The 57,671-nt window shown below is 53.2% G+C and carries 43 protein-coding genes (1 of these 43 running past the window's edge); 22 read left to right on the top strand and 21 right to left on the bottom strand.

Going from position 1 to position 57,671, the window contains the following annotated elements; all coding sequences use genetic code 11:
* Positions 1-380, bottom strand: the 5' portion of a protein-coding gene (locus tag A6X21_RS15410) for a hypothetical protein (RefSeq protein WP_068849404.1). 1,231 nt of this gene lie to the left of the window's left edge; the window shows 380 of its 1,611 coding nt (coding positions 1-380); its start codon is at positions 378-380; its stop codon lies beyond the left edge, outside the window.
* On the opposite strand from A6X21_RS15410, the gene A6X21_RS15405 reads away from it, so the two are divergent.
* Positions 364-759: a hypothetical protein gene (locus A6X21_RS15405; protein WP_131818366.1), complete on the top strand. Its 396-nt coding sequence runs from the start codon at positions 364-366 to the stop codon at positions 757-759. The two genes, A6X21_RS15410 and A6X21_RS15405, sit on opposite strands and share 17 nt — an antisense overlap.
* 142 nt (positions 760-901) lie before the next feature.
* Here the strand turns inward: A6X21_RS15405 and A6X21_RS15400 are convergent, their stop codons facing one another.
* Entirely contained in the window at positions 902-2,035 is a 1,134-nt protein-coding gene (locus tag A6X21_RS15400) for a ricin-type beta-trefoil lectin domain protein (protein ID WP_068849399.1), read from the bottom strand.
* A gap of 325 nt (positions 2,036-2,360) precedes the next feature.
* Here A6X21_RS15400 and A6X21_RS15395 point away from each other — a divergent pair, with 325 nt between their 5' ends.
* Positions 2,361-3,656: a putative sugar nucleotidyl transferase gene (locus A6X21_RS15395; RefSeq protein WP_068849397.1), complete on the top strand. Its 1,296-nt coding sequence runs from the start codon at positions 2,361-2,363 to the stop codon at positions 3,654-3,656.
* Positions 3,657-4,120: 464 nt separating this feature from the next.
* On the opposite strand, the gene A6X21_RS15390 is transcribed toward A6X21_RS15395, so the two are convergent.
* Positions 4,121-4,345, bottom strand: coding sequence for a hypothetical protein (locus tag A6X21_RS15390; RefSeq protein ID WP_068849395.1), 225 nt, complete (start codon positions 4,343-4,345; stop codon positions 4,121-4,123).
* A gap of 147 nt (positions 4,346-4,492) precedes the next feature.
* On the opposite strand from A6X21_RS15390, the gene A6X21_RS15385 reads away from it, so the two are divergent.
* Positions 4,493-6,097: a sulfatase gene (locus A6X21_RS15385; protein WP_068849393.1), complete on the top strand. Its 1,605-nt coding sequence runs from the start codon at positions 4,493-4,495 to the stop codon at positions 6,095-6,097.
* 84 nt (positions 6,098-6,181) lie between these two features.
* Here A6X21_RS15385 and accD read toward each other — a convergent pair whose 3' ends face one another.
* The 4 genes from accD to gap all read right to left on the bottom strand — a co-directional run bounded on the left by accD (position 6,182) and on the right by gap (position 10,111).
* Complete coding sequence (accD, locus tag A6X21_RS15380; protein WP_068849391.1) at positions 6,182-7,039, bottom strand: acetyl-CoA carboxylase, carboxyltransferase subunit beta; 858 nt, start codon at positions 7,037-7,039, stop codon at positions 6,182-6,184.
* Between the two features lie 307 nt (positions 7,040-7,346).
* Entirely contained in the window at positions 7,347-8,138 is a 792-nt protein-coding gene (locus A6X21_RS15370; RefSeq protein ID WP_083233645.1) for a histidine phosphatase family protein, read from the bottom strand.
* A gap of 5 nt (positions 8,139-8,143) precedes the next feature.
* Entirely contained in the window at positions 8,144-8,848 is a 705-nt protein-coding gene (gene rpe, locus A6X21_RS15365) for a ribulose-phosphate 3-epimerase (protein ID WP_068849385.1), read from the bottom strand.
* A 240-nt stretch (positions 8,849-9,088) separates the two neighbouring features.
* Entirely contained in the window at positions 9,089-10,111 is a 1,023-nt protein-coding gene (gene gap / locus A6X21_RS15360; RefSeq protein ID WP_013108925.1) for a type I glyceraldehyde-3-phosphate dehydrogenase, read from the bottom strand.
* A gap of 351 nt (positions 10,112-10,462) precedes the next feature.
* Between gap and A6X21_RS15355 the strand changes: the two genes are divergently transcribed.
* Positions 10,463-11,101 (top strand): HD domain-containing protein, encoded by a 639-nt coding sequence (locus A6X21_RS15355; protein ID WP_240490283.1) that lies wholly within the window; start codon positions 10,463-10,465, stop codon positions 11,099-11,101.
* Between the two features lie 127 nt (positions 11,102-11,228).
* Here A6X21_RS15355 and A6X21_RS15350 read toward each other — a convergent pair whose 3' ends face one another.
* The 4 genes from A6X21_RS15350 to A6X21_RS15335 form a co-directional block, all read right to left on the bottom strand.
* Complete coding sequence (locus A6X21_RS15350) at positions 11,229-12,323, bottom strand: hypothetical protein (RefSeq protein ID WP_068849380.1); 1,095 nt, start codon at positions 12,321-12,323, stop codon at positions 11,229-11,231.
* Entirely contained in the window at positions 12,316-12,543 is a 228-nt protein-coding gene (locus tag A6X21_RS15345; protein ID WP_068849377.1) for a hypothetical protein, read from the bottom strand. The genes A6X21_RS15350 and A6X21_RS15345 overlap by 8 nt, the downstream gene beginning before the upstream one ends.
* A gap of 39 nt (positions 12,544-12,582) precedes the next feature.
* The gene (locus A6X21_RS15340; protein ID WP_131818365.1) at positions 12,583-13,593 is read right to left on the bottom strand and encodes a hypothetical protein; all 1,011 of its coding nucleotides are present in this window, start codon (positions 13,591-13,593) and stop codon (positions 12,583-12,585) included.
* Positions 13,594-13,828: 235 nt separating this feature from the next.
* Positions 13,829-14,713 (bottom strand): DUF3299 domain-containing protein, encoded by an 885-nt coding sequence (locus tag A6X21_RS15335; RefSeq protein WP_110766470.1) that lies wholly within the window; start codon positions 14,711-14,713, stop codon positions 13,829-13,831.
* 1,083 nt (positions 14,714-15,796) lie between these two features.
* Between A6X21_RS15335 and A6X21_RS15330 the strand changes: the two genes are divergently transcribed.
* From A6X21_RS15330 to A6X21_RS15275, 12 genes are all read left to right on the top strand, one after another.
* Positions 15,797-20,497, top strand: a complete 4,701-nt coding sequence (locus A6X21_RS15330) for a secretin GspD/PilQ domain-containing protein (RefSeq protein WP_205847479.1) — start codon at positions 15,797-15,799, stop codon at positions 20,495-20,497.
* A 331-nt stretch (positions 20,498-20,828) separates the two neighbouring features.
* Entirely contained in the window at positions 20,829-21,962 is a 1,134-nt protein-coding gene (locus A6X21_RS15325; RefSeq protein WP_068849369.1) for an aminotransferase class V-fold PLP-dependent enzyme, read from the top strand.
* Between the two features lie 73 nt (positions 21,963-22,035).
* Positions 22,036-23,412, top strand: coding sequence for a lipopolysaccharide biosynthesis protein (locus tag A6X21_RS15320; RefSeq protein WP_068849367.1), 1,377 nt, complete (start codon positions 22,036-22,038; stop codon positions 23,410-23,412).
* Between the two features lie 41 nt (positions 23,413-23,453).
* Positions 23,454-24,791, top strand: a complete 1,338-nt coding sequence (locus A6X21_RS15315) for an O-antigen ligase family protein (protein ID WP_165603820.1) — start codon at positions 23,454-23,456, stop codon at positions 24,789-24,791.
* 58 nt (positions 24,792-24,849) lie between these two features.
* A complete protein-coding gene (locus A6X21_RS15310; RefSeq protein WP_083233642.1) occupies positions 24,850-26,001 on the top strand; it encodes a glycosyltransferase in 1,152 nt (383 codons plus the stop codon).
* Positions 26,002-26,035: 34 nt separating this feature from the next.
* On the top strand, positions 26,036-26,722 hold the full coding sequence (locus A6X21_RS15305) for a class I SAM-dependent methyltransferase (protein WP_013108914.1): 687 nt from the start codon (positions 26,036-26,038) through the stop codon (positions 26,720-26,722).
* 1 nt (position 26,723) lies between these two features.
* Positions 26,724-27,890, top strand: a complete 1,167-nt coding sequence (locus A6X21_RS15300; RefSeq protein WP_165603819.1) for a glycosyltransferase family 4 protein — start codon at positions 26,724-26,726, stop codon at positions 27,888-27,890.
* The gene (locus A6X21_RS15295; protein WP_068849358.1) at positions 27,890-28,930 is read left to right on the top strand and encodes an NAD-dependent epimerase/dehydratase family protein; all 1,041 of its coding nucleotides are present in this window, start codon (positions 27,890-27,892) and stop codon (positions 28,928-28,930) included. The genes A6X21_RS15300 and A6X21_RS15295 overlap by 1 nt, the downstream gene beginning before the upstream one ends.
* A gap of 43 nt (positions 28,931-28,973) precedes the next feature.
* Positions 28,974-29,564 (top strand): sugar transferase, encoded by a 591-nt coding sequence (locus A6X21_RS15290; protein WP_068849356.1) that lies wholly within the window; start codon positions 28,974-28,976, stop codon positions 29,562-29,564.
* A 109-nt stretch (positions 29,565-29,673) separates the two neighbouring features.
* A complete protein-coding gene (locus A6X21_RS15285; protein WP_110766469.1) occupies positions 29,674-31,893 on the top strand; it encodes a prenyltransferase/squalene oxidase repeat-containing protein in 2,220 nt (739 codons plus the stop codon).
* Positions 31,893-32,720, top strand: coding sequence for an RluA family pseudouridine synthase (locus A6X21_RS15280; protein ID WP_068849351.1), 828 nt, complete (start codon positions 31,893-31,895; stop codon positions 32,718-32,720). The genes A6X21_RS15285 and A6X21_RS15280 overlap by 1 nt, the downstream gene beginning before the upstream one ends.
* 239 nt (positions 32,721-32,959) lie before the next feature.
* A complete protein-coding gene (locus A6X21_RS15275) occupies positions 32,960-34,288 on the top strand; it encodes a hypothetical protein (RefSeq protein ID WP_131818364.1) in 1,329 nt (442 codons plus the stop codon).
* Positions 34,289-34,612: 324 nt separating this feature from the next.
* Here the strand turns inward: A6X21_RS15275 and A6X21_RS15270 are convergent, their stop codons facing one another.
* The 4 genes from A6X21_RS15270 to A6X21_RS15255 form a co-directional block, all read right to left on the bottom strand.
* Positions 34,613-35,035 (bottom strand): DoxX family protein, encoded by a 423-nt coding sequence (locus tag A6X21_RS15270; RefSeq protein ID WP_068849347.1) that lies wholly within the window; start codon positions 35,033-35,035, stop codon positions 34,613-34,615.
* A gap of 131 nt (positions 35,036-35,166) precedes the next feature.
* Entirely contained in the window at positions 35,167-35,865 is a 699-nt protein-coding gene (locus A6X21_RS15265; RefSeq protein ID WP_068849345.1) for a pirin family protein, read from the bottom strand.
* Positions 35,866-35,973: 108 nt separating this feature from the next.
* Positions 35,974-36,447 carry a MarR family winged helix-turn-helix transcriptional regulator gene (locus A6X21_RS15260; RefSeq protein ID WP_068849343.1) on the bottom strand — a complete coding sequence of 158 codons (474 nt, stop codon included), beginning with the start codon at positions 36,445-36,447 and terminating at the stop codon, positions 35,974-35,976.
* 419 nt (positions 36,448-36,866) lie between these two features.
* A complete protein-coding gene (locus A6X21_RS15255; RefSeq protein ID WP_068849341.1) occupies positions 36,867-38,543 on the bottom strand; it encodes a 3-keto-alpha-glucoside-1,2-lyase-like domain-containing protein in 1,677 nt (558 codons plus the stop codon).
* Between the two features lie 311 nt (positions 38,544-38,854).
* On the opposite strand from A6X21_RS15255, the gene A6X21_RS15250 reads away from it, so the two are divergent.
* Positions 38,855-41,740, top strand: coding sequence for an Hsp70 family protein (locus A6X21_RS15250; protein ID WP_068849339.1), 2,886 nt, complete (start codon positions 38,855-38,857; stop codon positions 41,738-41,740).
* Between the two features lie 66 nt (positions 41,741-41,806).
* Here A6X21_RS15250 and A6X21_RS15245 read toward each other — a convergent pair whose 3' ends face one another.
* Both A6X21_RS15245 and A6X21_RS15240 read right to left on the bottom strand, forming a co-directional pair.
* The gene (locus A6X21_RS15245; protein ID WP_131818363.1) at positions 41,807-42,223 is read right to left on the bottom strand and encodes a PilZ domain-containing protein; all 417 of its coding nucleotides are present in this window, start codon (positions 42,221-42,223) and stop codon (positions 41,807-41,809) included.
* A 322-nt stretch (positions 42,224-42,545) separates the two neighbouring features.
* Positions 42,546-43,646 carry a ComEC/Rec2 family competence protein gene (locus A6X21_RS15240; protein WP_240490282.1) on the bottom strand — a complete coding sequence of 367 codons (1,101 nt, stop codon included), beginning with the start codon at positions 43,644-43,646 and terminating at the stop codon, positions 42,546-42,548.
* Between the two features lie 892 nt (positions 43,647-44,538).
* Here A6X21_RS15240 and A6X21_RS15235 point away from each other — a divergent pair.
* The 3 genes from A6X21_RS15235 to A6X21_RS15225 all read left to right on the top strand — a co-directional run bounded on the left by A6X21_RS15235 (position 44,539) and on the right by A6X21_RS15225 (position 49,649).
* On the top strand, positions 44,539-47,304 hold the full coding sequence (locus tag A6X21_RS15235; protein WP_083233654.1) for a 2-oxoglutarate dehydrogenase E1 component: 2,766 nt from the start codon (positions 44,539-44,541) through the stop codon (positions 47,302-47,304).
* Positions 47,305-47,505: 201 nt separating this feature from the next.
* Positions 47,506-48,747, top strand: coding sequence for a 2-oxoglutarate dehydrogenase complex dihydrolipoyllysine-residue succinyltransferase (gene odhB, locus A6X21_RS15230; RefSeq protein ID WP_068849568.1), 1,242 nt, complete (start codon positions 47,506-47,508; stop codon positions 48,745-48,747).
* Between the two features lie 242 nt (positions 48,748-48,989).
* A complete protein-coding gene (locus A6X21_RS15225) occupies positions 48,990-49,649 on the top strand; it encodes a leucine-rich repeat domain-containing protein (RefSeq protein WP_068849567.1) in 660 nt (219 codons plus the stop codon).
* Positions 49,650-49,752: 103 nt separating this feature from the next.
* Here A6X21_RS15225 and A6X21_RS15220 read toward each other — a convergent pair whose 3' ends face one another.
* The 4 genes from A6X21_RS15220 to A6X21_RS15205 form a co-directional block, all read right to left on the bottom strand.
* On the bottom strand, positions 49,753-51,030 hold the full coding sequence (locus tag A6X21_RS15220; protein ID WP_068849335.1) for a hypothetical protein: 1,278 nt from the start codon (positions 51,028-51,030) through the stop codon (positions 49,753-49,755).
* Between the two features lie 188 nt (positions 51,031-51,218).
* Complete coding sequence (locus A6X21_RS15215; RefSeq protein ID WP_240490279.1) at positions 51,219-52,076, bottom strand: DUF1570 domain-containing protein; 858 nt, start codon at positions 52,074-52,076, stop codon at positions 51,219-51,221.
* A 116-nt stretch (positions 52,077-52,192) separates the two neighbouring features.
* Positions 52,193-54,103 carry a lipopolysaccharide kinase InaA family protein gene (locus tag A6X21_RS15210; RefSeq protein ID WP_083233640.1) on the bottom strand — a complete coding sequence of 637 codons (1,911 nt, stop codon included), beginning with the start codon at positions 54,101-54,103 and terminating at the stop codon, positions 52,193-52,195.
* Positions 54,104-54,204: 101 nt separating this feature from the next.
* Entirely contained in the window at positions 54,205-54,564 is a 360-nt protein-coding gene (locus A6X21_RS15205) for a hypothetical protein (protein ID WP_068849329.1), read from the bottom strand.
* Positions 54,565-55,441: 877 nt separating this feature from the next.
* On the opposite strand from A6X21_RS15205, the gene A6X21_RS15195 reads away from it, so the two are divergent.
* Both A6X21_RS15195 and A6X21_RS15190 read left to right on the top strand, forming a co-directional pair.
* Complete coding sequence (locus tag A6X21_RS15195) at positions 55,442-56,401, top strand: AAA family ATPase (RefSeq protein WP_068849325.1); 960 nt, start codon at positions 55,442-55,444, stop codon at positions 56,399-56,401.
* Positions 56,398-57,671: DUF58 domain-containing protein (locus tag A6X21_RS15190; RefSeq protein ID WP_068849323.1), on the top strand; the 1,274-nt coding region annotated here is incomplete at its 3' end. The genes A6X21_RS15195 and A6X21_RS15190, both read left to right, overlap by 4 nt.

The following is a 57,671-nucleotide window of genomic DNA, read 5'->3' as shown; positions in this document are numbered from 1 at the left end:
GGTCGAGAAATGTCTGGACGAGAAATGTCTGGTCGGGAGATCTCCGGACGCCCGGTTCCAGGACGCGTAATGTCAGGTCTGGTGATATCTGGGCGTGTCGTACCGGGCCGATTGATCCCCCCTTCTGGCAAAGCAGGGCGCGTCACTCCGGGACGATTTCCGCCAATGTTTCCGATACCGCCGGGAAGTGTGGTCACCGGATTTGATGTCCCCGGGCGATTGATGGAAGGTCTGTTACCACCAACTTCGGGGCGATTGCCGATCCCGGTCCCTGCGCCTGGACGGTTCTCTGGTAGTGATGGTCGGGTCTGAGGCAATGTCGGGCGTGTCTGTGCTGCACCACCACCGGCTCCAGGTCGAGTCGTGGGCAATGTGGGCATTGTCGGCCTTGTCGTCGGTAAGGTGGGGCGATTTTCTCCCGAAGGTCTGGAAATCCCACCCGATGGCAACGAGTTTGGTCGATTCGCTGGAAGTGAAGGACGTGCTGTCGGCACATTCGGTCTGGCTGCTGGCAGGTTAGGCCTGGCTGCCGGTGCACTGGGTCTAGCCGCTGGTGCACTGGGCCTCGCCGCTGGTGCTGCCGGTCTGGAGGGCATTGAGGGCCGGGCGGCTGCTGCTCCCCCTCCACCGCCGCCAGAGGGTCGCGAGATATTTGGCCGATTGCCACCGCCGCCCCCACCGCCTCGACCACCGATCGCCCAGACGGGCGAGAGCGATGCCAGTGAAAGCGAAACTGCCAAAGTCCATGAAAATTTCTGATACATGATCGCCCCCTGGATGTCGCCCGGCATGTGAAGTGGAGTGCTGGTCTCGATAATCAATGCGTCTCGGTCTCAATACCAATTCTGGCGTTCAATCTCTGAGATGGCTCCATCCCCAGATCAGGTACGCCATCAGCAACTCACCGACCTGGAACATTAGCATTGGGAGCTGATTCAACCTGAGTCATCGACTCGCCGTTAACACGAATCACGCGAATCTCTCCCGTGGATGGAAGTGGCACACCACCCAACTCGCGACCAACGGATTCGACCGTATAGGCATCTGCCGATTCGGGCCTCAAGATCTGCCGCGAAGAGCCGCGTGTTCCGTCAGCCAGTGTCAATGTATTGCGAATCGTCCACTCCCCACTGGCCAGGGTCCAGAGGCCTTCTCCGAAAGCACCATCCGATTCAAAATTCCACGAACGGATCGTTTTCTGCTGAGCGTCCCAGCCGATCACCTGTGTCCCTTCATGGCTGATCTCTTCACCAACTCGCACCTTGTAAGCCCGAATCAGAAAAGCCTGCTGACTTGACCAGCGCACGGTCGTCTCAATGGAAACATCTTGATTGTCGTCGCGCCACTCACCCACCAGCCAGGCCAGGTTCTGCAGCATGGCCTTGCCTTCGACTGTTGCCGATTCTTTGACTGAATCGAGCAACCACTGATTTCCTTCTTTGACCAGCACAGCCTCAAAGCTTGAGACCGTGGCGTCACTCTCCGGGGCAGTGGTGGTCACGATCCCTTCGAACATCAGGACTTCCTTGGTAACAGGTCGCACCGATTGCACGTTCGCGATGATCCGCAGACCCGGGTTATCCTTAAAGAGATTGCCAAATCCTTCTTTGAGTGCTGCATGGCCAGTCACAACCAGCCCATCGGTTTCGTCCTCATAGGTACCCGTCGCACGCCACAAGGCAATCAGGTCATCAATCTTCGCCGCATTGAAGGCCTGGCCATACTTCTCAGAAAAGCTGGTGACAATAGCCAGTGGATCTTCACTCGCTGGTGGTGCAGGCACAGGTGCAGCCACAGGTGTCGGCCCAGATAATGGTGTCGGTGACGGCGCCGCGCCCTGCTGGGCGAATGCCGAAGAAAATGTCCCACCCAGAGTTCCCAGAACACCCAGTAGCATCAGCACAGCTTTCACCCGCAGCATGCGTGTTGCGAGTGTCGATGTGCCAATTTTAGTCCAGCAATCGGCCTGACCGTCACTGACCTGTAACCTTGCAGGCTGAGACCCATTCAAAGTCGATGTTTGAGGAGCAAGCATGATGGAACTCTTAAAGATGAAAGGTGATGGGATCATTCAGACGATTGGAAAACCAACCTGGACATCGTGAGACAGTGGCGGTTGTCGCACCGCACACTTAGATCCATGGTTGACGATCAATGAACCACAGTCAGCTTAGCAAGCCGTTTCAAAGAAAGGAGTGAAGTTTGTGTCAACGCAGCAAATTTACCCAAATCGCTCCCCCTCCACCAAAACCTGACACAGGAAAACAAAAGTCGTCTTCACCAGAAAATTCGAATTGCCTAAATTCACAATAACACGATGAAAATTCTGCAGGAAGCACGACAGCGAAGGGAATCCCGTCATGCGTCTGGCAATATTTGAAAACTCCGCCATTTCAACTCTTGAGCCACTCGTCTGGGTTCGTCCTGTATTCGAGTTGCTGACGGGCCACTTTTCCACACGCGAGCGTTGGCTGAAAGTTTTGCAGCCGGATGAATGGGGGGCGATTCTTCGTCCGCACCTTCTCGAAACGTATTGCGAATCCCATCCCGATGCTTACGTCAATGATGCCCGCTGGCTGGCGGGTGGTCACACACTGTTGCTGAATGGTCAATGGCTCTGCAATCCCACAGAAATCCCGGAGTTCAGCGATGAATCCGTGGGGATTGTCGAAGGAGAAATTGCCTGGATGGTTTGCGATCCCCTCGAATCCACACTGCTTCTCGATCATCACCTCGACGAATCACTCGTCCGGCTGGCTCAATCCCGTAAGCGAGTCGCCTCACCCGGAAAGATCCTGCGAAGACCCTGGGATCTCGTGAGTTTTAATGAGCAGCAGATCTGTGAGGATCATGGCTTCCGACAAGCATCTCACAGCGAACAGAAAGCTCTCCCTAACCAGGCTTTTACCATCGTAGGGCCCGCCCATGCGCTGTGGGCTCATGAATCTGCCAAAGTCGATCCTTTCGTTGTCTTCGACACGACGGGTGGCCCCATTTACATCGACCGCGATGCCGTTATACAGGCGTTTACCCGTATGGAAGGCCCCTGCTATGTTGGACCGGGGACTCAACTTTTCCGTACGAACCTCCGCGCAGGGACGAGCTTTGGTCCCATGTGCCGGGTGGGTGGAGAGATCGAGAATTCGGTCTTTCAAGGCTTCTCGAATAAGTATCACGATGGTTTTCTGGGCCACAGCTATGTTGGCTCGTGGGTGAATCTGGGGGCCATCACGACCAACAGCGACTTGAAAAACGATTACTCGAATGTCTCCGTCCCGATTGGTGGCACATCGATCGCCACGGGTGAGAAAAAGGTGGGCTGCTTTCTTGCCGACCATGTGAAAACGGGTCTGGGGAGCATGTTCAACACGGGAAGTGCCGTGGGCGTGATGAGTATGATTCTCCCGGCGGGCGAACTTCTCCCCAAGCATATCCCTTCGTTTACCCGATTCTGGCACGGAGAGATCGAAGAGCTTTCCAGCATCGAACCGCTGCTCGAGACGGCAGCAATCGCCATGAGCCGTCGTGGCGAAGAGTTTTCAATCGCTCAGGAACGAATGCTCCGCGCCGTCTGGCACGCCACAAAACCCGAGCGTCAGAAAGCATTGGCTCGCCAGTCGTCTCGATCTGTCGAAACTTCCCACCAGAACCATTAAATCAAGCACGCATCGAATGGGGAACTTCAAACTCTGAAGGGTGGCCTCGCCAACTCGTGGCCAGGTTGTCGTGTCGTTTCACGACAACAAGATGCCGCGCCATGCGCGTCACCTGCCACGAAATTTTACATCGCCTTGGGTGGCACGACCCTTGAGGCACAAAAAACAAAACACTGCGAAAGGGCGCGGTCTTTACGCTGTTCCACTTCATGTTTGACTTACAGCAGTGTGGCAGGGGTCGGATGTCATCATCTGCCACCTGGTCAATCGAGTTCACTGGCACCAATGCATACCAAACATACTTTCGCGACTTTCCATCATGTTCGCCATCAACAATCAAAGTCCATGAAACTAGGGGCAAACGAGGACGTTTAACCCCAGCCACCCGGTCAAATCGCGAGCTTCGAATATCTCACTCGTCATGATGAGGATGTATTCATGCACACCACGCATCAGCATCCAACCTAAATCGGCGTCTTGAAGCCCATGGCGCGAATGGCACACCAACCCTTGCGTGCCTCGTAAATTTGAAATGCCCCAGAAATCAACAGGGCAATCCCAGTACAGACCATCGCAATCACTGCCAATCCGGCCAGAGCCACACCCAGGCAGACCAGCCCGCCGATGGTACAAATGATCCCGCCCATCATGCGGAACCGGCGTCCCTTCTGATCGATATTACATTGCATGGAATGTCGTCACTTTCTCTTTATGTTCAGCAGAAACGCAGCAGACCACCAAAATTCTTGATGCGATGTCGTGGGATATCTGCCAAGCTACGAACGATAACAACAGGAATTCACATCGACGCCATTTGCTCTTCGCAGGAGTTTCCCATGATTCACCCCCTTGCCAGCCTCGTGACCTCTCTGGGAATTACTCTCTCCATAATACTGTCGGTCTCATCCATTCTTGCTGAAGATTCATCACTAGCCCCCGCTTCTCCTCAAACATCCCGGCCGAACATCCTCTTCATCATCGCGGATGATCTGAATAACTCTCTGGGTTGCTACGGCCATCCTCTTGCCAAAACGCCAAACATTGATCGACTCGCTCAGCAATCCATACGGTTTGACAAAGCCTACTGTACCTTTCCTCTCTGCGGCCCCAGTCGCAATTCCATTTTGACAGGTCTGTACCCCAACTCGACCGGTATTCTGCAGAATTCGCAGATCTTCCGGCAATCGATCCCTCAGCACTCCAGTCTCCCCGAACAGTTTCGCAAGGCTGGGTATTTCTCAGCCCGAATTGGCAAACTTTATCACTACAACGTTCCGACATCGATTGGAACGGATGGTCATGACGATCCGGCTTCGTGGGAATTGAAAATCAATCCCGCAGGGATTGATCGCCTGCAGGAAGAAAGCAGGATTCACACTCTCACACCCCGGCAATTTGGTGGCACGCTGAGTTGGTACGCATCCCCCGGTCAAGATATCGAGCATACCGATGGCAAGATCGCCACCGAAGCCGAACTCTTACTCAAACGTTTTGCTCAGCACCCGGAGCAGCCGTTCTTTCTGGCAGTCGGTTTTTATCGTCCACACACCCCATTCGTGGCTCCTGCCGAACCCTATTTCGGTTGGTATGATCGACCTCAAATGCCTTTGATTCCAGGTATTGCGGAAGATCAGCTCGATATCCCGAAGCCGGCACTGGCCAGTGCCAAGAAAGAGCAGGATCAACTCACCGATCCCGTCCGGCAGGAAATCCTGCAAGCCTATTTTGCCAGCATCAGCTTCATGGATGCGCAGGTGGGGCGAGTCCTGGCCTCTCTGAAACAGAATGGCCTCGCCAATAACACGATTGTCGTTTTCACCAGTGATCATGGCTATCACCTCGGGGAGCACGGTCTCTGGCAGAAGCAAAGCCTGTTCGAAGAAAGTGCCCGAGTCCCACTAATGATTTCTGCTCCCGGAGTCTCCAGGTCGGGTCAGGTGGTGGCAGAACCTGTCTCACAGGTCGATCTGTATCCGACATTGGTAAAGCTGGCGAACATTCCCGCTCCCGCCAGTCTGCAAGGACAATCGCTCGTTTCCCTGCTGAGCGATCCACAAGCGAAAGGTCGCGGCTGGGCACTGACTCAAGTCATGCGCAATCAAGGAAATCCCAATCGTGCGGGAGCCGCCAAAAAGGGAGCCGCAGCGTCAGTTCCTCTACCACCATCCAACAGCAATCGGTTCTTTGGATACAGTTTGAGAACTGACCAGTACCGCTACACGGAATGGGACGATGGTCAGCGAGGTCGTGAGTTGTACGATCATTTGGTGGACCCCAAAGAATTGACCAATCTTGCCGAGAAACCCGCATACACAGCGAAGGTGAGCGAGCTTTCAGCTCTCATGAAAGAGGCAGTTGGCAAGTCGTTTCGACCGGGTGGAGTCACTCCCGAAGTCTCGGATAAGGACTGGCCACCCGTTCTGGCACCTCTGCGAGATTAGTCCTGCTCCGCCTCGTTAAAGAGGTGTTTGGCAGATCTCAAAGTTTACAGAGAACAGAGAGCATGTGCTCTACATACAGTCCGATCACCACGACTTGGAGCAGTAGTCGATAATCCGCACCAGTTCCTGCTTCAATTGCGGCCGGGAGACGATGCGATCGACAAACCCATGCTTCAGCAGAAACTCGCTCGTCTGAAAATCGTCAGGAAGTTCAATTTTGCAGGTCGCTTTCACCACGCGGGGGCCGGCAAAACCAATCAGGGCCTTGGGCTCTGCAATAGTAATGTCACCGAGCGAAGCAAAACTGGCTGCCACACCACCCATCGTCGGGTTGGTCAGCACGGAGATAAACAATCCCCCTGCTTCGTGATAGCGGGCCAGGGCCGCAGAGACTTTACCCATCTGCATCAAAGAGACAATCCCTTCATGCATACGGGCACCGCCACCAGAGCCAGAAACAATCACCAGTGGCAGCTTTAATTCGGTGGCCTTCTCGACCGCACGTGTCAGCTTTTCGCCGACCACAGATCCCATCGACCCCATGATGAAAGCAGAATCTGTCGTGGCAAAGACCAATGGTCGGCCACGCATATAGCCCCGGCCCACAGTACAGGCATCGCGCATGCCCGTTTTCTTCTGCTCGGCCTTGAGCCGCTCGTGATAGGGTCGTGAATCGACAAACCCGAGCACATCTTTCGGGTTCAACTCGCTGAACCACTCTTCAAAACTGTCTTCATCCAGAAGCTGGGCGATGCGTTCAGCCGTCGGAACATAAAAGTGGTGGTCGCATTCGGGACAAAGGTGGAAATTCTTCTCCACCTGCTTGCGAAAAACGGTCGCCTTACACGATTCACACTGAATCCACAGACCGTCAGGGACGCCCCGCTTAGGTCGCATCTGGCCATTGGAAGTGATTGCGTCCAAGGGTGCGCCGGTGCTCATTGATGATCCTTACCCCAGTCAGCCCTGATAAGTCGATGTTCTCAGGATACTCACTGTTGAATTTCTATGTCCAGAATATCACTGTCCAGAATATCGCCGCCCAGAATATCACCTGTTCCGATGGTCTCACTGGAACAGGGTTTACCTACGTTGACTGCTGGCGGCCTTGTCCATCGACAATTCACCCTACCACTGGAGAGTGTAACGAAAACAGGAGATTTTGCCGAGAGTACACGACAGGTCGTGAACGAACCGGGATCAATTTTTACGACAATCCTGGAAATGTCTCAGCCAAAAATCTCGGCACCTAAATTGTCTGCGATTCTGCCACTGCTGTCACTGAGTTGGAACTGGTACCAGTTCCCTGCCCCATCCAGCCACTGAAGATTGACCAGCGGCTGGCGATCCGCGGTGCCGGGATCGTGTTGCAGATGGTCAATAATTCGCAGTGGCAATGATCAACTTCAGCCACTTTGACTGTCGCCAGTTCATGGCCAGACTCGCCCAGGGTACTGGGAGATTTCTGCAACTCGGGAGCAGTCTGAGAGGATGAAAATCCCTTCTCAGGAGCTTCCAGAATCATCGTTTCGGCTGGCGACAAAAATTCCCGCACATAGCGAATCAGTGGATCATCGGCCACGATGACTAACCCCAGATACCGTCTAGTGGCCTTTTTCAGAATTGTGGCCACACGCTGGCGGACATCATCGCCGGATTCTCCCTCGGGAGGCGATTCCACATCCAGAAAGGTACTTTTCGAGCAGAATCGGCGGCCATACTTTCGCTCGATTTCAGACTTCTGCAGGCCTTCCCATAATCCCAGCGATTGATTGGCAAGCAAAGGTGTGGAGACGATCGGCAAACCCAGTTGACTGGCCAGGATCTGGGCCGATTCGAAAGCCGGCCCGGAGTCTGACGAGTAAATCGCCCCGACGGCCAGATCTTTGGTGACCAGTTCGTGAAGAAAAGTTCCCGTCGCAGCGACTTGCTCAATCCCTCGGGGAGAAAGCGAAACGTCGAGCCCACCAACAACACGCATTTGTGAACACAACTCCGTTGCCCCTGGTTGCACCAGAACAACGTGTGAACAGCGAGACATATGCCTCAACACTCCAAAGAAGAAGATGCCAACTGCTCCAGTTGCCTCATGGCAACGGCATAATCGCTGACATCAAAAACTGCACTTCCTGCAACAAACAGGCGTGCCCCTGCAGCAGATGCTGCAGCAATCGTCGTCGTACCAATCCCGCCATCGATCGAAAGCCGGACATGTGGTGCCAGCCGGCTTCGCAAAGTGCGAACCTTATCGAGCACCTCGGGCATAAATTTCTGACCACCAAACCCTGGCTGTACACTCATCACCAGCACCAAGTCGCATTGATCAAGCCATGGCTCAAGGTGCGAAAGTGGCGTATGGGGATTGATTGCCAGACCCGCATGCGCACCACCAGCTCGAATTCTCTGGAGAATTTCGGCGGGCTCTGGTGCCGCTTCAATATGAATTGTGATGGCGTCACATCCGGCGACTAAGTACTCATCCACATACTTTTCCGGATTGGCAATCATCAGGTGTGCGTCAAAGAACAAGGACGTTCTCTTACGGACACTCGCAATCAGCATGGCTCCATACGACAGATTAGGAACAAAGTTTCCATCCATCACATCCCAGTGGAGGAGATGTGCATGGGCCTCTTCCAGCCGACGGACTTCTGTCGCGAGATCAGCAAAATCGACTTTGAGCATCGAAGGAGCGATCACAGGGATCTGGCTTCCCAAGGCAGCATCAAGTCGAGAAGGATTCGGAACCATACAGTACCTGAGGACAAACTATGATTGCCTGTCGGAAACCAGACCTGCATCATTTTTCGATGCCGACTGGTCGATCACCCACGGATTCCCAAGAAACCGCCAGGCCGACAGGGCCGAGGAGACATCCTCAGCCTGAGATTCTGATCGCTAAACTCGCGCTTATTGACTTGTGCTTATCGATCAGAGAAGACTTAAAAATGACCACCAGGGCCATCTGCCCCGGTGGTCATCATCATCAAATTAGAGCTTGGCCACCTTGGCAATGAGGTCGGCTGTCCGGTTGGAATAGCCAAACTCGTTGTCGTACCAGCTCAGAATCTTGATCATCCGCTTCTGGAGAACCATGGTCCAGGGAGCATCGAAAATCGAGCTGTGAGCATTACCAATCACATCGCTCGAAACGATAGGATCGGTGTTGTACTGCAGAATTCCCTTCAGCGGGCCTTCGGCAGCAGCCTTCACAGCGGCATTGACTTCATCAACCGTCACGTCCTTGCCAAGTTCAGCAACCAGGTCGGTAATGCTGCCGCAAGGTACAGGAACTCGCAGCGAAATCCCGGTCAGCTTGCCATTGAGTTCTGGCAGCACTTCACCGACTGCCTTAGCAGCACCGGTCGATGTGGGGATAATATTCACGGCGGCAGCTCGTGAGCGATGGATGTTATCGTGCAACTGGTCAGCGAGACGCTGGTCGTTGGTGTAGGCGTGGCAAGTGGTCATCAAACCCTTGACGATGCCAAAGTTTTCGTGGAGCACCTTCGCCACGGGAGCCAGACAGTTGGTGGTGCAACTGGCATTCGAGATGCACTTGTGCTCGGGAGTCAGTTGATTGTCGTTGACGCCCACCACGACGGTCAGGTCAGGTGTATCTTTGGCAGGTGCAGAAAGAATGACCTTGCGAGCACCAGCTTCCAGATGGCTGTCGTAACCAGGCTTTCCATCCTTCGCACGAGCAGTGAAGAAACCGGTCGACTCGAGAGCGATCTCGACGCCCATCGCCTTCCAGGGAAGCTGACGGGGATCGCGTTCAGCGACCACTTTGACCTTCTTGCCGTTGACGACGATTGAGTCGCCATCGACTTCTACAGTGCCAGGGAATCGGCCATGAACGCTGTCGTACTTCAGGAGCATAGCGAGAGAATCAGGCTTACCCAGGTCGTTGACGGCGACAATTTCAAATTCTTCCGGGCGGGCTGCCATTGCACGAAATGCGACACGCCCAATACGTCCAAAACCGTTGATGCCAACCTTCACCGGGGCCACAAGCACACTCCTCAACTGAAGTACAGTCTGGACCTGCCTCAACAACGAAGTCGGACAGTTCGCAGACGATCTTTCTTATGCGTCGCAGAGTATACGGCTGCGCAATCCTGTCAACAAGGTGCTGGCACAACGCATCCACCATCACCAATGCGAAACCCGCCACTCGCAAGCTTGACTGCCGCTTCACACCGCCTCAACAGACCGCGGCAATTCAAGTTCACGCACTTTATGAATTTTCCCTGAGGGAAACAAAGTGGCATTGAAAGTCGATGGTGATCCACGTGATATTGTGTTTGAAGTCTGTCAAGAAGGTCGATCATGCGGTGTCAACGCCATTAAAGTCGCCACTGTGTGCGTCGATCGTTGACGTCCCAGGGAATGAATACGGAGCGAACATTAATGGCGAGCACGGGAACTTGCGGCAGCGAATCACCTCAACAGGTGATGGAATCCATCGTGAATCTCTTTGCTCAGCACGGCGATTCCAATTATGGCAAAGAGGCCGTTACTCAGCGTGAGCATGCCCTGCAGGCTGCTCACTTCGCCAGAAGCTTCAATGCTCCCGAGTCTGTCGTTGTGGCCGCTTTGCTGCACGATGTCGGCCATCTCCTGCACGATCTTCCTGAAGATGCACCAGATCATGGTGTCGACGACATGCATGAAACGCTGGCGTTTCAATGGATGGAACCCCGTTTCATTGAAGCGGTCACTCAACCCGCCTGCCTGCATGTCCAGGCGAAAAGATACCTGGCTGCAGCAGAACCCGGTTACTTTGCACAGTTAAGTGCTCCATCGGTCCAAAGCCTTGCCTTGCAAGGTGGCCCGATGTCTGCGGAAGAAGTGACTGAGTTTGAAAAACATCCTTTTTTCAAAGAAGCCACACTTCTCCGCCGTTGCGATGAAGCTGCCAAGGTGCCCAAACTTCAAGTCGCTCCACTAGCAGAATACCTCCCCGCCATTGAACGTTGTCTCAAGCCCCAGGCCTGCTGATGAGGACTTCAAGATTTGACATAGACAGCGCCAGATGTGCCATGCTTGTGGCTCTGAGCAAGCATGCTCGACGACCCACAACATGCCATTGATTTCTGGGACATGCAGAGCCACTGCCTCATGAGTTTTACTTGATCAGTAGAAATCGGCGCGCGTCTCGAATCAAGCCGGGATCGGTTTCTTCCAGCTTCTTGAGCCACTCTTCGGCCTGCTGGCCAAGAGCTTGAACCTGTGCCAGCTCTTCAGGTGTCAGTTTTGATTCCGACGCTGGCTGATTTTTCACTTCCTGAGCATCTTTCGCACAGTAAATCATAAAGCGAACAATCGCCCGGCGGATGGAAGGGATGCCGAACTCAGGATCTTCAAACTTGGTTATCAGCAGCGGAACCACTTCCCAATCTTTCCAGCGGGCAAGATCGGCAATCACCAGATCAGCCAGTTCAGGCCGGGTCAGGAGCAATTCCATCGACTTCCGCAGACGTTTGGGGCTGATGGTTTCATTACCGTATTGCCACATGAACCGCAAAGCCTGCATGGCTGCATAAGTTTCGCTGAAGGGTGCCTGCTTATCGGCGAGTTTCGTTCGCTCAAGAACCTCCAGTCCCGGCTCTTTCGCGAGAAGCAGATAGCCCCCCATCACCCCGTCAATTCCCAGGCGGAAATCGGTATTGGGTTCGAGGATTTTCTTCTCCATCAGTTGCCGGTCTTCGTCATTGCCGGAAAGCCCCATCATCAGGCCATACAGGCCCAGTCGACTGGGAGAAACCTTGGGATCGACCAGCCATTCCCGCAACTTCTCGCGGGGCATTTTTGAAGATAATGGAGTGATTTCTTCGTACGGAGCATTGGCAAACTCACCATATGCGTCATCAGAAATCGGTGTTTCGCTGTTTTCCAGATAGCCCATGAAATAAGGCAGCCGCTCGCGATACGGCAGATTCGGCTTGGGTGCATTCTGCAGATATTCCACAAGTGACTGGCTGGCGGCCACCGGAGGTTGCCAGTCGAGTTCAGTTCCCGCTGCATTTCCAAACAGCAGATAGCGATCTGTTTTTTCACCGGGGCGGTACCTGGGAAGCGTAATCAGGTCGTTGACTGAGAACTCATCTTTGGCCTGCTTGATCACCTTGAGTATGCGAAAGGTCGTTGAACCGACATCGGTCTGCTGAGCATCTTTGGCAGATTCCCAGGTCACTTCCAACAATGCCGAAGCATCATTCACCTGCTCTGAAAGTGTCTTGCTGGGTGCCGAGCAAAACGGGCACGCCGTGACTGGTGACACCATCAGCCCCAGAGACAATATGAGACAGAACCAACTGAGACATCGCTGCCAAACTGGTTGGTGACTCCGTGATGATCGGCACACGACTGGCGAAGAAAACATCGTCATAGGATTCTGCATTCTGGTATTTCTCTGATCGATCTTCAGGGATGATGATCAATCCACTCCACTTATGAATTTCAATGGCTTACAGAACCGTTCAGCGCTCGTTAATGACAGCGTCACGAATCCAGTACAGCCCAAAAATTTCACCTTGAGCCGAGGCTTTTTCAATGACGAACGTTCCCGTGACATCGAATGGTCGATTGGGAATGTAGTGCGTGGTTTTTCCCGCTGCCATCTTCACGCCAATCAGGTCGTAAACTTTGGGATTTCGACCAAAACAGCAGATCTGGTTATCACGCGCCAGCACAAACTCAGTAATTCCCGTGGCTTCGAACGTGGGATACATAAAGCCTCGAATACGCACCTTTTGCCCATTGAGTTGTTTGAGCCAATCGGGCATCAATTCCACACATTGATCGGTCACCGGCTCCATATTCAGAACCTTGAGCAGATCCAGATCATCGTAAGAAACACGCAGCGCCTGATCTTTCCCTTCCGCACTGAATTGCTTCTCGGGAATCAGCAGCTTCACTTCCCGCAAGACGGGGGCTTCGGAGCTCTTGCCGGCCTGATCAGCCGGCATCACGTCAGCACCTCGCTGATCAAAATTGGAACTATTCGCTACCTTGAGAGCTGAAGCCGGTGCCGATGCGGTCCTCGATTCAACGCCGGCTTCGGGAGCCAAAATCAGATCGCTGCGCAGGCTGCTCGCCTTGGTTTCTGGACGGACAGGTGTCATCTTTCCGGCGGCAATGGCAGGGTCTTCCGCGACCTCTCCATTAGCCACGATGGCAGTTGCCGCCTGAGAATCAGCAGCTTGCGGCTTATCATCGCTCACCGAGGCACGCTCAGTCTGGAGTGGTTCGTTGCCGGGCGTTGCGACCTGAGGCTTTGCCTGGTCTTCGCTTTGACCACTCGCCTCGGGTGCGGTTTTCACCAGATCTGCATCACCGAATGTTTTGTAATCGCTGTAATCGCTCTGAAAACACCCTGACGCAGTCGTCAGCACGAGCAACATGGGGAGCCATCGCAAGCGATCCTCGACCCCTCGTCGAAGAGATTGGGGCTTGGATCGGGCTTCAAAACCTGGCTGTGACCACATCACGCTGCTCTCCCATAAACCGCAGGAACACCAATAGAGAGTACGGTTTTTTACATTTTGAGAACAGCACGATTGACTATGTGAGCTTGCAATTTCGCCAGATGAAACCACTGGTGATTGCAACTGATGTGCAGATGCGACTTGTTTCAGGCGACTGAGCAACAGGGCGCCTACATATTGAGCCGAGACAATTCGTCAAAACTCAAAAGCGAGCACCGGGCAGGTTCGCCTGGATCCATTAATAAGCCGTACGGGCAGGACTGTAAAACTGATCGGCATTCAACTGGTAAACCGGTGACTGCCCGTCCGCTTCGGCTCCATTGGCCAATGTGAATGTCCCAGCCACTGCTTTCAGTCCGGGAGAAAAATCCACAGCTTTCTCTTTGGGAATACTGATGAGAATCATATCGGTGGGCTTGGGCGCTCCACCAAAACAGCAATCTCCACTGTCCTTGCAGAGTAAAAACTTGGTGATCCCAGCTGTCTGCTTGGACGGGTACATGTAACCTTTGATGAAGATCGGTTGGTTCTGCAGTTTCTGAACAGCTTCGGGTAGCTCCACCTTCCCTTCCACCACCTTCATGCCGTGAGCACTGATATCCGACGCAAAGCTCACCCGCTGATAACCTTCGGGGACTTCCGTAATGTAGGCCATCGCATGCAGCGAGCCAGCCCCTGCAATGATCAGCGACGCACAGACCATCATCGCCTTGCAGGCTCCGGCACCAGAATACGCCCCTTCGGAATTGCGAATCTTCCGTAGCGCCATCAGGGCTGAAAATATCCCCAACAAGGGCAGAACGAGCATCCATTCTGTCAAAAACGACGAAAGCCCCAGAATCACCAGGCCTGCGGAGATCGAAACGAGCACGGGAACCGGTCGGTAGGAGAACTCTTCTTCCGAATAGCCACCTTGAGGCAATTCAAGGCCCAATGAACTCACACGAGTTGTCCCGACACTTTTTTCAACGACATCTTCACGAGGTAGTGTTTCCCCCGTGCCATTCACTTCTTCGGGGCCGCCCATTTCTTGAAGTGCATTCGATGGAGAAATCTGGCCCGCCACTTCGACGGCGTCGGAGCCAGGATCAATCACTGCAGAGTTCACGGCACTCATATTCATCTCGGAATTCCAGGATCAAACCAGAAATACCAATCTTCGCCAGTTGCCATCCTTGACACCCAATACACTGAACATTGCATCCAATCGTCAGGTCGACGGTAAACAACCCATCGTCCAGGGACTCCATTACTGCAATATTCTATTTTGGAGAGTCCTCTCCGGGGTTCAAGCGGTTTCTGGAGATTCCTCGCGAAGAGTTCACACCTTCTACCTGCGCCATCTTACGTCTCCATCATTCGCAATGTTGGATTTAACCCCTGAGATCGATGCGACAGGCCATCTCCAAACGGTTGCAGAGTTTTTTTCTCAACAAAACCCTCTCAGGGGAGGTTCAACTGCTTGAGAAACATCGCAACCTGTTCACATATAAACAGTTAATGTCAATTCGACGCTGTCGTCGTAAGAATGAGCGGAGGCTTCCGGGTCGGTAGGTTCACATGAACAAAAGGCACCCTGTTAAATGGTGACGGCTCTCATAGATTCCATGATGCTTCGCCCCCGAAGCTTTTCCAAATGCCCAACCGACCTTGGTATCCTACAGCCATCTCAAGAGTCGTAAGATTATATATTATTAAGCGTTAGGGAATATCCTCCTGCTCCGCCTTGAACTGCAAAACTGAGTTTCAGCAGTATTCTCCTCCCGGGTTCACCCGTCATTAACGGCTCTTCGGACGGAGCAACCTCACTTTTTGACCAGTAGATGGCAGGAATTGCCGAAACTCCAGCAAACAGCAAACGTTACGAAAAAATTTTCTTGGTCACGAGTCCGACTCCGTATTGACCAATCCTTCAGGTTTGAAATACCACTCTCCATGTAGTGAAGAGATGGTGTCAATTGGTCTCATGGTCTTCCCGGATCAGGTCTCCATTTCCAGCACTCTTCATTCAGTTCCAATCACACGTTCAATGAATGTCGATTCGATTGAGGAACCCAGCGTTCTTCAGCCAACTCGACGGCGATCAAACCGGCGGTAAGGCAACGCCAGACTGATCGTTCCCTGAATGCCAGCCAACTATCACATCACTCGCGGACGCATGACAGGAAGTCGGGCGCATCACGCATGCCTTATGGAGGAGGCTACCTTGGGTAGGGTCATTGGTTTGATCGCGTGCAGCAGTTTGGTCGCCGCTGCACTCTGGCTGACAAATCTTGCGACCACAACAAGGACATTGTCTGCCGGGAATGCCCCGCGGACAGAACAGCAGGCGATTGCTGCCCGAGACGCTTTCAAGCGGGGCAAAGAGCTCTACCTGCGTGGCCGGTACGAAGAAGCGATTCCGCTCCTTCTCTCCAGCAGTGTCAACAACAGCGAACTCAACCTGGCTGAACGTCAGGTCGCTGCCGAGTACCTGAGTCGGGCCCGCCAGCGAACATCGGGTTCGCCAGTGGCCAGCAGGTCCACTTCGGCAGACGAGAGTTCGATCCGGTCTCAGTCGCCCGAAGGCTCCAGTCTACCGGCTGGCGTCGATGAGGCAGCCAAGACTCGTGTCGAGCGTCTGATGTCGCAGGCCAAAGTGGCTGCACAGCAGGGGCGCACCAAAGATGCGACCACACTGGCAACCCAGGCTTTCCAGATCTCTCGCGAGGCGCGCCTCAAATTCTCCAAGGGTGAAGTTTCGCCCGGCGAATTTCTGGCCATGCTGCAGGATGGAACATCTGCCAAAGCCGATCAGATGGCTTGGGCCGAACCGTCAACTCCTGCTCCCAAGAGCGAAATTCAACTCACCTCAGGCCAGACGCCCGATTGGGCCAGTCTGACTGCTGAAGAAGAAGCCTCTTCACCTGCCGTGAAAGGGCTGACAGGCAGTTCCGCCAAGGCTCAGGCCGAGGCACTGGTCACTTCCGCCCGTAACGACATTCGGGCCGGTGATTACGATGCCGCCCGTAAGAAAGCTCTTTCAGCCATGGAGCTGAAAGTCAGCTATGGACTCTTTGATGATCGTCCCGAACTGGTGATTGCCGATCTGGATCGTAAGCAGGGAACCACCACCGTGACTGGGGCAGCGACCAAGCCCACAGTCACCATGGCTTCCGAGCAGCGTCCGGAAGAAGCGGCCAGCCAGCGAGCCACGGCTCTGATTCTCGAAGCACGCGAAGCGATGCAGGCCGGACAGTATACTGTTGCCAAAGCCAAAGCCACCGAAGCTCAAAAACTGGGTGCTTCTTACAAGCTCTTCGATGATCGTCCCGAACTGATTCTTTCCGAAATTGAAACTCGCAGCCAGTCTGCCGCGAAAATCGCTCAGGCTTCTGCTGCCCAGGATGCTCCTAAGTCTAACGCCGATAACACTGCCAAAGCACAGGTCACCCAGTTGCTGGTCGAAGCTCGTTCGGCCTTGAAGGGTGGACTGATTGAAGAGGCTCGCCGCAAGGCCATGGAAGCTGAAAAGCTCGCCAGTGCCAGCAAAGTGACTTACCAGCTCTTCGAAGATCGTCCAGAAATCGTGATTGCCGACGCCGCTCGTATGGCCACACGGGGCAACAACGCCGCCAGTGGTGCTGCAGTCGCCGATCATGACCCAGCCGTCATCAAGGCCCGCACAGAAGCTTCCGAACTGCTGAAGCAGGCTCGAAATGCACTGGCTGCCGGTCAGGTTGAGAAGGCACGCGCTCTGGCCACCAAAGCCGAAGCGATGAACGTCGCTTATGAAGTCTTTGCTGACACTCCTGATGCTGTTCTCGCCGATATCGAAGCCGAATCCGCCACTATGATGGCCAGCCGCACCAAGGTTCAACCCGCCGGTGCCACAGTGCCAGCCGGTGAAACCAAGTCGGCTGCCGTCGATCTGGCACGAGCTGATCAGACTCCTGCAGCTTCCCCCTGGGAAGATGATTCACAGGCACCAGCTCCGATTGCTGCCGCTCAGGGACTCTCTGCGATCGATCTCTACAACCGTGGCATGTTCGAACTCAATCGTGGCAATCGTGAAGCGGCTTACCAGGCATTCAGCCAGGCTTACGAATCTGGCCAGAAGCTTGATCGCTTCCGTGCCCAGCGATTGCGGGATTACATGCGGGAACTCGCACCTAAGGGTGGCCGAGATGTCCAGATGGTGAACCATCAGACCGAAAGTGGCCCCGCTTTGACCGAAGGTGGCGTGATTGACGATGCCGCCAAGGCCAAGTCGCTCCAGTTTGATCGTCTTCGCACGGAAACTTTGAGCACAATCTTCAAAGCGGAGCAGCTTCGCGAGAAAGATCCCGAAACCGCTCTGCAGATGATCGATCGCCAGTTGGCCACCATCGAAAGTTCCGAGCTTTCACCTGAATCGATGGCTCAACTGCAATCCTCTCTGGGTAAGACTCGCGTTTCGCTCACCAACGAGATTGAACAGCGCAAGCCCAACCTTGATCAGAAGCGTCACAACGAAGAAGTGCTCGCTCGAATCAAGGGTTCCACAGAAACCAAGATTCGCATCGAGCAGGAATACGCCAAGCTCGTCGAAGAATTCAACGAACTCTTCAAGCAGAAGCGATTCGCCGAAGCCGAAGTCGTTGCCAAGAAAGCGAAAGAACTCAACCCCAGTGAACCCACTTCCGAAACTTTGATTTACAAGTCTCGCTATGCTCGCCGCAACGAGATCAACGCTCAGCTCAAAGATCGGAAAGACGAATCTCACTGGAAAATGTTTAACGATGTCGAGCAGGCCATGCTCGTGAACGTGGGTGATGAAAACCCAGTGGCCTACCCGGAAAACTGGAAGGATCTCTCAGCTCGTCGTTCGAAATTCGGGACCGATAACCGTAAGCGAACCGATGCCGAACTCAAGATCCAGGAAAGCCTGAACCGGGCTGTCTCGCTGCACGAAGACAACGTCCCCCTGGGTGAAGTCATCAAGAAGATCTCCGCGATGACGGATATCAACATTGTGATCGATCCTCGTGGTGTCGAAGAAGAAGGTGCCACGACAGACGCTCTCGTCAGCATCGATGTTGATGGCATTCCTCTGAAGAGCGTGCTGAACCTGATTCTCGAACGCTTCAACCTCGCTTACATGATCCAGGACGATGTCCTCAAAATCACCAGCCGTCTGCGTCAGCAGGGGCAGATGATTGCGGTCACCTACCCGGTCGCCGACCTCGTGGTTCCGATTCCCAATTTCGCCACAGGTGTGGGTGTCGGCATGAACAATGTCGATCCTCGCAACGGCAGCCTCAACCAGGCAGCCGGCAGTATGATGTCTGTCCCCGCCGGGATGGGCGGCATGGGTGGCCAGTCCATGGCTCAGGTCGCTCCAAACGTCGCTGGTGGCCTGAATCAGGTCGGCAGCAACCCACGTGCTCCTCAGCAACCCACTCAGAGCACCGATTACGACACTCTGATCGAACTGATCACCCGCACCATCGCTCCCGATAGCTGGGAACAGGTCGGTGGACCGGCATCGATTCAGCGATTCGAAACCACACTCTCGCTCGTCATCCGCCAGACCCAGGCCGTCCATGAAGAAATCACCGATCTGCTCAAGCAGCTCCGCCGGTTGCAGGATCTTCAGGTGACAGTCGAAGTCCGCTTCGTGACAGTGAGCGACAGCTTCTTCGAACGTATCGGTGTCGATTTTGACTTCAACGTCAACTCGACAGTCGGTGGTCCGGAAACAGACAACCAGGGCTTGCCATTGCCACCATTCGGTGCCGTGCAGTTGCCTACACAAGGTGCTTCGACAACGAACACTGCGGGCACGACAGGTACAACCGGGACGCAAGGTCAGCAGGCTCAGCAAGGTCAGCAGGCTCTGGCTGGCGCAGGTTTGTTTGGTACACAGCCCACACGCAACACCATTCAGCGAAGCAGCTATCAGAAGGGTGGCACAATTGTTGGTCTGGGCAGCCAGAACAGCTTCACACCCGATCTGGATATCCCCTTCCGTCAAGGATCATTCGATATCGGTGTGCCTGACTTTGGTGGATTTGACCCCACCGCCGGTATTACCACCGGTCTGGCCATCCTGAGTGACCTCGAAGCGTTCTTCTTCATCCAGGCCGCTCAAGGCGATAGCCGCAGCAACCTGCTGTTTGCCCCCAAGTTGACATTGTTCAACGGCCAGACAGCCACCGTCTCCGATACAGTCAACCGCTTCTTCGTCACCGGTTACAACACCACAGTCGGTGTCGGTGCTGCCATCCAGACTCCACAGATTCAGCAGTTCCCCGAAGGTGTGAGCCTGACGGTTACCGCCGTGATCTCTGCCGACCGCCGCTACGTCCGGCTGACAATCATCCCGAACTTTACCAGCATCACCGATGTCCAGACCTTCTCGACAGCCAGCGGTGTCACTGGTAACCAGGCCCAGGCAGGCGGTGCTGGTGGTCAGGCCTTCGGCGGTGTTCAGGCCGGTGGTAACCAGCAAGTGGGTGGTGGACAGCAGAACTTTGGTTTCGGTGGTATTGGTGGCTTCGGTGGCTCTGCTCCGATTGCCAACCAGGCCAGCCGCGTCACCATGGGCCAGGTCAACCAGAACGGTAACAACCAGAACGGCAACAACCAGAACGGTCAGGTTCAGCAGCCTGCCCAGGTCGTTCAGCTCCCCGTGGTCGAACAGGTCACTGTGCTCACCACGGTGAGTGTGCCCGATGGTGGTACAGTTCTTCTCGGTGGCGTGAAGCGACTCCGCGAAGGACGCAACATGGCCGGTGTCCCCATCCTCAACAAGATTCCATACGTCAGCCGGTTGTTCAAGAACTCTGGCGTGGGTCGCGAAACCGAAAGCCTCATGCTGATGGTGACACCTCGCATCGTGATCCAGGAAGAAGAAGAAGAGTTGCTGGGCGTCGAAATCGACTAACCCCGCACAAGTCAAACCAGGTACTCCCGATTCGATTCCTGACCTGATCGACCAGAACTCCGATCCACGTCGCTCAGGTCGCAGGAGATCAAAATCACCACCTGACGAGGATCCGTCGCAAATCCTCGCCCGCCGCAGTCACTGGCCAGTGACTGCGGCGTTTTCTATTTTACAGAGGTGGTATTTGGCTCTTGATATTCGGCATTGGATCAATATCTCGTGCCATGCTTGCAGCCCTGGGCAAGCATGCCTCGGCAGGCAAACCTCAGCCATCCCTAAAACAAGCCTTTCACAAACCACCAACCACCAAACACCAAACACCAACTCCCCCATGCCCCGACTCTACTGCGACAACGCCGCGACCAGCTTCCCCAAAGCCCCCGGTGTCGCCGAGGCCATGCTCAAATACCTCACCGAATGCGGCGCCCCTGCCGGACGAGGCACCTACCGCACCGCTCTCGAAGCCCAGGCGATCATCGATCAGTGCCGCCTCAAAGTCGGGCGGTTCTTCAATGCCCCCCCCGATCGCTTTGTCTTCACCCTCAACTGCACCGATAGCCTCAATCTCGCCATTCGCGGCCTGCTGAAGCCAGGCGACCACGTCGTAACCACCCTGCTCGAGCACAATTCCGTCCTCCGTCCCCTCGCCTGGCTCGAACAAACCCTCGGCATCACCCAGACCCTGCTCACTCCTAACCAGCAAGGCTGGATTGAACCCGCTGATCTCCGCGCTGCACTCAGGCCCAACACCCGGCTCGTCATCACCACGCACGCCAGCAACGTCACCGGCGTCATTCAGCCTATCGACGACCTGGGCACTATCTGCCGCGAAGCGGGTGTTCTCTATCTTGTGGATGCCGCGCAAACCGCCGGTGTTCTCCCGCTGAATATGTCTTCCCAGCCTGTGGATATCCTCGCCATGGCCGGGCACAAAGGCTTGAAAGGCCCTCTCGGCACAGGCTTGCTCTACATTCGAGCGGGCCTCGATGAAGAAATTTCCCCCTGGCGGCTGGGCGGCACAGGCCTCGCCAGCGAAGATCTCGCCCCACCCACCGCAGGGCCCGCCAGGTTCGAGGCCGGCAATCAGAATCTTCCCGGCATCGCCGGACTTTCCGCCGCCCTGGATTGGTTAGCCGGGCAATCATTGAAGGAAATTCAAGAGCGCGAGCAATTTTCACGCTCAGGCTGGCAAATTGCTCTTTCCACATTTCCGGGAATTCGGCTAATTTTGCCGGAGAGTTCCAGCGTGAACATTTTGAGCGTGACGGCGGAAGGATTCTCGCCGCACGATTTAGCGATCATTTTTGAACAGGAATACGGCATGGAAGCCCGCCCCGGCCTACACTGCGCCCCCCTCTGCCACCAATGGCTAGGCACCCTCCCCACCGGCGGCACATTACGCGTGAGTGGTGAGTGCGAAGCTCGTAATGATGCACAGCCGAACTTCCACAATTTAAGCCGATGAACTCGCACTGAGCGATCTCGGTTAACTCTCACTGATAACTTCAATTGGCGAAGTTTTCGTGGATGGGCGACTCATGCCATTGAATTCTGTGAGGCAACTCCTCCAAGTAAAATCAGAATCACTTATTGCATTCCTAAATCACTGTCTAGGCTACACGCTGCAGCTAGCGATGTTTGGGCTATTTGCAATCAAACTGAGCCCAAACGAATATGGTGAATTCGTAATTTGCCTAGCGTGGTCTCTAATAATGGCTCGACTCGCTGCCCTTGGAATTGACTTCACAATGACAAGGTTTATAGCCAAGTATGACTCAACAAAGTGTAATGACACCTCTGCAGCGCTGATAAGTTGGGGTTACCGCCGAATCCTCACTGCGTCGATAACCCTTTCCATTTTGACCTTAATATTTGGAGGACTTTGGAACCTACAATTCAATGAAGAGTACACTCTCGCAATTGTATTCACAGCTCTCCTTACACCAATAAGCACCTGTATAAACGTTCTGTTCGCGGAACTAAGGGGAAGGGCAGAGATCCTGCTCTCAACATTCGGGTTAAACTGCGCAAGACCGCTAATCACAATACTATCCTTGTTTGTTATCAATGGAACCAACAATTCAACAATATTGGAAGCATCTGCAAGCTACTTGTTTGGATCACTCTCGTCATTAGCACTGCTTGCAATTGGATGCGCGGGCACACGAGAAGAGAAATCACACAACTTCGCCCATCTAGTGGCCGTAAATAAAAATGAATGGTGGAATGCCAGCTGGCCATTACTAATCACGGGCCTTGCACAGTTAGCACTTAGGCAGTCAGACGTCATCATCCTTGGCATGGTCGCTTCCACTGAGGAGGTTGCATACTACAGTCTAGCTACCAAGATTGCTGGGATATGCATTTTTGGCGTTCCAATCATAGATAGCATTGTAGCCGCAAAATTCACACGACTTCATGAGGCCGGCATTCACCATGCCCAGCAATCACTAATTACAAAAGCAGCACGAATCAACTTACTAATTACGATTATGGCGGCGATTGCAGCTGTAAGCATCTCACTCCTGATTTCTTCATCCGAACCTCGATTCAATGCAAGAATAGCTTTACTAACTTCGATAATTTCATTCGGTTGGGTGCTTGTCGCATTAATCGGAACTGGCAATATTTTGTTCGCAATGAGCGGAAAAGAAGCAGTATTACTCAGAATCACAATCATCTTCGGCTTAGCAACCATCATTTCGAACTTCATCTTCGGAGGTTTGCTCGGTTCATCGGGAATGGCTGTCAGCGTTTCAGCAATCACTGCTCTCTATGCCGTATACTCTCGAAGAATGATCTTCAAACACCTTGATCTGAATGTAAATCCACTTTCATTCGCTCACATGAGGCGAACAGCGGGCACGATCAAACACGATAGAGACCGACCGTCGCTTACAGGTAAGGCGGCGTAAACCTAGGACATCTTTTCGAGATGAACATAAGGTATGCGAACGTGCTAGCAAATAACCCATTGATCGCCGTCAATCGATCCAGGGCTCAGAACCTATACACCTCTCCTCCACACATGCGTGCTGCTAAAACAAATTGGTTTTTGCCGGTTTTGGGAGGTCTCTTTCTCTGCTTCTTTGTTGCAAAAGCTGATGATTTGCTTTCCGTGAGATTTGATGCACCAAATCCATGGGTCATGCTTATCCTGGCTGGATGTCTGTTTACTGCTTTCAGCGGTAGAACCGCGCGGTTACCGTACCTTTTCCAGCAACTGAGCAATGTTGGCGCTCCACTTGGCATTATGCTCCTGCTTAGTGGATGGGGTGCTTTTTGCAGTGTCATGTTTGGCGTTGCCAAGGGAACCGAGGAGCATTATCTCGTGCTTCCCCTCTTTGATGGCGTATGTTTCGTTTTCGGATTGTTTATTGGGATTGCGCTAAGCGTTAACGGACATAATTCTTACACGGTCTGGAGATCGGTTTCGTTCCTGTGGCTTTGTGCTTACTCGATCAGCATCGCAATCGACCTTATCAATCCAGGCACGTTCTCAACTGTACCCAGCAGAAGTGCCGGGTTCGCTATGAACTCGAATGACGGCGCATTCTGTATCTGCTTCTTATGTATTTTGTCTCTGGATTGGAGAAATGGACTTATTGACTTGATGTCATTTTTCTCAATTTGCCTTTCTCTCGGTTGCGTTTTTGCCACATACTCACGAAGTGGCTTATGTGTTCTCGCATGCGTATGCGTTCTATTTTTGTCAGTCGTTTGCAGGAAGGGCTGGGGGACAATACTTATTGGACTGATCACTGCAGCGTTATTGGCCATTACTGCCCCCATTGTCATAGGCATGGTTGTTGAGAACACAAGCCAAGGGAGTGGTTCCGCGAGGGCGGCAGCAATTCTTAACGGTGACTTCGATGTTGTCTTCAATAAGGACGACTATCGCGCCCATCTTGCAAAATATTTTCTGGATCTTGCATGGAGAGAGCCAGTCTTAGGCTGGGGAACTCGATTTTCTTATTCTCTAATTCACGACCAAGGTCCCCACAACATTTATATTGCCCAATTTCTCGATAATGGACTGCCTGCCCTCATTTTGCTGGCCACGTTATTTGCTACAATTCTTATGCGCGCGATTCATCGACGCGATATGATGGCTATATGTGTGATATGTACCGTGATTTTGTATGGTTTCTTCTCCCACAACGTACTCGACTTACGAGGCGTTCTACTTTTGTTAGGTTTTATTTCATCTAGATCTCAAGGAATGTATCTATCGAAGGATATACGTGCATATCGTTACTCTATTGTTGTGAACCGTCATCGAATCGCTGCATGATTTTGTGTGTTGTTAGCCCCTCTCTGGACGTTTCGTTTGCTCCTGGTTAAACGTTTTGATGAAAATACTTCATATCATTAACAGTTTTGAACTCGGCGGGGCACAAAGAGCCCTTCAAAAGATCGTGCGGTATTCTTCCACGAAAGGTATTAGTTCGTCTGTCGTTTCTCTGACATCACGAGGTAATTTAGGAGAAGAATTTCGTAGCTTGGGCTGCGACGTAGATTGTATCCGGATGGATTATTCACTTGCCGTGCCCGTTGCTTGTATTAAGTTGTTCAGGTTGCTGAACGTGATTCAACCCGATGTTGTTGTGACATGGCTTTATCAGTCAGACTTTTTTGGCGGTCTGCTGGCGAAATGTGTCACAGGTAAGGTTCCCGTTGTCTGGAATCTTCGGACTGCCGCTGGCGATGACATCGCGGGGAGAACGGCGCGTTTCTTTCGTTTTCTCTGTGCCTCTGTTTCTCGCTGGATTCCATCGCTCATCATCGGAAATTCACCCTCGGTCCTCTCAACTCATGAACGGCTCAAGTATCCCAAAGATAAACTCCGGATGATTCCTAATGGTTTCGACTCTGATCTGTTCCGTTCGGATCCTCTGGTTCGGAAGCAGGTGCGTGAAGAATTGCAGATTGCGAATAATGAAGTTCTGTTTGGAATGGTTGCCAGGCGGCATAAGTCAAAAGATCACGAGTCATTCCTTCGGGCAGCCGTTCTAACCTGTGCGCAGGTTTCAAATGCCAAGTTTGTTCTGTTCGGTCACGGTATTTCTTCGGATGATCCCGTGTTTCAGGAGATTCTTAAAGATTGTGAACTCCGTTCGCACTTTCATTTCTTGCAACCTCGCAGTGATGTGAAGTCGATTCAGATGAGTCTTGATGTCGGAGTTCTCATGTCGAATGTTGACGAAGGATTCCCTAACAGTATTGGCGAGGCGATGGCGTGTGGAGTTCCCTGTATTGTCAGCGATACAGGAGGTTCCAGCTTTGTGGTCGGAAACTGCGGGGTTGTGGTGCCAAAACACAGTGTTGATAAACTTCACGAAGCAATGCTTGAGTTTGTCTCCAAAAGTGAAGCTTCCAGGCTGGAACTAGGGTTATCATGTCGCGAGCGGATTGTGCATGAGTTTGGCATCGAAGAAACAACCATGCGGCATATTGATTCCTGGCGTGAAGTCTTGACACATGTGAACGCTAAAAGTCAATAAGCATTTTCAGTGAGTGATACCAAGGTTTAATACAATGAATATACGTCATTCTCTCCTCAATCCCCGGCACTGGGTGCGTCAGATGCTGCCGACTTCGCGGCGGTTGCTGCTGGAGAAGTCGTTGCGGCAGTTGGATCTTTCTGCCTGCAAATCGGTCCTGATCTGCGGGGCGGGGCATGATCCTTACCGGCATCTTTTCCAGGGCGCCCAGGAGTATGTCTGCCTCGATATCGAAGAAGTCCCCGGCGTGACTGACGTTGTCGCCGATGTCCTCAGCATGCCCTTTGAAGACGGACGCTTTGACTGTGTCGTGGCCACCGAATGTATGGAACACATTGCGGATCCATTCACACTTTGTTCGCAGATCACCCGCGTGCTCAAGCCGGGCGGTCGTGTGGTGCTTTCGGTCCCGTTCATGTTTCATCAGCATGGCGACCCTTATGACTTCTGGCGACCCACCCGGCATTGCCTCGAATCGCTCTTCAAAGAGTTCGATAACGTCGAGATTATTTCTCACGGACATCGCCTGCATGTGGTTTCCGATCTTTGCTCGACAGCTTCGCCCGGGTGGTTGTTTGCTCCTTTGCGGCTGGCCAATCACCTGCTGGCACGATTGCCGGGGAGTTTGCAGCGGGGGCATCGAACACCATCGGCAACGACAGGGTTTCTGTTGACGGCCACAAAATCGGCCAACTCTTCTCTCCATGAACGGGCCGCCTGACGTGACGCAGCCACACCTGGTTTATCTCATTAGTGAAGACTGGTACTTCTGGTCGCACCGCCTGCATCTTGCCAGGGCGGCGATGGCGGCAGGCTATCGCGTTTCTCTGGTAACACGCACCAGCAGCTATCAGAAGAAAATCGAATCCGAAGGGATTCGTGTGATCTCGTTTGCATGTCCGAGACGTTCGATCGATCCCTTCAGCAATCTGCGTATCGTAAGCCGGCTGGCGAGAATTCTGCGAGAGCTTCAACCGGATCTTGTGCATAACGTGGCGTTGAAAAATGTGGTGCTGGGGACACTGGCCGCTCGTTTGGCGGGAGTGCCGCACGTCGTCAATGCATTTGCAGGACTGGGTTATGTCTTCGCCGCTAAAGGATGGAAGGCTGCTTTGGGCCGTACCGCCATCCGGACGATCCTTCGAGGATGTTTTATGGGGCTTCGGGCACCCGTCATCGTTCAGAATACTGATGACGAGCGTGAGTTGGTCGAATCCGGGATCGTTCGCCAAGAGGATATCTGTTTGATCCGAGGTGCGGGCGTTGATATCGAACTTTTTCACCCAGTCCCTGAACCTGCGCAGCCATCGATTGTTGTGATGGCTTGCCGCATGCTGTGGTCTAAAGGCGTGCAGCAATTTGTGGATGCTGCCCAGTTACTAAGATCCAAAGGTTGTAAAAGTCGCTTCGTGCTGGTGGGGCGGACAGATACAGACAATCCCGATCATGTGCCGGAATCGCAGTTGCGGGCATGGCAACGTGATGGCGTGATTGAATGGTGGGAGCACCAGTCAGATATGCAAACTGTCTTCAGCCAGGCGCAGCTAGTATGTCTCCCCAGCTTCTATGGAGAGGGGCTACCAAAGGTTCTTCTGGAAGCCGCCGCTTGCGGCAGGGCGATTATCACAACAGATATCCGAGGCTGCCGGGAAATTTGCCGCCCTGGGATCAACGGCTGGTTGATACCTATTAAAGAAAGCAAAGCTTTAGCAGAAGCGATAGATGTTGCGCTATCGCAACCTGAGGTACGCCAAACATACGGACAAGGTGGTCGTCGTTTAGTAGAAGAAGAATTTACTTCGACATTGATCGCCGAGCAGACGATTCGACTCTATCAAAGGTTAGTGCCTGTCACTGACAATTTGGTCACACGTCGGAAAGCGGCATAATGGAGTTTGCTACTCATCGAAATCACTGCGAGGTGTTACCGCAAACAGTCGCCATCACCGGGGCGAGTGGTGCGGTGGGGCGGCAGGTTTGTCTGGGGTTGCGAGCGGCAGGTTTTAACGTGCGGGCTATCGGGCGTTCGCCAGTAGGGCTCGACATTGCCGATGAATCCGTCGTCGCCCCACTGGACGACACACGCGCGCTCGCCACGGCCATGAACGGTGCTGCTGCCGTTATTCATCTGGCGGCACTTCTACATATCAATAATCCCGGAAGCGACATCAAGGAAAAGTACTGGCAAGTCAACGTCGCAGGTTCCCGTCATGTCTGTGAGGCGGCCAGCGAATGCGGCGTCAAACGTGTGATTTTAGCCAGCACGATCAACGTTTATGGCTCCGCCTTTCAGCAGGGCGTGGTCAATGAATCGACGGCTCCTTGTCCAATCGACTGGTACTCAGAAAGCAAGCTGGCAGCTGAGGAAGTGGGCTTAACCTTTCCGAATGTCACCATCTGGCGGTTAGCCGCAGTTTTGGGACGGGGGCTCAAGGGGAATTATCGGACCCTTTTAAAGCTGGCACGTTATGGAGTGCTGCCTTGCATTGGTGACGGATCGAATCGCCGTACGTTAATCCATGCGGCTGATCTTTCGCGGCTGATGGCTGCTGATTTGAGAGCCGATCCATCGACACAACGTCTCTGGAATGTTTGCGACTCGACGATTTACTCACTCAACGAGATTCTGGCTTCGATCCGCGAGGCGACCGGTGGTCGTACGAAGATTCTGCATATCCCCAGGCATGTGACGCAAGGTGGGCTCGGCATGGTCGAGGCGTTGTTTCGTGCCATGCGGCTGAAGGCTCCCGTCGGCAGGTGGCTCGTGGACAAGATGTGCGAAGATGTGGCCGTCGATGGGTCGGCGCTTTGGCAGGAGTTGGGGATGGCTCCGGCCGTTTCTCTGGTGGATGGCTGGCGAGATGCGGCTGGCGAACTGAACTTGATCGAAACTCTTGAATCGGCGAGACATTGTCAACGGGCGGCCTAGAGCGGTTCGCCATGAAGATCGTGTGCGAGATTGAGGTTTTCAGGTGAAGCGTGCATTTGACGTTGTGCTGGCTTTATCAGCAGGAATGGTGCTGCTGCCGCTCATGATGGCGATTGCCTGCGTGGTGCGACTGACATCGCGTGGGCCGGCACTTTACTGGTCGAACCGCGTCGGCCAGAACAACGAAATTTTCCCGATGCCGAAGTTTCGCTCGATGCGGATCGATACGCCGGTGGTGGCGACTCATTTACTCACTGACTCACGTTCGTGGATCACGCCGGTGGGTCATTTTCTCCGCAAGACGAGTCTCGATGAACTGCCGCAGTTGTGGTCGATTCTGCGGGGTGATATGAGTTTTGTCGGTCCGCGTCCGGCACTGTTCAATCAGGATGACCTCGTGGCGGCACGGACAGCCGAGCGAATTCATCTTTTGCGGCCCGGCCTGACTGGCTGGGCACAGATCAACGGTCGCGATGAGATATCGATCCCCCAGAAAGTCGCACTGGATGCCGAGTACGCCTTGAAGCAGTCTTTGTGGTTTGATCTGCAGATTCTGTGGATGACCGCCATCAAGGTGTTAAGGCGAGAAGGAGTGCGTCAGGCGGACGAACCCGTTGGTCGTCGAGCTGCGTGAAATTGGCTTGCGTAGCCTGAACTCCCATTGCTTACGGCCACGACTGCTGTACACTCAAACGAAACATCAGATCTTGTTGATATATTTCGATTGAGTCCAGGAGCGGCCGATGCGGGGTTCTTTGCAACTATTGATGACTGGCCCTTGGTTCGCAGCAGTCATGCTGTGTGGGATGCTTTCCACAAGTGGAGTTGCCGCTGATCCTGCCGCGATTGAAGAGGGGCGGCTGAAGGGGATTGAGTATCTCAAATCGAAGCAGGAGGCTGATGGGAGCTGGGTTTATGAAGGCCACAAGGTGGGGATCACGGCTTTGTGTACCCTTGCACTCATTGAAAATGGTGTGCCGTTGTATGACCCGGTCGTTGACAAAGGCTACAAAAGCGTTCGCCGCGGTATTGATGGTGAACTGAAACAGACGTACGACCTCACGCTGGCGGCACTGCTTCTGGCACGCGTGGGTGATCGTGCCGACAAGGCCTTGATTCGTACGATTGGCGCCCGATTACTCGCTGGCCAACTGGAAAGCGGCGGGTGGACGTATACCTGCCCGACCGTCGATGCCACTTCGCTGTCGTCGACGGCCCGTGCCCCTAAGCGAAAAGCTGGCATGGGAGATAACAGTTGCACTCAGTTTGGTGTGCTGGGGCTGTGGGTCTGTTCGCGGTACGGGGTACCGATCGATGAAGCCATGCAACTGGTCGCTGCACGATTTGTCGATTCGCAGAATGAAGACGGTGGCTGGCCTTACAACCCCAAGGGCACGAAAACAGATAGTACAGGCGCGATGACATCCGCAGGTTTGTTCTGCCTGACAGTCGCACGAGCCACCAAGATTCGCGAAGAACTTCAAAAGAATGCATCTACTCGCAACTCATCAACTGCGAAAGGCGCCGAAAAAGCCACGTTACTGCAAGATCCTGTCTATGCCAAAGGATTCACTCAAGTTGGCTACTACGCCAAAGGGATGAGCCCCGGATCGGCACGCTATTTCATGTGGTCCATTGAGCGTCTGGGTGTGCTGCTGGGATTGGAACGCCTCGGAGACGTAAAGTGGTTTGATCAAGGGGCCACGGCTCTGTTGAAGGCTCAGAAGCCAGATGGTTCGTGGCCAGATTCCAAAGAAAGCCCGGCTGATACTGCCTTTGCAGTTTTATTTTTAAGAAAGGCCAATCTTGGCAGCGATATTTCGCGATTGCTGGAAGGGGAGCCCGAACAGGCGTTTTGTCTTCCGGGACGCGAAGGCTTACCACGATTTTCTTCTCTGCAGGAAGCTCTGGCCGCTGCCAAGCCTGGGGAAGTCATTCGTATTGATGGGAATGGCCCCTATCGCTGCCAGAACGATCTGTTCAAGCAGGATGTCACAATCACAGCAGGCTTCGGCTACACACCCGTTCTTGAGTATGGTGTGGGATATGACAGCACTGGCCTGAGATATCGACCTGAGAAAGATGAGATTGCCCGCGCCCTGTTCACGATTGATGGTGGTGTCGTCACGCTGGAAGGACTCCGTTTGCAGATGGATCCACCGTCGGGATCGTCTCCGATTCCATGGAAAATTCTGCAGGTGAATGGCGGACAGTTGCGATTACTCAACTGCGCCCTCTCTGAAGGAACCAAACGCGGAGTGGTGGCAATCAGTTCCAAAGGGAGCGCAGGTATTGTCGTTAAAAATTCGTTGCTGGCCACCAGTGCGACAGCCATGCAACTGGATGTTGCCGACAACCAGAAGGTCACTATCGATAACAGCGTGATTTTCGCCACGAAAGGATTTGAAATCACTGGTCAAAAAGAGCTTTCGATTGGCATTTATGCCAGTGCCCTGCATACCGTCGATGGCTTTGTCGCGGAGAAATTCAGTGGCGAACTCAGTGTGAAAGCACTCCACGATGTCTTCAAATGCGATTCGCTGGGCATGTCGTTCCTGGGAGCAGATGGAAGCCCGAACGGACGCCAATGGACAGGACGGAACAACGTCTACAATGTTTCCAAGTGGGTGGGATTCAAAGGGAAGCCGGTCGTTATTGTGAAAGACCCACCCAGCTTCAGCAAATTCTTTAATGGTGGCGAAGTGGACCCCTCCAAACTGACCATTGCCTTCCTCAATTCCCGTAAGCCAGGCACTTCCGTCCATGGTCTGAATACGCAGGAGTGGGATCTCTCCGAGAAGAGTGAACTCGCCTTTTCAGCGAAAAAGTACGGCATCCTCTCGGCCATCACCGGCCCTGGTGGTGGATTCAGTCGCTTTCGTGAGGAAATTGGTTACAACCAGTGGCAACGTGGAGAGACTCCACTTTCTGTCGCTGAACTTGAACCTCTGGCTCAAAACTGATGTCCCCGACTGATCTGCCTGCTCACCTGACGATCGAACCGACCTGGAGCCTCGAACCTCAAATTCTGTTAGAAGATGGCCCTCTACTGGCCATCTGGAAACCGGCAGGGCTGTTAACTCAAGGAGTTCCCGAGGGGCTGCCCACGCTTGAGAACTGGGTCAAAAACTGGATTCGGGAAAAATATGCCAAGCCAGGGAATGTCTATCTCGGGATCCCCCATCGACTGGATCGACCGGTCTCTGGTGTGATGCTCTTTGCTCGAAATTCCAAAGCCGCCGCCAGGCTGGCCGAGGTCTTTCGTGATCGTCGAGTCAAAAAAATCTATACAGCGGTAGTGGAAGGGGTGCCTCCACAGACGACGGAACGGCTGACTCATTATCTGCTGAAGGATCCTCAGGCCGCCCATAGTCAGGTCGTGGCAGAAGGGACACCGGGGAGCAAATCTGCCATTCTGGATTACCGGCTTCTCGGTACTGTGACAGGTCGCAGCCTGCTGGAGATTCAACTCCAGACCGGCCGGATGCATCAGATTCGTGTGCAGATGGCAGCGATGGGTTGTCCGGTTGTGGGGGATCAGGAGTATCAAATTCCACAGGCTGGAGAGACGACGACACGAACGGTTGGAGAGCAGTCGCCCATCAATCTCACAGCACCACCGAGAGGATCAGAGCGGATCGCTTTGCATGCGAGCCGGATCATCGTCCCTCATCCCATTCGATTTGATGAAGTGACAATCAATGCACCATTCCCAGCCGAGTGGGCCAGTTATTGGCCAGAGCCCGCAGGAGATCTCGCTGGCGAAGAGAAGGATCCTGAATTTCCATAAATTGAATCGAAAGTCATTTGTCACGCTATCTTGATTGAAAGTATTTAATAAAGGTTCATCTGGCATATATCAACAGACTTCTGACAATTGCCGCATGATTCGGCAGAGTCCACACCTGACGACAGATCTTTGCAATTCATGCGTACACCAAGTGAACCTGTCTATCTGATTGTTGGAATCAGGCGAAATGAAAAAGCCATACCGCCATATGGTTTGGGAGCATGGTAATGATACATTTTATGAATATTGGATTAATAAACATCGCTCAGGACAGGATAAACGTGGGGCAGCTCTGCAAATGCCTTTCTATTATAATATCAGCTTTCTTGGTCGCGGCAGGTCTTGCTAAAACAGGGGGATGCGATGATGGTGTAGAGTGGATCAAAAACACTTCTAAAGCATTACACCGTATAGAAGAGGTGACACGTAAGAATTTTGAGAGAGTGCAAACATGGAGAGGGCGTTTTCGTTATCAATCGTACGATCTTTATGAAGGCGAGGCGGCTTTGCAGCTTGCTAGCCGTCTGGCACCGGGGAAAAGAGTAGATATCCCCTTTGTCTATGTCACTTCGGGGTTTCATGATTTTGCTGTCAATGTGCCTAAAAGCTCCTTCTTCTGCCGATCTGTTCAAGATGACCTGCCTCAATTCCGTAATTTGATTTCCGGGGCGAATCTAGACTTTCGGGCTGGTCTCCACTCAGTTACTGAGGTTGTCACTCCAGAAAAAACATTATTGGTTGATCCAGTTCGCAGGAGATCCCGAATAGAAGGTTTTCCAGACCTGGGTGATCCAGGTGAGAATTATTCAATGGGCGAGGTTATCGCCACCGAGAGTACTGAAATACGCGGATGGGGTGGAAACTTCGATGCACGCAAGGTTTTTGGATACAATGAGCCGATCTGGATGGAGATCGGTGCCATGGCCTCAGGAGTTGAGAAGATAACGGCTGTGTATATTAAGGAGGCAATGGCAGGGCTATCGGTTGATGAGATTCCAAATGGCGATCATGTCGATCTTGTTTACGAGAAGAGGCCAAAGGGAAGACGTGTCAAAATCGTATTTAGTGGCGCTGTCGGGCATTGTCCTGTGAGTTACGCTGTGTACCGTCGTGTTGAAAGTTCAGATAATGAAGCAGGCGAAGAGTACCTTAGCGAATTACAGACGTGGGATTACGTTCAGGAGGGAGACATTTTCCTACCGGCACGAGTCGTTCGGAAGCAAATGAAACCCGATGGGACACTGTTTAACGAGTATGGCCTTCGGGTTGAATCTTCTGAACTTAACGTCGATCTTGGCCCAGATGCGTTCACTTATAAATGGCTTGCATTGAAGGATGGGGACCATCTTTTCGATGAAACTGCTTATAAACTCTTTAGAATGAATGGCGGTAGTCTCGTTGAAATACCGCCAACTTTGGGTGGCGGAATCAGCGGTGTCAATTCGCAACGGCCTGTTAGCTCCGGTTTTCGTACTGCTGTTTTTATCTTGCTGAACTTTGTTGTCGTAGCTTCGGTTCTTTTCTTTGTTATTTGGCGTCGGTTGCGCCCAACAAATCGGACGTCTTGAGGTATGACCTAAGAGCCGCAAACATGGCCCATAGAAATCTGGTCGATTCTGGAATTCAAATTAGATAACAAGAATGAATCAGTGCACTGTTGTTGATTTCAGAAGTCTCTTCTTGACGAATTGAAATTCCCCGAATGGTCCATCGATCAAAAGATGTGAGCTGACCCCGCTTTGAGGTCAGCTCACATCTTTTGGTCTGACGTTGGATTTAATAACGGAGAGGCAGCCTGGTGCTGCCATGCTTGTGGCTCGGAACAAGCATGCTTGTTCGACTCGCCATGCGCCATTGTTTCCTGGTGTGGGTATCAGTGGGCTCGGTCTGGTTTACTTCTTGCCTGAACGCTTGGAAAAAATCGACTCCAGGCTTCCAGCCCCCGGGCCATTGGCCATGATGAACAGCATCGCTCCTGCCAGCGAGAGGTTCTTTAGGAACTGAATCATTTGAAATTCCTTGGCGGCGAGATCTCTAACTGTCCAGAAATCATGAAAGAAGTACGTCGCGAGAATCAGAAAAATCAGGAGCAGAGTTGCGCCCAGCCTGGCTTTGTATCCCACGAGGACCAACACACCGCCCACAATCAAAAATGTAATCGCTCCACCCAAAAGGATCTGCGGTGCGGGAACTCCTTCGCTCGCCATATAAGCGGCCACTTTGGAATAGTTCGGAATCTTATTCCCGAGAGCACTCATCAGGAAAATCGCAACGAGGGCGGCTCGCCCCATAATCGATAGGAGGGACTGAAACATGGGAACACACTTTCTATCAAGAGTTTTGGCAAGAGTGATTTTGAAGGAGACACAATGATCTCAGAAGTCTGGAAACGTCGTGGCAAAAAGCCGTATGCAAAGGATTGCTGCAAGTGAACAGAAGCCAGGCATTATTCAAGTTCAAAGAGCAGCATCTGGCCATCGGCTTTCGTGACCACATCGAGGCGATCTTCTGCACTCCAGTAGAGAGCATCCCCCGCCTGCACCTCGTGGCCATCGATCAGGAATTGCCCCTTCAGGATTTGTAACCATCCTTTGTGAGAACTCGAAAGGTCTTTTCGCAGTGATTGACCTGCGGAAAGATCCGTCAGCCACAGATTCGCCTGCTGCTGAATCGTTAAAGAGCCATCACGGCCATCACGTGAAGCCACCAAACGCCATTGATTCAACTGTTCTTCATGTGGAAATGGCTTCTGCTCATAACCTGGTGTGAGATCTTTCGCCTCAGGAAACAGCCAGATCTGGTACAGATGTGTCGGTTGACTTGAACTCGGGTTGAATTCGCTGTGACGAATGCCGCTCCCTGCGGTCATTCTCTGCAATTCGCCGGGTCTGAGAACTTCTCCATTTCCCAGACTGTCTTTATGCTCCAGTTCACCCTGAAGCACAATCGTGACGATCTCCATATCTTTGTGGCCATGCATCCCAAACCCCTGGCCTGGTGCCACCACATCTTCGTTGATCACCCGCAGTGTATGAAAGCCATTCCAGGCGGGGTCGAAATAATGACCGAATGAGAACGTATGGGAGGTTTTCAACCAGCCATGATCAAAGTAACCGCGATCTTCGGCTCGACGAACCTGTTTCATGATACAACGCCTTAATCAGACAGACAGTGACAATCCACCCGCTAGCCGATGTCAGCATGACCAGTCGATAGATTACATGTCATGTATTACTGGCGTTCCAGCGGGATCTTACGCGTCGGGTTCGACCTGCTGGCGAGTTTTCTCCAGCAGGTGAGTCAACTGCTTCAGCCCCTCTTCATCGAGATTACTGAACATCTCGGAAATCAGCTTGCGTAAGGGTTCATCCAGTTGAGAGATCAGCTCTCGACCTTGTTCAGTGAGGCCCACCAGAATCTGACGTCGATCCATCGGGATCTTCTGGCGATCAACCAGTCCCAGTTTTTGCAAACGGTCAATGAGTCCTGTCATGGCAGGGACCGGCTGCAGCATACGGCGGCCAATCTCCAGGCTGGGCAAGGGTTCACCTTCACCACGCAGAATCCGCAGCACGTTGTATTGAGAGTTTGTGAGACCATGCTCTCGAAAGAGTTGTCCGCAGCGGTATTCGAGTCGATCCGCCGTTCGAAGTAAGGTCAAAGCCGCTTCTTCCGCTGGATCTGTGAACGGCTTACGCTTTCCGAGGAGTTTCTGGAAAGTATTCATGAGTCAGACTTTCGTATCAGCGAATGCTGGAGTCAGTTCAAGACCTGCAAACCCTTTTCCAGTTGAAGTTCTGGCAGCATGCGTGCATCAGCCAGCCAACGGGAAGAAGGAGTTTGCTGCTTCCGGGAAGAAGCAAACTGACCAGTTTCAGAACAGTTGAATTTCAGAACAGAAAAGTGAGACAGGACGTCGAAGTGAAGAAATGTTTGTCAGTATTCAGGCCGACGGAATCAGAGCCAGCCAGCGATGAGTATCGAGAACCGAAAAGTTTCAATACGAAGTCGTAATGTCGATAAAAACAGGCCATCCGAAGATCAGGCCATCAGCGCATAGAAAAGTAAAAATCTCAGTCGTTCATCGACCAATCAAAACCAGCAGTCTTGCCAGCGAGGAATCGCTGGCAAGACCAGTAAAATCGATCAATTCCATTCTTTCAGCATGGCTTCAACACGAGCTTTGTTAAAGTTTTCTGGAATCGGCTCATCATGACCGACCAGTAACTCTTCCACGCCGACCTGACCAATCGGGACGCCACCTGCGGGAACATCGACCTGGGCGGTCCAGGCAATCCCATTCAGGAACAGTCGGCGAAACTCGGGATGTCCCCAGTTCCAGTGAACGTGCCCACCGCTGCATCCAAACCCGCGAGCTCCATTCGCCCGTTGATGAGCCCACGCCATATGCTGTGGCTCACCTTTGGCAATAGCTTCACGAACTGCCGGGTTACCACTGTGAGGACCGTCAGGTCGCTTGAGTGTCTCAGGGCCGGGGAGATCGGTCAGAATTGGTGTGACCCCTTCCATCCCTTCGCGAAATCTCATGTGGTAGTACCACTCGTCGTTAATTCGAAATGGCTTGACCCCTGAAGTAATCGGATGCGCTGGGAAAGCCTTGTAATCCGCTGTCCAGTGAGGATTGACTGACCAGTGAGGCTCAAAATAGCCACCAGTCCAATCCAGAAAAGCCTGCCCGGGCTTGCCGGCAACAGTTTCAACTCCGTAGTGAATGCAGACAATCCCCGTCCCTCGATCGACCAGTTTCTGCAATTCATCGAGATGGGAATTAAAGGGATGACCGCCCCCGCCGTCGGCATAAATCACGATTGAGTCGGCAGCAGACAGCACCTCAGGTGAAGGCCAACCCTGTGATTGCAGCGAATGCATGGTGGCTTCAATCGGCAAGCCACTCTCATTGAGCAGGCGGGCCAGTAATGTGCAACCAGCCGTATGGTCGTGAGCACCAAAACCATGGCTGCGATTGCCCGCCAGGAGCAGGACTTTCTTCTTGGCCGGTTCCTTGCTGCTGGAGACTTTGTCAGCAGTCGCATCGAGTGTCTTTAAGCGGATGTTCTTGAATTGCACCTTCATGGGTGGTCCGGCATGCAATTGCAAAGCCAGAAGCCCCTTGGCACGGCGATCTTTCAGATCTTCATCAATCACAGAGCTCATCAACGTGTCGTTGATGTAGTGATCAAACTGAAAACCCCGGGCGACAATCCGATACGAATTCCAGTCGTCTTTCTTGATCGCACTTTGAAGTGCTGCACCTTCGGCAAACTGTTCTTTGACAACCGGCTTATGGTTCTCGCCAATGACGGTTTTCTGACCTCGAAGTGCTAAAATCCCTCGGAAACGTTCGCCGTAATTAATACCGCTGTAGGTGTTTCCGGCTTCAAAGTCGGCCTGATACCCACCGATGACCCAGGGCTGATCCTTCACTTCAAAGCTGCGGTACTGAATACCACTGTTTCCACCTTGAATTTTGTAATCGAGCCGGAGTTCGAAGTCGGCCGTCTCGCCACCGCGCCAGATAATAAAAGTGTTTCCCTTGGTCGGTTTTTCAGCAGTTGTGATGCCGGTAATGGCACCATCCTGCACGCTCCAGAATTCCGGATTTCCATCCCATCCTTCAAGAGTTTTTCCGTCGAAAATCGAAACAAATCCAGTTTCATCCGCTTTGTCTTCGGCCTGAAGCTCACTTCCTGAGCTCACTACACACAACGAGACGCTCGCCAGCCAGAAAAAACAGGCCCAGGCCGAGATGGCGGGCGTCATCATTGGCTTTTGGGCCATAAGAAACTGTAAAAGTCTGTGCATCAAGCACCCTTTCGGAATAAGAGTCGATCAGTTGAGCGTGGGGAGTGTTGCCACCGGCAAATTGGAGTACAGACAGGCAAGGATTCATGAAATCTAACTCAAAGCTGGCAAACTTTAATTCACCAGCAATTGTTTATCTGTTGAGTATTGAACACCTGCGCGGTTCGAAATGCAACAGCGATGAAATGAAAGCCAGCCCCTTCAGGCAAAACCCTGTTCTTGAAAATTTGCCATGGGCAATTCTCGCTGCATCGAGAGATGCCTCACACACCCGCTGCCTGACAGTATGACTGTTGAGAGAAAGCCACTCCGTGACGACGCTATCGCCAGCTTCTCCATCTGCCACCGGATCCCGATTTGTTGTCGGGATTGACCTGGGGACAACGAATTGCGCCCTGGCATTCATCGACACCCAGACCTCTCCAGAGACAGTGCAGATCCTGTCAACTCCACAACTGGTCGCCCCGGGAGTCATCGAGAAGCGGGAAACTTTACCTTCGTTTCATTATGAATTTGCCGCCGGCGAAGTGGCTGCTGCCGATCTGAAGCTCCCCTGGTCACAACCCCCAGGTGATCGGCCTCAGCTATCTGCGGTTGGTGTTCTCGCTCGCGAGCAAGGCGGCCTGAATCCGCAGCGTCTCATTTCCTCAGCCAAGAGCTGGCTTTGCCATCATGCGGTTGATCGAACAGCAGCCATCCTTCCGTGGCAAGGTGATGACGATCTTCACAAGCTTTCGCCAGTAGCCGCCAGCAGCAGGTATCTGGAGCATTACCGACTGGCCTGGGAGACTCAATGGCCCTACAATCCTCTGGCTGATCAGCAGATCGTCATTACCCTGCCCGCTTCTTTTGATGAGATCGCACGCGAACTCACCATCAAAGCGGCTCGTGAAGCAGGCTTACCCCGGGTGACCTTTATTGAAGAGCCACAAGCCGCCTTTTATGCCTGGATCGAGCGCCATCGAGCCGACTGGGAAAGTCGCGTCCAACCCGGACAGAAAATTCTGGTCATCGATGTGGGTGGAGGAACCACAGACTTCACTTTGATTCGAGTTCAAAAACGAACCGATGGCCTGTGCGAGTTCCATCGCGTGGCAGTTGGTCAACACCTGATCCTTGGTGGAGATAATCTCGACCTGGCACTGGCCCATTTTGTCGAGCAGAAATACAACCTCGAAGACAAGCTTTCCCATCGCGAATTCTCTTCGTTAATTCGCAAATGCCGAGTGCTCAAAGAAACTTTACTTGGCCCGAATCCCCCTGAATCTGCCAAGGTGATTCTCGCCGGCAGTGGATCGAAACTCCTTTCTTCGAGCAGGCAATACGAAGTCACCCGTGAAGAAATTCAGAACTGCCTGGTCGATGGTTTCTTCCCTGTCTGTGAACTGAAAGATCGCCCCGCTTCGCATCCCATCGGCTTTCGAGAATTTGGTCTGGCTTACGCCCCCGATGCGGCCATCACCAGATATCTGGCCCAGTTTCTCGAACAGCATCGTGCCACATTGAGCGAACTTGAGCAGCGAGCGAACGCCACACAACCTCAGCAGAACAGCGTGAGTGCTGATCCCGCCTGCCCGGATCTAATTCTATTCAATGGCGGAGTGTTCGAATCGACTGTTTTAAAAGACCGTGTTCTGCACACATTGCGGCATTGGTTTTGCCAGGATTCATCAGGCTCGCAAGCCACCGAAAAAATCCAGGAACTCGATCACGGCCGGCTCGATCTGGCAGTTGCTCGTGGAGCCGCTTACTTTGGGATGGTCAAACGAGGACTGGGAGTCAAGATCGTCGCGGGTCTGGCACGCAGTTACTATCTGCAGCTCGGTGGGAAAACCAACGAAGCTCTCTGCGTGCTGCCAGCCGGTATTGAACCCGGTGCCGAAGTGGATTTGCAGGATCAGCGATTCTGGCTGTTGCTCTCACAACCCGTCGAGTTCCCTTTGTGGTGCTCGAGCACGCGCCTTACTGATCGGGCCGGGACACTCATCCCGATTGATCGCGAACAACTCACTCCCCTGCCACCCATTCGTACGGTCTTGAAAAGCCGCCGGGAAACGGAGGCCAGTCGGATTCCTGCTCAATTGTCTGCCCGTTTGACAGAACTGGGCACTCTCGATTTGAGCTGTCGTGAATGTGATGGAACCCGATCATGGAATCTGGCCGTTGATGTCCGCAGTGCCACACATACCGATCTGGCCGCACATCAGGGCCAGGGTGAACAGGCCGGTGTGTTCGAGGATCAACTGCAACAGCAGGCGATGAAATTGATAGAAAACACTTTCCGGCCTGCTGACGAACCCCTGCTGCCCCGTGAGTTGATGCCCAGACTATCTGAAGCCCTCGCAGCGCCCCGTGATTCGTGGTCGCCAGTTCTGCTCAGGTCACTCTGGACAACACTCATGGATGTGGCTGCCCAGCGCAGCCGATCTGCGGCACATGAGGCCCGGTGGCTCAACCTTGTCGGGTTCTGTCTGCGACCAGGCTATGGCGTCGCGATTGACGACTGGAGAGTTGCAGAAACCTGGAAAACCATCAGTGGCAAACTCACTCATGCCGACCCACAGGTTCGAGCTGAAGTGCTGGTTCTCTGGAGGAGAATTTCCGGAGGATTGAATGCCGGCATTCAACAGGCGATTGCAGCTCCATACATTTCATTGGTGAAAACGGCTCTCAAACGAGGTCTGGATCACCGGAAATCGGCTAATAAATCAGGGCCGACTTCCCATGAACTGTCAGAAATGATGCGAATGTTCGGTGCTTTTGAAGAACTTTCGAAAGCCACTCGAAGTGAGTTGGCGAGTCTGGCAGAATTCTCACTGCAACAGAAAAACTCACCCATCACGATGGATGCCGCCATCTGGTCGCTGGGTCGGTTTGGCCAGAGGACCCCGGTCTACGGCTCTCTCAATCATGTGCTGAGTCCCGAACGGGTCGAGTCGATGCTGGCAGCGTTGATGACCTGTGGCGGGCCGATTGGTCTCGTGGGACTTTCGCTGGCGCAAATTGCCAGACGAACGCACGACCGCTTTCGCGATCTTCCCCAGTCGCTTCGAGAGGAAGTCGTGCAGTGGCTGAATCAACACCCGGAGACCGAAGATCTCGCGAAACTGGTGCTAGAAGGTGGAGAATTCACCCAGGAATCGGCTGGTCAACTGTTGGGAGACCAACTTCCCCCCGGGTTGTCACTGATGTCCTGAAAAAAGTCGAGGCAGCTCAATGAGTCGCCGTTGTGACGACCAGACCATGATTACCAAGTCACGTCATCAGTTGGCCGCTTCGGTCGCTTTCCGGAAGGAAACGCCATATTCGACAAACGATTCCCCAGGAATTTCGCGGACACGCACGACACGGCCCTCTTTCCAGCGATAGTTTCCATCGGGAAGTCGCAAACCAATCTGCAGGGCCGAACTGTCAAAAGCTTCGGCCGAGATCAATCCCACGCCACCTTGAGAAATATTGAAGGCGACAGCCGTGCGGGCCGAAGGATGATTCGGCCCGGCAATCGGATCATCGGGAGTCAGAACACAGACAATCACGTTGGCATGAAAACTTTTTCGCTCAAACTGGCGAACGGCGCCATACAGTTGCTGGTCGCGTTCGGCCATGCGTTCCAGCCACTTCATCATGCGTTCCCACGTCCGAGCCTGGCGGTCAGTGGTGGTTGAAGCATAAGCGCTCATCGGCAGAAACCTCACAGCGGTACGAAACAATTGAGGTAAAAACTTTACCCATCGGAAACTTGCCACATGAACAGCCAGCGTCAAATCGTTTTTTCAATCTCCTGAGACTTTAATGAAAGCCGATGCCCGGAATATCGATACATCGGCGGTGTTGTACACAAAAGAACACTACCACACTTGTCGTTTAAAATGAGCCTTGACATCAAACTCACGGAATAGAGTACTTAAGTACACTTTCTATCAGCGAAAATGACGCCTGGAAAGCTTCCTGCATAACGGACTTTGATTCCCAATATTTTCGCTGGAATTGACCTGGAAATTTTCATTTGCTTAGCCGGGTCTCAAACAACTCCGGCTGCTGGCCTTCGACCTGAATACGAAATTGCTTTCCATCGGGAGAGACTGACGCCTTGATGTAATGCCCTTTGCACTCAGCCGTATCGCTGGAATTAGCAATCCGGTGCGGCGGTGGCTGGACGTCATCTCCCAGCTTGATGTTCCGATGCAACTGAAACTGAGCCTTCAGAGTCGGGATCGCTTCCAGTGTCTTCAGAACCGGAAGCATGCCCCCTTTGGTGGGGCCGTTGCAGGTGACAGTGGCGATCGGTTCAATCGCTTTGACCAGCACAGGATTGTTACTGACATCGAGACCATGGTGAGTCACCATAAAGAGATCGACCTGACCAATCGGGTTATTAGGCGACATCAACCGTTGTTCGGTGTTCCACGTCAGGTCACCACATGTCAGAAAGGCGAAATCCCCCAGTTTGAAGAGCAGACTCAAACTGCGGGCATTGTCGGAAGTGTCCTCAGGTTTCGCGACGTGCTCGCTGGCAAACGGATTGGCTGGCCCCTCGTTCGGAATGGTCTTTCCACTTGAGGTGACCACTTCGGCTGTCAGTTGTGGAACACGTCGACCTGTTTCAGCATTTTTCAGCGGAAGCTTGTCTCCGGGGGAAAGGGCTGTCGACTTGTTCTGTGAGGCAGCGCGGTACAAGGCAATTCGCTCGGGAAACCCTTTGTCTTCGGGAAGATCTTCCGGAATTCCCCGGTCATAAAAGGCCGTGACGGGAACTTTGCTGACCAGTGCCGCATGATTGCCGTAATGATCCAGATGCCAGTGAGAGACAATCGCTTTGTCGATTCGAGTTCGACCAGCGACCTCCTTCACCACGCGCACAATGCGATTCAAATCCCGGCCGCCGTAATCGGGATAGCCCGAATCGATGAGAATCGATTCCCCTGCGGGCGTCACCAACAGCGTGGCGGCTCCCCCCTCGACATCAATGAAGTAGATATCGAGTTCGCCATTTTTCTCATCTGCCAACACGCTGTTCCACGGCAGCCACAACAAGGCAGCCATCGCCAGCACTGTCACCAGAACACGAAAACTCCGTTGTTCAACCATTCGCAAGCCGTTCATAGAGAGTGACTTTCGCAAGAATTGACGATCTTCCGGCTTACGCTCGAACTCACCTGGCGCGAGCCAGAATTCATCACTTGATGATATAATGAGGTGATGATAAGTGTGCAGGCGTAAGATTGCACCTGTTTTCTCGGTTTGTCCAGATTCCACATGTCCGCATTTCACGGTCCGCCCGAAGCTGTAGCCCGGGTGGATCGAGCGACTTTCCAACGGCATCATCGATGGGCGTCAACTGGCAGAAAAGGAAGTTTTCCCGGAGAACTTGTGCAAATCGGAGATCTTTTGCGCCATCCGATTGATCCTCTTCGCACCACACAGCGATCACTATTGAATAAGTCGCGTTTGTGCAAAATCACCCTGTTTGATGCCGAGTTCTGCCAATACGCGATGAGACCAGCAACCTAAACTCAACAAAGCGGCAGAACATCAGGTTGCCGCAAAATCGATTTGGGATTGAAGCCAAGGTTTTGATTCAAGATCACAAATGACTTTTCCCTGATTTCCAACTTCTGCCCGACTTCCTGTGTTGCAAAATTGGTAATTCTGCTAGGGTTTAACAGATAACCTCGCCAGAACTCGATCCTCCCGTGGCGGGTGGATCATTTTGGTGGAAAGCATCGCCCGGGGCTTTCCACCAGACTGCCGGCGAGCCGGGTTCTCCCTTGAAGTGACCGAGATGAGTCCCTCTGACACGCTGATGGCTACCCCCCGCCCCGCACGTCCTGTTGCTCCCGAAAACTCGACTCTTCCTTCTGCGAACAGCCCCAATTTTATGTCTGCTTCTCCCACTGCCACCACCCGGCAGATATCGTCTCCAACTCCTGACACCACAAATGGTTCGCACCAGGCAAATCTGACGACAGATGAACTGGTACGCGAACTCGAAAACGTGGCCAGCTCCAGTCCCTCGTATGTCGAATCGCTCTATCAGGAGTATGTGAAATCTCCTGAGAATGTGGATGTTGCCTGGCGTGAATATTTCCGCCAGATTGCCGAGGTCGCCCGCCAGGCTCCTCATCAGGAAGCTCAGTTCTTCCGTCCACCTACGATGGGCGACTCGAATGTCGTCTCGCCGGTGGAACTCGAAGCCGCCATTTTGCAGGAGCGCGTGGATCGCCTGATCCGCAACTACCGCGCGATGGGTCATTATGCAGCGATTATCGATCCGCTGGGCCAGCCGCGCGAGCCAGTTCCGGAACTCGACCCTGCTTCCTGCGATTTCAGCCCCAGCGATCTCGATCGCCAGTTTTCAACCGTCAGTTCCAGCGGGCCCAACGTCCGGACTCTCCGTGAAATTCTGCAGTGGTTGCGAAATACCTACTGCAGGTCGATTGGTGCACAGTTCATGCACATCGATAACGTCAAGGTTCGCGAGTGGTTACAGGATCGGATGGAGAGCAGCGAGAACCGCATTTCTCTGACTGCTGATCAACAAAAACGAATTCTTAAGCGTTTGAGCGACGCTGTCGTCTTTGAAGACTTCATCCTCAGGAAATTCCAGGGCGCCAAGAGTTTCTCACTGGAAGGGGGCGAAACGCTCATTCCGCTCCTCGAACTGGCCATTAACAAATCCGCCTCCCAGGGCGTTGAAGAAATCATTCTCGGTATGGCCCATCGTGGCCGACTGAATGTCCTTGCCAGCATCATGGGCAAACCGGCCCGGGCGATCTTCCGTGAATTTGCCGATCTCGACCCCCAGATGCATCTGGGCCGAGGCGATGTCAAATATCACCTTGGCTACAGCAACGATTACACCACTGCCGATGGCAAAAAAGTCCATCTTTCGCTCTGCTTTAACCCCAGCCACCTCGAGTTCGTCAATACCGTCGCACTGGGCCGCGTCAGGGCCAAGCAGGATCGTCGGCAAGATGTCGAACGCCGCAAATCGATGGCACTGCTGATTCATGGTGATGCCGCCTTTGCGGGTGAAGGCATCACCCAGGAAATGCTTAACCTCAGTGAGCTCGAATCGACCCGCACAGGGGGCACTGTCCATGTGATTGTCAACAACCAGATTGGCTTTACCACACCGCCGCATCAGGGGCGTTCGACAGCCTATGCCACCGATGTCGCGAAAATGCTGCAGATCCCGATCTTCCATGTGAATGGTGAAGATCCCGAAGCGGTCGCTCAAGTGGTCGAACTCGCCATGGATTTCCGCTGTGAATTCCAGCGAGATGTCGTCATCGACATGTACTGCTACCGTTTGCGTGGTCACAACGAACAGGATGAACCCCGCTTCACCAACCCGGGGATGTATAAGGCGATTGACCGTCGCCAGCCCATGCGAGTCACTTACTCCAATCACCTCACCAAACTGGGAGGTGTCACTCAGCAGGAAGCGGACGAACTCGTCTCGCAGCACAAAAGTCAGCTTGAATCCGAGTATCAGGTCGCGACAGCCTCTGATTATCAGCATCGCTGGGAACAGCCAAACCAGCTTTGGAAAACCTATCGTGGTGGCAATGAAGATATTGCCCACGATGTCCCGACGGGTGTTCCAGTCGATCGGCTCAAGCAGCTTCTGGAAATCCAGACACATCTGCCCGATGGCTTCAAACCCCATCCCAAAATTCAAAACATTCTCGATCAAAGACGAGCCATTTCCCGCGGCGAAAAGCCTGTAGACTGGGGTGCTGCCGAAATCCTGGCTTACGCCTCGCTGCTGACAGAAAAGCATCCTGTGCGTTTACATGGGCAGGATTGCGAGCGAGGTACCTTCGCTCACCGCCACGCTGTGGTTCACGATATCGAAACGGGTGCCAAATACGTTCCTCTGCAGCATCTGACAGTCGAACAGGCTCGCTTCCAGGTCTACAACAGTGCTCTGTCGGAAACCGGTGTACTGGGCTTTGATTATGGCTTCAGCCTCGACTGTCCTGATGGGTTAACCATCTGGGAAGCTCAGTTCGGCGACTTTGTCAACGTGGCTCAGGTGATTATCGATCAGTTCATCACCAGTGCCGAAGACAAATGGAACCGTTACAGCGGTCTGACGATGCTCTTGCCGCATGGCTTTGAAGGGGCCGGCCCCGAACACTCCAGTGCTCGGCTCGAACGATTCCTCGAAGCCTGTGCCGAAGACAACATTCAGGTCTGTTATCCCACCACAGCCGCTCAGATGTTCCACATGCTGCGTCGGCAGGTTTTGAGACATTGGCGCAAGCCGCTGGTGGTGATGACTCCCAAGTATTATCTCCGCTCGCCTCAGGTCACCGCCACACTCGACGATCTGGCGAATGGATCGTTCCAGAGAATCTACCCGGATGTCCTCACCACGAGGCCTGATTCCGAAGTCCAGCGGATTCTCATGTGTACTGGCAAAATCTATCACGAACTCGCCCAGCGTCGGCAAGAACTTGGCCGCTCGGAAGTGGCCATTATTCGTGTCGAACAGCTTTATCCTCTCCCCACAGCCGAGCTTCAGCAGCAACTGAGCCGCTACGCTCCAAACACTCCGGTGACGTGGGTTCAGGAAGAGCCAGAGAACATGGGCGCCTGGCGATTCATTCTGGCTCAATGGGGACTCAACGTCCTGTCGCAACATCAGTTGCGTTGTGTCAGCCGTCCCGCATCGGCCAGCCCTGCCACCGGTTCCAAGAAGAGTCATGAAATTGAGCAGGAACGAGTTCTTTCCGAAGCGTTTGGCCAATAAAATCGATTGATCAGCCAGGCATGGCGAGACTGAACATGATCAGCTTGTCATGCCTGTTTTTCGTTTCGAGTTGAAATCGTGTTCGCAATAGATGATATCCAGTTTTATCAAACAATAACTTAACGGATGCGAGTTGAGCTGACTCAGGCACAACTCAAGTCTGGATCGATCTATATTCAAGAGGGAAGGCAAGAGGCTGTCATGCCGGTCGAAGTGAAGGTTCCCAGTTTCGGCGACTCCATTGTGGAAGTCGTCATTGGTCAGTGGTTCAAAAAAGTGGGTGAAGCGATTTCGCCCGATGATGAACTGGTCGAGGTCGAAAGTGAAAAATCGACACTCCCCATTGTGGCCACGCATGGTGGTGTGCTTCAGGAAATTCTGGCTCAGCCTGGCGAAACGGTCGCTGTGGGGGCCGTTGTCGCGCGACTGGCCGATGCCGGTGCTGTCGTCAGCGCACCCGCTGCTCCTCCAGTTGCTTCCGCCAGTACCCCACCTGCCACCAATGGCACCGGGCCTGCCCCAGCAGCAACGACCAGTGAAACGATTGTGATGCCAGCCGCTGCCCGGGCACTGGCCGAAAAAGGTCTCTCTGCTGCCGATGTCACTGCCAGTGGCCCTGGCGGTCGCCTGCTTAAAGAAGATGTCCTGCGGCACAGCAGCACCCCAGCACCTGCTGCTCCTAAGCCGGCATCTGCACCCACACCATCCACAATTGTCACGACAACCACTGCACCTGCCGGTGAAAGAGTGGTGCGTCGCCAGCCACTCACCACCATTCGCAAACGGATTGCCCAACGACTTGTCGAAGCACAACACAATGCGGCCTTGCTGACGACTTTCAATGAAATTGATATGTCCGCAGCCATGGCGCTTCGCAAAGAGTACCAGGACAAATTCGTCGAGAAATACGGCATCAAGCTCGGCTTCATGTCGTTCTTTGTGAAGGCGACCATCAATGCTCTGCTCGCTTACCCAGCGATCAATGCCGAGATCCAGGGTGGCGACATCGTCATGCACGATTATGTCGATATGGGTATTGCCGTTGGTGGCGGTAAAGGGCTTGTCGTGCCTGTCATTCGCAGTGCCGAAAAGCTCTCCTTTGCAGAGATCGAAATGTCGATCAACAAACTCGCCAAACGAGCCATGGAGAATTCTCTGAAGCCTCAAGATCTCGAAGGCGGGACATTCACCATCTCCAATGGTGGCGTTTATGGTTCATTGCTTTCCACACCGATTGTTAATCCTCCACAAAGCGGTGTCCTCGGGATGCACTCGATTCAGGAACGAGCCATGGTGGTCAACGGGCAAATTGTGGCTCGTCCCATGATGTACGTTGCTCTCACTTATGATCATCGGATTGTCGACGGCAAAGAAGCCGTCAGCTTCCTCAAGCGCATTAAGGAATGTGTCGAGTCGCCACTCCGGCTGATGCTCGAAGTGTAATTTCCGCTTGAGTTTCAGCGCTGTCGTCAGACAACCGCGCCAAGACAATCGTTACAGGAAGGCAACTCTTGAGAGTTGCCTTCCTTTTTTGATGCACTGACCATTCCCGGAATTTCAACTCTTCACGAAGAGACTTCTGGAATCACCGACAGACCACTGATAAATTCACGAAGTGAAAGAACGGTAGTATTTCTCTGTCGACTTCCAGAATTGACACCTTGACGATCATTGCGGAGTTCACGATGGCTAAACGTCCTGAAGTTCGAAGCCTTGCGGTAATCGCTCGTATGGGATTTCTGGGTCTATTGACCGCGGTCATCTGTTCTATCCCCGTGATCTCCAGAGGGGATGATGGAACTCCAGCGGCAACCGCAAAACCAGTCACGTACACAGAGGCTCAGAAGCAGGTGATCGCTCAGGTGAAATCAAAGGGGGGCCAGGTGCTGGCACTCGCTCAGACGGATGCTCGGCTGGATGTCAGTTTTCACCTCTCAGATCAACCCGTCACCGATGAACAGTTGGCTTTACTACCGGGCTTACCCGAAGTCGCGATTCTGAATCTCCGTGGAACCAAAATTACCGATGCCGGTCTCGTGCATGTCGGTCAGCTCAAAAACCTGGTGAAACTTCATCTGGAAAAGACGGCGATCACCGATGCCGGTCTGGCCCATCTTTCTGGGCTCAAAAAGCTCGAGTATCTGAATCTCTACGGAACGAAGGTGACAGGTGCCGGGGTGAAGGGGTTGGCAAAACTCCCGAAATTACAAAGGCTCTATTTGTGGCAGACAGAAGTCTCCGATGCTGATCTTGAAGAGCTGAAGGCCAGCAGGCCAGAGCTGAAAATCATCAAGGATCTCAAGGCTCCACCAACCACTCCAGCCCAGGAAGAACCCAAAAAGTAGCCATTTGACTTACGATCAGGCCGATGTCAGTCGATCACCTGCTAAGAGCTGTACCCCGATGAATCATCGTTTTTGCGGATGATTTCGGAAATCTGTTAAACAATCACATCTCAGGTGCTGCTTCGGTTGTCTCAATGCTGAACGAGCCGAACCACATGACAGCTTCATTCAGTGGGACACGGAATTTTCCATTCGTCGTGGAGTAGCCGTTCTCAAGTCCATCGGGACCTTTGGGGGTGTATTTGTGACCAAAGGGATTCCAGAAGAGAACTGTGTCCGTCACTTCGTCATATTCGAGGACACCATACGAATGGTTGTAGTAAATCCCTTTGACGAGTGTTTGCGAACCTTTGGGGCCACAACCACCCACCACCAGTCGTTTTTCGGCGAAAGCCTGTTTCAAATCGTCACGCAGGGCCGAAAGGTCGGCAGTACTGCGGCCTGACTCATCTTTGGCTTCTCGATAGGGCTGGCAACTGTGCTTGCGCACTTTGTGGCCCGTGAGAATTTCAAGGGGCACACTTGGTGTGCCGCCGACACCAATCAGACTGAGTGGAGTGACGTGCCGCGTTCCTTTCTTGCTGGCGCGTTCCAGCATGACAGTACCGACAGCCTTCTCGTAAGTGTTCGTCCAGCAGCCCGTGTTCCGAGATGTCGCACCAATGGCCACTTCTCCATCAGTCGGTGCTTCAATGGTCAATTGACGACCGCTTCCTAACGTGACGAGGATTTTTCCATCGGGTTGCTGCTGCATCATCTTCATCAGTCGATCAGGATCGCAGTAGGCACAGGTTCCCATACTGACGAGCAGGAAGCAGTCCCCCAGACGTCCCTGACTGATCGATTCGAGTTGGGGTGGGCCATCAGCAAAGAGATCACGTTTTGTCGTTTCAATCTTCTTGAGGGCCGTATCAAACATCGACTGATACTTGGGAGGCGCCGGTTGAGCAGCAGGCTTCGTAACGACCCCTCTGGCGATCTTGTCGAGTGAAAGGGGCGCCAGTTCCTTGTCGCCGCGAACAGCTCTCCGCAGAGACGTGATCGCAGCAGCTTGAGCACCCCGGATGCTCGAATTGTGCAGGGCCAACTCGATTTCTTCTGTGGAGAGTTCCTGATTCTTGTTCAAATCCCAATCGCCAAAGTGTCGCTTGACCTCGCGGAAGAAAGGGCTTTGATCGAGGAGCTTTTGTTCAGCATCAGTCAGTCGAGTAAGAGCTTTTTCCGCTTCGTCCGCTGCGAGATCAGCCAGGAAAATTCCGCCTACCGCGATCGCACAGAACACCATCCCGATTTTTCGAAGCAGATGAACACCGGACAGCCTGCTGGAAAACTGAACTTGAGTGCTCAGAAAAGAGACATCAAAACATCTGCGACCGGGCATGCCTGAAACTTTCCATCGTAAAACTGTCAACGGCTTGGAGATTGGGGAATTCACAATCTCACCGGTGACAACCTACTGCAATCAGCATGCCTTGCGTCTGACCTCATAAGTCTTCAAGGGGTTTTGACGTATTGCCGGGAGCGCATGTTCGCCTGAACTCTGAACAGCAGCAGTTTTTCAAGCCGCCATTAATCTTCCGGCTGCTGGCCCAGGACATGTTGAATCACGGGGCGTTTTCCCGAGGCCTGCTGAACTTCACCGGGCATTCGGATCGTCGCCACGTAACTGGCAAATCGAACATTGAACGACGGGATGTCTTCTTGCAGCCGGGCCACAAGACTCCCGGCATTCTTCTGGGTCTGCAGCGTCTTCAAGTATCCCAGAAGGACGGCTCGCGAATCGTCGCCATCATGCATCATAAAGTGAACCCAGGCCCAGGCTTCCTGATAATCACTCCGCTGCATCTGCCCGACACTTTCGAGTCTTTCAAGGCGAGCCATGTCTGGTTCCCAGCCACTGGCAATCGCCTGAGAGAGCCGCGACGCGTACTCCGGATTGATCTGTCCGGGTTTCCCAGCCAGTTCAAAGTATTCGGCAAGCCCCTCATCCAGCCACAGAGGGACATCTTTGAGCGTGGCATGCAGGATCCCATGCGTGTACTCATGCCGGAGATCTTCCTGCACACGCTCACCCCAGAAGGTATAAACCGCCAGCTCTTTACTCGAACCCACAAAGTAAGCGCGTCGGGGTGGCAACTGTGGAAAGGCAGAACGCATGTAATCGCGATAACGTTCTTCGGAGCCAAAGAGGTAAACCACCACCTGCTGTTTTTGTGGCGGAAGATTCAACTCAGTCGCGATCTCATCTCTCAGGTTTTCGAGGTCAACCAGCAGTTCATGGTCTTTAGCCAGCTTGACATCGGAAAGCACCTTCAACCCATCGTTCTTGATGGAGGTCTTTCGGGGCAGGCCCGTGTATTTCGGTTGAGTCTGGCAACCGGAACAGATCACCATGACCAGCAGCAGGTAGCCGACAGACAAACTCACGCAGAAGCTTTTGAGAGATCGCAGAAAATGAAAACCATGCTCGCGCAAAAGCACTCGGCTCACCTGTGAAGTGAGGTCGACCATCCTCTGGATATGCAGTCCCCTGCCGACCCGCTTCATGCGGCATGCCACTTTCGATAATTTTCGATACGGTCTCGACGTTGCTTAACGATTTCACTCATGAGCATACGCCACGTGAGTGGAGGAAGCCGACAGGCCACCCGTTTGAGCCAGCGGGCACAGGTGGAAGTCCGGAGATTGGTCATCACGATGGTCGCGTCGTGAAGTTCACGCAGCGAGGCGGCCATCTGCTTGAAAGAGACCGATTCTCGCTGCTCAAATCGTGAAGGATCGGCCAGAGCAATCAGAACGCGGCCATTCAACTTGATGACGAAAAACTGCTCCAGATCGGTGATTTCCGGCTTAAAACCATACAGAAACAACCGGGCGAGTGTCTCCAGCACTCGATGGGCCACCTGAACTTCATCAGATTGTGGCAGGAACGAGAGCCGCCCCTGATCACTGATCCAGTCCGCGATTGTTTTTTGCTTATTGTGGTAAGCCCGGGCGAGATACTGCTCTGACTCAGTCTCGACATAAAGCAGTGGCCCCGGTGTCGAGAATCCCCGCCTCATCAAGGCATAGGCATTTTCCCAGGATCGACGCGCCCAGGAATCATGAGCATCTCGAACCAGAGGGCGAGCCACAAGTTCGGCCTGCATCACCGAACCGGAAACGGGAAGCTGAATGATTGCCGTTTTTTGTAAAGCCGCCCCTTCGGTCGATTGCACCAGATAAGGAGGTGAAAAGAGTTGCGACGGCTTGCTGGTGAGATGTTTCAGTAACTGAGCATCCATGCCCGCGACACAGCGGCCGGAGCGTGCACCCACTTGAGCGATATGCAGGCGGCGGTTTCCGCGTCGCCACTTGCGATCCGCCTTTTTCCAGGCCTGGATCGAATAGCTTTGCGTTACCTGCTTCAGTTGCACAATCCAGCTTTTAAGCTTTGGCTTTGAGATCTGCAGGCTGTTGGGCAGCGATAACTCATTCAGCTTTTTACGCCTGGCGGCAATCAGAAAATCGACAGGATCACCAACCGCCGCAGGATCAGCAGAGTGAGCATCGGAGATCTCACCGGCGGCTGTTGTTTGAGGATTCGAAAGTTCTGTCAGATAGGCCGCGAGAAATCGAAGCTGGTCAGTACTGGAAAGATGACGATGCAAAGAATGCCGCAGCATCGCCAGATTGAGCATGATCTGCTGGGAAGAAACCTTCAGCCACTTCTGGCGGATATCACTCAAATCGACCCACCACATCCGCATCGGGCCATGGCTTTGCACGGGAGCAATCAGCAGATTTTCTGCCTGCAGATCGCGATGCACAAATCCATTTTTGTGAAGTCGTGCGACCATGCGAGCCACCGTCACACACAGATGTTGCCGGCCTCGAATGCCGAGTTTGTCGAACTGCATGACATCGCTGAAACGCAGCATCAGATTGGCCAGCGACATGGTGGGCTCAATCGCTTCCAGGACCAGAAAGCTGCTCTGCGGATCATCGAGAAACGGTAAATTCAGTTCAGTGGTTGTCGAGTTCTCTGCTGGTGTATCGACTGGTCGGGATCGAGATGTCACGGGCTCACCGATCCCCAGTGGTAATGGAACCGGGAGATTGGCCGCCTGCATCGCGCGGAGGACAGAAAGCTCTCGGGCCGCTTTAGTTCCCGAAAGCCAGGTCCGCAGTTTCGACTTGCGATCACCTGTCAGATACTGCTTGATATACACCGCACGGTCGTTCAATGTGACTCGATAGACGACTCGATGCGGCCCGCTCTTGGCAATTTTGGCAGTGCCATTCAAGATCCACTCGCGGAGTGGCAACGTCCCCTCTTTGAGCTGACTGATCAGTTGAGATGTTGCCGACCATTTCATGGTCACTCCGGAGTTGGTGGGCAACTGCAGCTTTTCAAATGGTTCAGAGGCTGAATTCTGCATCGGTGTGACAGTCACGAAGAAAGACTCCGCCATCGCCAGAAAATCGTTTGATCAATCGGATCGGACACATTTTTGGTCGTGAGCAGAATCTGTGGTGAAGAGAACAGACCTGACCAATCGCCGGGAACTTCAAACTAGAGCCCGGGGGTCGCCGAGAGCATGTTGGCACTTGAATTGACGGGTTTCCCGGTCATTCCCTGGGAGACATTCGAGAACGCATGATCCACAAAATCACCCGCTTCATTTCGCAGAGATTTTTCAATAACTTTCTTATGTCCTGCACCCATCATCGAACGGGTCAGATGTGGATGTTTGAGCCATTCACTCCGGCCCCAGGCACGCACGTCGGCCACAGTATCCTTCAGGCTGGGAGCACTTCGCTGCACAATCAGCAGACGATCTTCCGTCCAGACCAGATGAAAATTAAACGCGCCCCACATGGCAGATGCACCTAAAGTGCCGCCAAAGAGTATCAGAATCAGACCGCGTAACATGATGCCCCCTGCACTGTTCAATCACTCCATTGATCCAGAGGTCAACCACTTGCTTGCAGAAGTTGGCGACCCCGAGTGCTAGCGTCGGAGTGTTACAGAGATCTGCATTCATCTCAAGATGGCTTTAAAAGCAAATGGGCAGGATGGGAGGTCTGGCTGAAATGTTTCCGGCGGAAGGCCTAGTGTTTCAAAGGAAAGTTTCGTCGCGGGTTCAGGATCAACGACTCGTGTGCCATGCTTGCGGCTGCGAAGCTGTCTTTTACCCACGAATGTCGCCCAAGGGTGGCCCGGCCAACTCGTGGCCGGGTTGTCGTGATTTTTCACGACAACAAGAAGCCGCGCCATGCGCATGCCCTGCCACGATGTTCGAATTTGTCTTTGGTGGCACGACCCTGGAGCCCCTAAAAAAATCAAAACAGTGCGAAAGGGCGTGGTCTTTACATCCTTTGAACATCCATTTGATGTAAGAGCGGGTGGCAGGGGTCGAATGTCTTCATTCGCCCCCTGGTCAATCGGCTTCACCAGCGCAAATGCATCCGGAACAAGCCTTCATGACTTTTGAGCACATTGGAATGAATTCATCGGAGTCCAATAACCTGGGGGGCAAACGAGGACGTTTGACCCCAGCCACGCAGTCTCCATGCACACTTCAGATCAGTGGGAATTCAAAATTGTGTGCTTAAAAAGCCGCTCCGAGCAAGCATGCTTCTTTGAACTTTATCGCGTTAAGGATTCTTGGGATCCGGATAGAGATCTCAGGATTGATCTCTTCGAGACGAACGAAGCTTCCCACAGAATTTTTTCTAAGTGTTACCACCCCGGCCTCTCGCGTATGATCTCACAAAACCAGTGGCCAAAGTTTTAGAAGAGAGGTTCCATGTCGGTCGTCGAGGTCGAAGAGGCTTATCGTGCCGTACGCCGTGAAGTGGGCAAGGTGGTCGTGGGTCAGGAGGAACTGATCGAAGCGGTCTTTGTGGCACTGTTGGCAGAAGGCCACGTTCTGATTGAAGGGCCGCCCGGCCTGGGAAAGACGTTACTTGCAACGACAATCAGTCGGGTTTTGAAGTGCAGGTATTCGAGAATTCAGTTCACTCCCGATCTGATGCCCTCGGATGTGACAGGGCATTCGGTCTACAACCTGCAGGAGCGGCGGTTCCACTTCAGTGAAGGGCCGGTCTTCGCCAATCTGCTCCTGGCAGATGAAATCAATCGGGCTCCTGCAAAGACACAGGCTTCATTGCTCGAAGCCATGCAGGAATGCCAGGTCACTGTCGATGGTCAGACGATGCCTTTACCAAGGCCGTTTATCACTCTGGCAACTCAAAACCCCATTGAGCAGGAAGGAACCTATCCGCTTCCAGAAGCTCAGTTGGATCGTTTTCTCTTCAAAATGCTGGTGACCTACCCCACATTCGCGCAGGAAGCCGGCATTCTCAATGCCTATAACGAAGGACGTGACCCTCGGCGGATCAATACGTCAGATGTCCAGAATGTCCTCGACGATGAAAGTATTCTTCGTCTGCAGGCCTCCGTGAGGGATATTGTCGTCGAGCCTTCAATCATTGATTACATCGTGCGGATCGTTACAGCCACTCGCGAACATCCCGCCATCGAGATTGGTGCCAGCCCGCGCTCCAGTGTCGGGTTGCTGGTTGCCTCGCGGGCCTTAGCTGCCTGCCTGGGAAGAACCTTTGTTGTGCCCGATGACATTAAACAGCTCGTGCCCTGGATTCTCAGGCATCGCATTCGACTGGAACCTGAAGCGGAGATTGAAGGCTCCACAATTGAGGTGGTCCTTGGTGATCTTCTCGAAACTACCGAGGCACCGAAGGCATGACTCCCCGGCTTCAATTGTTATTGAGTGTTCTTGCAGCCGGGCTGCTCTACATCCCGGCATGCTTTAGTTCTTCTTGGGCCGTTGTGGGAAATGTCGCCACAGTTCTGGTCATTCTGCTGGCAATCATCGATTGGCTTCGCAGCCCGGCACTTTCCCAGATGGAGGTCGATCGAAAAGTAGGACGCGTGCTCAGTGTCGGAGCTCGTAATCCGATCACAATTGAATATCGCTGGAAAGGAAGATCCAACTGGCAGGCCGAGTTGCATGATGAGCCTCCTCATCCGGGAGCGTTTGATGGCCTGCCGGCTGTTGTGCCTCTGGTACCTGGTCGCTGGCTGAAGCTGGTCTATCACTTCACACCTGCCCGGCGTGGAAATATCACTTTTCAATCGATTCACTGGCGAGCACGATCTCCCTGGGGATTCTGGCAATTGCACTGGTTGATCCCTCGACCAATGACCACCAAGGTTTATCCCGATGTACAGGCCATTCGAGGCGTTGAATTGCTGGCCCGGCAGAACCGCCTCGCCGAAAGCGGAGTCCGCATGACCCGGTTGCACGGCAAAGGCTCGGCCTTTGACCGCCTCCGCGAATATCGCCGTGAAGATGAGTTTCGTTCGATCGACTGGAAGGCCTCGGCACGGCAGGAGTCGTTAATTGCCCGCGAGTATACGATCGAGAAAAATCAGACAATCGTGTTAGTCCTCGACAGTGGACGATCGATGTGCCATGCCGAAGGAGTCGCTACACATTTTGATCGTGCTCTGAACTCCGCCTTGCTGCTGGCTTATACAGCTCTCAGGCAGGGGGATCATGTCGGGCTGCTGGCCTGTTCATCGAAAGTTCAGGCATCGATTCCACCCGTACGTGGCCTGCGAAGTATCGATACGCTCATTCGCAACATTTACGATATCGAGCCGGAATACACATCGACAGATTATCAGCTCATGGTCGATGAACTGCGTCGTCGGTATCGCAAACGGGCCCTGGTCGTGGTGCTGACCTACGCCCTCGATGATGTCCATCTGGAGCAGATGGCCCGGCAGTTTCGCCGTTTGCGCTCGCCTCATCTGGTGATCTGCGCTTTTCTTTCACCCGAGAGTCTGGTGAAACAGGCGGAGAGTGTGCCACAAACAGATCAACAGGCCTTTGAAATTGCCGCCGCCGCCGATCTGCTGCAGGGACACCGTAAAACGCTGCGCGACCTGACCGGGCCAACTGTTCTCTCCGCCAACGGTGACAACGCCATCGACATTGCTCTGACCAATGT

Source organism: Planctopirus hydrillae, assembly GCF_001707835.1.
Taxonomy (GTDB): Bacteria; Planctomycetota; Planctomycetia; order Planctomycetales; family Planctomycetaceae; genus Planctopirus; species Planctopirus hydrillae.
Note: the sequence above shows the minus strand (reverse complement) of the source record. Positions and strands in the feature narration are given on the sequence as shown.

Coding starts and splice junctions, on each gene's coding strand:
- A6X21_RS15210 (WP_083233640.1), bottom strand. CDS start 54,103: ATGGCGGAGTCTTTCTTCGTGACTGTCACACCGATGCAGAATTCAGCC.
- A6X21_RS15325 (WP_068849369.1), top strand. CDS start 20,829: ATGCCCCGACTCTACTGCGACAACGCCGCGACCAGCTTCCCCAAAGCC.
- A6X21_RS15335 (WP_110766470.1), bottom strand. CDS start 14,713: ATGAATATGAGTGCCGTGAACTCTGCAGTGATTGATCCTGGCTCCGAC.
- A6X21_RS15275 (WP_131818364.1), top strand. CDS start 32,960: ATGAATATTGGATTAATAAACATCGCTCAGGACAGGATAAACGTGGGG.
- A6X21_RS15285 (WP_110766469.1), top strand. CDS start 29,674: ATGCGGGGTTCTTTGCAACTATTGATGACTGGCCCTTGGTTCGCAGCA.
- A6X21_RS15390 (WP_068849395.1), bottom strand. CDS start 4,345: ATGCAATGTAATATCGATCAGAAGGGACGCCGGTTCCGCATGATGGGC.
- odhB (WP_068849568.1), top strand. CDS start 47,506: ATGCCGGTCGAAGTGAAGGTTCCCAGTTTCGGCGACTCCATTGTGGAA.
- A6X21_RS15220 (WP_068849335.1), bottom strand. CDS start 51,030: ATGCCCGGTCGCAGATGTTTTGATGTCTCTTTTCTGAGCACTCAAGTT.
- A6X21_RS15265 (WP_068849345.1), bottom strand. CDS start 35,865: ATGAAACAGGTTCGTCGAGCCGAAGATCGCGGTTACTTTGATCATGGC.
- A6X21_RS15385 (WP_068849393.1), top strand. CDS start 4,493: ATGATTCACCCCCTTGCCAGCCTCGTGACCTCTCTGGGAATTACTCTC.
- A6X21_RS15320 (WP_068849367.1), top strand. CDS start 22,036: ATGCCATTGAATTCTGTGAGGCAACTCCTCCAAGTAAAATCAGAATCA.
- A6X21_RS15400 (WP_068849399.1), bottom strand. CDS start 2,035: ATGCTTGCTCCTCAAACATCGACTTTGAATGGGTCTCAGCCTGCAAGG.
- A6X21_RS15295 (WP_068849358.1), top strand. CDS start 27,890: ATGGAGTTTGCTACTCATCGAAATCACTGCGAGGTGTTACCGCAAACA.
- A6X21_RS15260 (WP_068849343.1), bottom strand. CDS start 36,447: ATGAATACTTTCCAGAAACTCCTCGGAAAGCGTAAGCCGTTCACAGAT.
- A6X21_RS15310 (WP_083233642.1), top strand. CDS start 24,850: ATGAAAATACTTCATATCATTAACAGTTTTGAACTCGGCGGGGCACAA.
- A6X21_RS15245 (WP_131818363.1), bottom strand. CDS start 42,223: ATGAGCGCTTATGCTTCAACCACCACTGACCGCCAGGCTCGGACGTGG.
- A6X21_RS15195 (WP_068849325.1), top strand. CDS start 55,442: ATGTCGGTCGTCGAGGTCGAAGAGGCTTATCGTGCCGTACGCCGTGAA.
- A6X21_RS15370 (WP_083233645.1), bottom strand. CDS start 8,138: ATGTCTCGCTGTTCACACGTTGTTCTGGTGCAACCAGGGGCAACGGAG.
- A6X21_RS15305 (WP_013108914.1), top strand. CDS start 26,036: ATGAATATACGTCATTCTCTCCTCAATCCCCGGCACTGGGTGCGTCAG.
- A6X21_RS15395 (WP_068849397.1), top strand. CDS start 2,361: ATGCGTCTGGCAATATTTGAAAACTCCGCCATTTCAACTCTTGAGCCA.
- A6X21_RS15280 (WP_068849351.1), top strand. CDS start 31,893: ATGTCCCCGACTGATCTGCCTGCTCACCTGACGATCGAACCGACCTGG.
- A6X21_RS15255 (WP_068849341.1), bottom strand. CDS start 38,543: ATGCACAGACTTTTACAGTTTCTTATGGCCCAAAAGCCAATGATGACG.
- accD (WP_068849391.1), bottom strand. CDS start 7,039: ATGAGCACCGGCGCACCCTTGGACGCAATCACTTCCAATGGCCAGATG.
- A6X21_RS15240 (WP_240490282.1), bottom strand. CDS start 43,646: ATGAACGGCTTGCGAATGGTTGAACAACGGAGTTTTCGTGTTCTGGTG.
- A6X21_RS15225 (WP_068849567.1), top strand. CDS start 48,990: ATGGCTAAACGTCCTGAAGTTCGAAGCCTTGCGGTAATCGCTCGTATG.
- A6X21_RS15205 (WP_068849329.1), bottom strand. CDS start 54,564: ATGTTACGCGGTCTGATTCTGATACTCTTTGGCGGCACTTTAGGTGCA.
- rpe (WP_068849385.1), bottom strand. CDS start 8,848: ATGGTTCCGAATCCTTCTCGACTTGATGCTGCCTTGGGAAGCCAGATC.
- A6X21_RS15270 (WP_068849347.1), bottom strand. CDS start 35,035: ATGTTTCAGTCCCTCCTATCGATTATGGGGCGAGCCGCCCTCGTTGCG.